This is a genomic window from Aestuariispira insulae, from assembly GCF_003385955.1.
Taxonomy (GTDB): domain Bacteria; phylum Pseudomonadota; class Alphaproteobacteria; order UBA8366; family Aestuariispiraceae; genus Aestuariispira; species Aestuariispira insulae.
On the sequence record NZ_QRDW01000002.1, the window covers coordinates 455,800 to 511,759 of the forward strand.

At 55.1% G+C, this 55,960-nt stretch carries 57 protein-coding genes (2 of these 57 running past the window's edge); 29 read left to right on the forward strand and 28 right to left on the reverse strand.

The features are described from left to right. The 5 genes from fliF to DFP90_RS08195 all read right to left on the reverse strand — a co-directional run. On the reverse strand, positions 1 to 579 hold the 5' portion of the coding sequence (gene fliF / locus DFP90_RS08175) for a flagellar basal-body MS-ring/collar protein FliF (protein ID WP_115935961.1). 1,107 nt of this gene lie to the left of the window's left edge; the window shows 579 of its 1,686 coding nt (coding positions 1-579); the start codon lies at positions 577 to 579; the stop codon falls past the left edge of the window. A gap of 748 nt (positions 580 to 1,327) precedes the next feature. Next, positions 1,328 to 2,809, reverse strand: coding sequence for a flagellar hook protein FlgE (locus DFP90_RS08180; RefSeq protein ID WP_115935962.1), 1,482 nt, complete (start codon positions 2,807 to 2,809; stop codon positions 1,328 to 1,330). A 51-nt stretch (positions 2,810 to 2,860) separates the two neighbouring features. Next, complete coding sequence (locus tag DFP90_RS08185) at positions 2,861 to 3,541, reverse strand: flagellar hook assembly protein FlgD (RefSeq protein ID WP_115935963.1); 681 nt, start codon at positions 3,539 to 3,541, stop codon at positions 2,861 to 2,863. 22 nt (positions 3,542 to 3,563) lie between these two features. Then, entirely contained in the window at positions 3,564 to 5,117 is a 1,554-nt protein-coding gene (locus tag DFP90_RS08190) for a flagellar hook-length control protein FliK (protein WP_115935964.1), read from the reverse strand. A 362-nt stretch (positions 5,118 to 5,479) separates the two neighbouring features. Next, on the reverse strand, positions 5,480 to 5,893 hold the full coding sequence (locus DFP90_RS08195; protein ID WP_147300975.1) for a FlaG family protein: 414 nt from the start codon (positions 5,891 to 5,893) through the stop codon (positions 5,480 to 5,482). Positions 5,894 to 6,195: 302 nt separating this feature from the next. Between DFP90_RS08195 and DFP90_RS08200 the strand changes: the two genes are divergently transcribed. Further along, entirely contained in the window at positions 6,196 to 6,615 is a 420-nt protein-coding gene (locus DFP90_RS08200; protein ID WP_115935966.1) for a flagellar biosynthesis repressor FlbT, read from the forward strand. A gap of 14 nt (positions 6,616 to 6,629) precedes the next feature. Here the strand turns inward: DFP90_RS08200 and DFP90_RS08205 are convergent, their stop codons facing one another. From DFP90_RS08205 to DFP90_RS08215, 3 genes are all read right to left on the reverse strand, one after another. Further along, positions 6,630 to 7,253 carry a formyltransferase family protein gene (locus tag DFP90_RS08205; RefSeq protein ID WP_115935967.1) on the reverse strand — a complete coding sequence of 208 codons (624 nt, stop codon included), beginning with the start codon at positions 7,251 to 7,253 and terminating at the stop codon, positions 6,630 to 6,632. 38 nt (positions 7,254 to 7,291) lie between these two features. Further along, on the reverse strand, positions 7,292 to 7,765 hold the full coding sequence (locus DFP90_RS08210; RefSeq protein WP_181905249.1) for a flagellar biosynthesis regulator FlaF: 474 nt from the start codon (positions 7,763 to 7,765) through the stop codon (positions 7,292 to 7,294). A 252-nt stretch (positions 7,766 to 8,017) separates the two neighbouring features. Then, positions 8,018 to 9,040, reverse strand: coding sequence for a flagellin (locus DFP90_RS08215; RefSeq protein ID WP_181905250.1), 1,023 nt, complete (start codon positions 9,038 to 9,040; stop codon positions 8,018 to 8,020). Between the two features lie 322 nt (positions 9,041 to 9,362). On the opposite strand from DFP90_RS08215, the gene DFP90_RS08220 reads away from it, so the two are divergent. From DFP90_RS08220 to DFP90_RS08260, 9 genes are all read left to right on the forward strand, one after another. Beyond that, complete coding sequence (locus DFP90_RS08220; RefSeq protein WP_115935970.1) at positions 9,363 to 10,265, forward strand: flagellin; 903 nt, start codon at positions 9,363 to 9,365, stop codon at positions 10,263 to 10,265. Between the two features lie 198 nt (positions 10,266 to 10,463). Further along, on the forward strand, positions 10,464 to 11,369 hold the full coding sequence (locus tag DFP90_RS08225) for a flagellin (protein WP_115935971.1): 906 nt from the start codon (positions 10,464 to 10,466) through the stop codon (positions 11,367 to 11,369). A gap of 160 nt (positions 11,370 to 11,529) precedes the next feature. Continuing rightward, the gene (locus DFP90_RS08230) at positions 11,530 to 13,473 is read left to right on the forward strand and encodes an O-linked N-acetylglucosamine transferase family protein (RefSeq protein WP_115935972.1); all 1,944 of its coding nucleotides are present in this window, start codon (positions 11,530 to 11,532) and stop codon (positions 13,471 to 13,473) included. 4 nt (positions 13,474 to 13,477) lie between these two features. Next, positions 13,478 to 15,451 (forward strand): motility associated factor glycosyltransferase family protein, encoded by a 1,974-nt coding sequence (locus DFP90_RS08235; RefSeq protein ID WP_115935973.1) that lies wholly within the window; start codon positions 13,478 to 13,480, stop codon positions 15,449 to 15,451. A 4-nt stretch (positions 15,452 to 15,455) separates the two neighbouring features. Then, complete coding sequence (locus tag DFP90_RS08240; RefSeq protein WP_115935974.1) at positions 15,456 to 16,484, forward strand: N-acetylneuraminate synthase family protein; 1,029 nt, start codon at positions 15,456 to 15,458, stop codon at positions 16,482 to 16,484. Between the two features lie 4 nt (positions 16,485 to 16,488). Further along, positions 16,489 to 18,324 carry an asparagine synthase (glutamine-hydrolyzing) gene (gene asnB, locus DFP90_RS08245; RefSeq protein ID WP_115935975.1) on the forward strand — a complete coding sequence of 612 codons (1,836 nt, stop codon included), beginning with the start codon at positions 16,489 to 16,491 and terminating at the stop codon, positions 18,322 to 18,324. A 27-nt stretch (positions 18,325 to 18,351) separates the two neighbouring features. Next, positions 18,352 to 19,473 carry an N-acetyl sugar amidotransferase gene (locus tag DFP90_RS08250; RefSeq protein WP_115935976.1) on the forward strand — a complete coding sequence of 374 codons (1,122 nt, stop codon included), beginning with the start codon at positions 18,352 to 18,354 and terminating at the stop codon, positions 19,471 to 19,473. Beyond that, positions 19,470 to 20,297, forward strand: a complete 828-nt coding sequence (locus DFP90_RS08255) for a class I SAM-dependent methyltransferase (protein WP_115935977.1) — start codon at positions 19,470 to 19,472, stop codon at positions 20,295 to 20,297. Before DFP90_RS08250 ends, DFP90_RS08255 begins: the two co-directional genes overlap by 4 nt. Continuing rightward, positions 20,294 to 21,016 carry a GNAT family N-acetyltransferase gene (locus DFP90_RS08260; RefSeq protein WP_115935978.1) on the forward strand — a complete coding sequence of 241 codons (723 nt, stop codon included), beginning with the start codon at positions 20,294 to 20,296 and terminating at the stop codon, positions 21,014 to 21,016. Before DFP90_RS08255 ends, DFP90_RS08260 begins: the two co-directional genes overlap by 4 nt. Here DFP90_RS08260 and DFP90_RS08265 read toward each other — a convergent pair whose 3' ends face one another. The 10 genes from DFP90_RS08265 to DFP90_RS08310 are packed head-to-tail and all read right to left on the reverse strand — an operon-like array spanning position 21,017 to position 29,980. Next, on the reverse strand, positions 21,017 to 21,571 hold the full coding sequence (locus DFP90_RS08265) for a PAS domain-containing protein (RefSeq protein ID WP_115935979.1): 555 nt from the start codon (positions 21,569 to 21,571) through the stop codon (positions 21,017 to 21,019). It lies immediately after the preceding gene. A gap of 6 nt (positions 21,572 to 21,577) precedes the next feature. Then, positions 21,578 to 21,949 carry a hypothetical protein gene (locus DFP90_RS08270; RefSeq protein ID WP_115935980.1) on the reverse strand — a complete coding sequence of 124 codons (372 nt, stop codon included), beginning with the start codon at positions 21,947 to 21,949 and terminating at the stop codon, positions 21,578 to 21,580. After that, positions 21,946 to 22,674, reverse strand: a complete 729-nt coding sequence (locus tag DFP90_RS08275; RefSeq protein ID WP_115935981.1) for a cytidylyltransferase domain-containing protein — start codon at positions 22,672 to 22,674, stop codon at positions 21,946 to 21,948. Before DFP90_RS08275 ends, DFP90_RS08270 begins: the two co-directional genes overlap by 4 nt. 3 nt (positions 22,675 to 22,677) lie before the next feature. Further along, complete coding sequence (locus DFP90_RS08280) at positions 22,678 to 23,757, reverse strand: NAD-dependent epimerase/dehydratase family protein (protein ID WP_115935982.1); 1,080 nt, start codon at positions 23,755 to 23,757, stop codon at positions 22,678 to 22,680. 16 nt (positions 23,758 to 23,773) lie between these two features. After that, positions 23,774 to 24,931 carry a DegT/DnrJ/EryC1/StrS family aminotransferase gene (locus DFP90_RS08285; protein ID WP_115935983.1) on the reverse strand — a complete coding sequence of 386 codons (1,158 nt, stop codon included), beginning with the start codon at positions 24,929 to 24,931 and terminating at the stop codon, positions 23,774 to 23,776. Positions 24,932 to 24,959: 28 nt separating this feature from the next. Beyond that, positions 24,960 to 25,994, reverse strand: coding sequence for a Gfo/Idh/MocA family protein (locus DFP90_RS08290; protein ID WP_115935984.1), 1,035 nt, complete (start codon positions 25,992 to 25,994; stop codon positions 24,960 to 24,962). Between the two features lie 40 nt (positions 25,995 to 26,034). Then, entirely contained in the window at positions 26,035 to 28,083 is a 2,049-nt protein-coding gene (locus DFP90_RS08295) for a FlgK family flagellar hook-associated protein (protein ID WP_115935985.1), read from the reverse strand. 51 nt (positions 28,084 to 28,134) lie between these two features. Further along, positions 28,135 to 28,569 (reverse strand): hypothetical protein, encoded by a 435-nt coding sequence (locus tag DFP90_RS08300; protein ID WP_115935986.1) that lies wholly within the window; start codon positions 28,567 to 28,569, stop codon positions 28,135 to 28,137. Further along, positions 28,566 to 28,895: a rod-binding protein gene (locus tag DFP90_RS08305; RefSeq protein ID WP_115935987.1), complete on the reverse strand. Its 330-nt coding sequence runs from the start codon at positions 28,893 to 28,895 to the stop codon at positions 28,566 to 28,568. The genes DFP90_RS08300 and DFP90_RS08305 overlap by 4 nt, the downstream gene beginning before the upstream one ends. Next, positions 28,895 to 29,980, reverse strand: a complete 1,086-nt coding sequence (locus tag DFP90_RS08310; RefSeq protein WP_245957007.1) for a flagellar basal body P-ring protein FlgI — start codon at positions 29,978 to 29,980, stop codon at positions 28,895 to 28,897. Before DFP90_RS08310 ends, DFP90_RS08305 begins: the two co-directional genes overlap by 1 nt. 310 nt (positions 29,981 to 30,290) lie before the next feature. Here DFP90_RS08310 and DFP90_RS08315 point away from each other — a divergent pair, with 310 nt between their 5' ends. Further along, the gene (locus tag DFP90_RS08315; RefSeq protein WP_115935988.1) at positions 30,291 to 30,734 is read left to right on the forward strand and encodes a flagellar assembly protein FliX; all 444 of its coding nucleotides are present in this window, start codon (positions 30,291 to 30,293) and stop codon (positions 30,732 to 30,734) included. 275 nt (positions 30,735 to 31,009) lie between these two features. Beyond that, positions 31,010 to 31,375, forward strand: a complete 366-nt coding sequence (gene dksA, locus DFP90_RS08320; RefSeq protein WP_245957008.1) for an RNA polymerase-binding protein DksA — start codon at positions 31,010 to 31,012, stop codon at positions 31,373 to 31,375. A 197-nt stretch (positions 31,376 to 31,572) separates the two neighbouring features. Here dksA and flgH read toward each other — a convergent pair whose 3' ends face one another. The 4 genes from flgH to flgF all read right to left on the reverse strand — a co-directional run bounded on the left by flgH (position 31,573) and on the right by flgF (position 34,964). Further along, positions 31,573 to 32,325, reverse strand: coding sequence for a flagellar basal body L-ring protein FlgH (gene flgH, locus DFP90_RS08325; RefSeq protein ID WP_115935990.1), 753 nt, complete (start codon positions 32,323 to 32,325; stop codon positions 31,573 to 31,575). Positions 32,326 to 32,337: 12 nt separating this feature from the next. Continuing rightward, positions 32,338 to 33,336 (reverse strand): flagellar basal body P-ring formation chaperone FlgA, encoded by a 999-nt coding sequence (gene flgA / locus DFP90_RS08330; protein ID WP_181905251.1) that lies wholly within the window; start codon positions 33,334 to 33,336, stop codon positions 32,338 to 32,340. A 44-nt stretch (positions 33,337 to 33,380) separates the two neighbouring features. Next, positions 33,381 to 34,166: a flagellar basal-body rod protein FlgG gene (flgG, locus tag DFP90_RS08335; protein WP_115935992.1), complete on the reverse strand. Its 786-nt coding sequence runs from the start codon at positions 34,164 to 34,166 to the stop codon at positions 33,381 to 33,383. A gap of 81 nt (positions 34,167 to 34,247) precedes the next feature. Further along, a complete protein-coding gene (gene flgF / locus DFP90_RS08340) occupies positions 34,248 to 34,964 on the reverse strand; it encodes a flagellar basal-body rod protein FlgF (protein ID WP_115935993.1) in 717 nt (238 codons plus the stop codon). A 351-nt stretch (positions 34,965 to 35,315) separates the two neighbouring features. On the opposite strand from flgF, the gene DFP90_RS08345 reads away from it, so the two are divergent. The 8 genes from DFP90_RS08345 (at position 35,316) to DFP90_RS08380 (ending at position 44,123) form a co-directional block, all read left to right on the forward strand. Beyond that, a complete protein-coding gene (locus DFP90_RS08345) occupies positions 35,316 to 35,852 on the forward strand; it encodes a flagellar basal body-associated FliL family protein (RefSeq protein WP_115935994.1) in 537 nt (178 codons plus the stop codon). A gap of 121 nt (positions 35,853 to 35,973) precedes the next feature. Beyond that, the gene (fliM, locus tag DFP90_RS08350; protein WP_425452150.1) at positions 35,974 to 37,044 is read left to right on the forward strand and encodes a flagellar motor switch protein FliM; all 1,071 of its coding nucleotides are present in this window, start codon (positions 35,974 to 35,976) and stop codon (positions 37,042 to 37,044) included. Between the two features lie 5 nt (positions 37,045 to 37,049). Next, the gene (locus DFP90_RS08355; protein ID WP_115935995.1) at positions 37,050 to 37,562 is read left to right on the forward strand and encodes a DUF6468 domain-containing protein; all 513 of its coding nucleotides are present in this window, start codon (positions 37,050 to 37,052) and stop codon (positions 37,560 to 37,562) included. Between the two features lie 5 nt (positions 37,563 to 37,567). Then, a complete protein-coding gene (locus tag DFP90_RS08360; protein WP_115935996.1) occupies positions 37,568 to 38,269 on the forward strand; it encodes a MotE family protein in 702 nt (233 codons plus the stop codon). 252 nt (positions 38,270 to 38,521) lie between these two features. After that, positions 38,522 to 38,908, forward strand: a complete 387-nt coding sequence (locus tag DFP90_RS08365) for a response regulator (RefSeq protein WP_115935997.1) — start codon at positions 38,522 to 38,524, stop codon at positions 38,906 to 38,908. Between the two features lie 156 nt (positions 38,909 to 39,064). Continuing rightward, entirely contained in the window at positions 39,065 to 39,862 is a 798-nt protein-coding gene (locus tag DFP90_RS08370; RefSeq protein ID WP_115935998.1) for a hypothetical protein, read from the forward strand. Between the two features lie 5 nt (positions 39,863 to 39,867). Continuing rightward, entirely contained in the window at positions 39,868 to 40,584 is a 717-nt protein-coding gene (locus DFP90_RS08375; RefSeq protein ID WP_181905252.1) for an OmpA/MotB family protein, read from the forward strand. Further along, positions 40,581 to 44,123: a tetratricopeptide repeat protein gene (locus DFP90_RS08380; RefSeq protein ID WP_115936000.1), complete on the forward strand. Its 3,543-nt coding sequence runs from the start codon at positions 40,581 to 40,583 to the stop codon at positions 44,121 to 44,123. The genes DFP90_RS08375 and DFP90_RS08380 overlap by 4 nt, the downstream gene beginning before the upstream one ends. 33 nt (positions 44,124 to 44,156) lie before the next feature. Here DFP90_RS08380 and DFP90_RS08385 read toward each other — a convergent pair whose 3' ends face one another. The 5 genes from DFP90_RS08385 to DFP90_RS08405 form a co-directional block, all read right to left on the reverse strand. Beyond that, on the reverse strand, positions 44,157 to 45,020 hold the full coding sequence (locus DFP90_RS08385; protein ID WP_115936001.1) for a hypothetical protein: 864 nt from the start codon (positions 45,018 to 45,020) through the stop codon (positions 44,157 to 44,159). A 37-nt stretch (positions 45,021 to 45,057) separates the two neighbouring features. Next, positions 45,058 to 45,831, reverse strand: a complete 774-nt coding sequence (fliP, locus tag DFP90_RS08390; RefSeq protein ID WP_115936114.1) for a flagellar type III secretion system pore protein FliP — start codon at positions 45,829 to 45,831, stop codon at positions 45,058 to 45,060. A 61-nt stretch (positions 45,832 to 45,892) separates the two neighbouring features. Beyond that, the gene (locus DFP90_RS08395) at positions 45,893 to 46,306 is read right to left on the reverse strand and encodes a FliO/MopB family protein (RefSeq protein WP_115936002.1); all 414 of its coding nucleotides are present in this window, start codon (positions 46,304 to 46,306) and stop codon (positions 45,893 to 45,895) included. Between the two features lie 59 nt (positions 46,307 to 46,365). Further along, complete coding sequence (locus DFP90_RS08400) at positions 46,366 to 46,686, reverse strand: hypothetical protein (RefSeq protein ID WP_147300977.1); 321 nt, start codon at positions 46,684 to 46,686, stop codon at positions 46,366 to 46,368. Positions 46,687 to 46,732: 46 nt separating this feature from the next. Continuing rightward, positions 46,733 to 47,101, reverse strand: a complete 369-nt coding sequence (locus DFP90_RS08405; protein ID WP_115936004.1) for an EscU/YscU/HrcU family type III secretion system export apparatus switch protein — start codon at positions 47,099 to 47,101, stop codon at positions 46,733 to 46,735. A gap of 201 nt (positions 47,102 to 47,302) precedes the next feature. On the opposite strand from DFP90_RS08405, the gene flgB reads away from it, so the two are divergent. From flgB to recA, 8 genes are all read left to right on the forward strand, one after another. Next, the gene (gene flgB / locus DFP90_RS08410; RefSeq protein ID WP_181905253.1) at positions 47,303 to 47,713 is read left to right on the forward strand and encodes a flagellar basal body rod protein FlgB; all 411 of its coding nucleotides are present in this window, start codon (positions 47,303 to 47,305) and stop codon (positions 47,711 to 47,713) included. Positions 47,714 to 47,725: 12 nt separating this feature from the next. After that, a complete protein-coding gene (flgC, locus tag DFP90_RS08415; protein ID WP_115936006.1) occupies positions 47,726 to 48,136 on the forward strand; it encodes a flagellar basal body rod protein FlgC in 411 nt (136 codons plus the stop codon). A gap of 91 nt (positions 48,137 to 48,227) precedes the next feature. Next, positions 48,228 to 48,545, forward strand: coding sequence for a flagellar hook-basal body complex protein FliE (gene fliE / locus DFP90_RS08420; protein WP_115936007.1), 318 nt, complete (start codon positions 48,228 to 48,230; stop codon positions 48,543 to 48,545). 140 nt (positions 48,546 to 48,685) lie between these two features. Then, complete coding sequence (gene fliQ, locus DFP90_RS08425; RefSeq protein ID WP_115936008.1) at positions 48,686 to 48,952, forward strand: flagellar biosynthesis protein FliQ; 267 nt, start codon at positions 48,686 to 48,688, stop codon at positions 48,950 to 48,952. A 13-nt stretch (positions 48,953 to 48,965) separates the two neighbouring features. Next, positions 48,966 to 49,730, forward strand: a complete 765-nt coding sequence (gene fliR, locus DFP90_RS08430) for a flagellar biosynthetic protein FliR (protein WP_115936009.1) — start codon at positions 48,966 to 48,968, stop codon at positions 49,728 to 49,730. Between the two features lie 12 nt (positions 49,731 to 49,742). Next, complete coding sequence (gene flhB / locus DFP90_RS08435) at positions 49,743 to 50,813, forward strand: flagellar biosynthesis protein FlhB (RefSeq protein WP_115936010.1); 1,071 nt, start codon at positions 49,743 to 49,745, stop codon at positions 50,811 to 50,813. A gap of 46 nt (positions 50,814 to 50,859) precedes the next feature. After that, a complete protein-coding gene (locus DFP90_RS08440) occupies positions 50,860 to 52,998 on the forward strand; it encodes a hybrid sensor histidine kinase/response regulator (protein WP_115936011.1) in 2,139 nt (712 codons plus the stop codon). Positions 52,999 to 53,186: 188 nt separating this feature from the next. After that, a complete protein-coding gene (recA, locus tag DFP90_RS08445; protein WP_115936012.1) occupies positions 53,187 to 54,284 on the forward strand; it encodes a recombinase RecA in 1,098 nt (365 codons plus the stop codon). An 85-nt stretch (positions 54,285 to 54,369) separates the two neighbouring features. Here the strand turns inward: recA and DFP90_RS08450 are convergent, their stop codons facing one another. Continuing rightward, positions 54,370 to 55,053 carry a hypothetical protein gene (locus DFP90_RS08450; protein ID WP_115936013.1) on the reverse strand — a complete coding sequence of 228 codons (684 nt, stop codon included), beginning with the start codon at positions 55,051 to 55,053 and terminating at the stop codon, positions 54,370 to 54,372. 463 nt (positions 55,054 to 55,516) lie between these two features. On the opposite strand from DFP90_RS08450, the gene DFP90_RS08455 reads away from it, so the two are divergent. After that, positions 55,517 to 55,960, forward strand: partial view of a HAMP domain-containing protein gene (locus tag DFP90_RS08455; RefSeq protein WP_181905254.1) — the start only. 765 nt of this gene lie beyond the right edge of the window; 444 of the gene's 1,209 nt are visible here — the first part of the coding sequence; the start codon lies at positions 55,517 to 55,519; its stop codon lies beyond the right edge, outside the window.

Genomic DNA, 55,960 nt, shown 5'->3' on the forward strand with positions numbered 1-55,960 from the left:
GGTTGCAATCAGATGCTGGATTGCCTGGACCTGTTGGCGGTCAAGACGTTGTGCGCCGCGCATTTTCAGGACGATGGACGCACTTGGCTCTTGTACCTCGCGGCTGAATAATTCACGGCGCGGCATAACCAGATGCACGCGGGCCGCCTGAACCGTTGAGATGGAGGAAATGGTGCGTGCCAGTTCCCCTTCCATGGCGCGGGTCCGATTGACCTGCTGCAGAAAGCTGGAACTGCCAAGCTGTTCTTCCCGGTCAAAAAGCTCATTGCCCGGGCCGCCAAGTTCTCCGCCCAGACCTTCTTCCGCCAGTTGCAGGCGGATGGGGCCGACCTGTTCGGATGGGACCAAAATGGTCTGGCCGTTATCCCGGGTCTCGAATGTGGTGCCGCGCAGGGCCAGTTTGGATTGGATCTGGGTGGAATCCTGTTGGGACAGATTGGTGAACAGGGTCTCCATATTCGGCGAACTCAAGTTGGTCGCCATGAAGATCAGAAAAGCCAGCATGCCAAAGGCAATGGCTGCAATGGTGCCGATCTTGGCCCAGCCCAGATTGCGAATGATTTGGTTGATGCTGTCCAATTTAACTGCCTTTCACGTGACTGTATGTCTTGAAGGTGAGCCATTTCAAATTAGGGGCCAAACAACCCGGCATTATCATGGCCAGTCTCCAAAACAGGTATGTCTTGCTTTCGGATAGCACCCGATTCGACAAAAAACTCAATCCCCGGCATCTTGAAACTGCACGGTTTTCAATATGATTCAACAAATTGAAGTATAGCTGGTTTGTTCTGTCGAATGAAGTGAAAACTAGGAAATTATTGCCTAGTTTTTGCAGGTAATCCTGTTGTTTTGCCGATTTTTGCACAAAAACGGAGGGCGAGCGTAATAATGCATCATGTAAAAAACGGTATGGCATTGAAAATACGAGGATGAAAAGGGTCGCCGTTATTTCAAAATGGTTGGAATGAGGGCTTCTTTCCTTGGCTGGACCATTTAATGCATCTGTCCGCGCTGTCAGATGGTCGAAGTATCGCTTCGGCAGTGTAGGGCCGTTTGAAGTCATCGCCACACCGTCAATTGGTGGTTTATCCCATTCTCCCCTCTTCAAACCGGCGTGTCGCAGAAACAGCCCGGAGCTTTCCAGGGTTCTGAGAATAGGGGCGAATGGTTAGGAAAGAGTAAAGAAGATAAAATTTTATGAAAAAGTATTTCGAATACTATCGTTACTCTGGGCAACCTGTTCCCGAATGATTGGCAGGCTGCATTCGGCGCATAAAAAAGCGCCCCGGAAATACCGGGGCGCCAGTTTGCGGTGATGCTCTCACGCCTACCGCTTGGTTCTGATAAGTTCTTCCAGCATCTCATCTGCGGTAGAGATGATTTTTGTGCTGGCTGAATAGGCCCGCTGGGTGGTGATCATGTCAGTGAACTCACCGGCCAGATCGACGGTGGACGCCTCAAGGCTTGACGGTGAGATCAACCCTGCGCCACCCGTATTGGCAACATGCGCAATGGCCGTGCCCGAAGCGTCGGTTTCGATAAAGACGTTCCCGGTCTTCTGGGTCAGCCCGTTGGCATTATTGAAGGTGGTAATCGGCACCTGGTAAAGCTGGCGGGTGGAGCCATTGTCAAACAGGGCCGTAACCTCGCCATTATCGTTGATGGTCACACCGGACAAAGTGCCAAAAGCCTGGCCATCCTGGGTGAAGCTGTTCAGTGAGCTGGTGCCGGCATTTTGGGTAATGCCGTCTCGCTGGTTTGCTGTGCCCATATTGATATTGATCGCGGTGATGTCCGCTGCTGTGGTTGTGGACGCGTCATGATCGATCAGGATCTGCATGGTGGTGCCGCTATTGTCAAAGCCGATATCGGTACCGCCGGCATCAAGATCGGAATCAACGCTTGAGAGCGAGCCATCCGCATTGAAGGTGATGGAGCCGAGGTTTGACGTGGTACCGTTCAACGCGGCATCCCCAAAGGTACCGGTCCAGGTACCGGCCGTCCCTGTGATCGTTGACAGCTCTGTCGTGTCGATCAACAAATCATCCGCGGCCGCGCCGGCGCCTTCATCCATCGTAGCGTCGCTGTTATTGTCTGTATCAGGGTCGATGAACTGACCGCCGCCGGCCAGGGCTGCGGTGATGTCCCAGACATTGGCGGTGGCGTTTTTCGTGAAGGTGATGGTCAAGGTTTTCAACGTGCCCAAACGGTCGAAGACCTGCAGCGGCACATCGAAAGTATCATTTGTTGCCGCCCCGGAATTTAGGTTGGCATTCAAATCGATATTCAGCGTCGGAACAGGGGCCGCCGTGGTGGCGGCAACGTTGATGCCGTTAAAGGCGCTTTGCACGTTGGTCGTCGAATAACCGGTATTGGCCGCATTGCGTGGCCAGCCGGTGAGATAATAGCCAGCGGCATTCACCAAGTTGCCGTCTTCATCGGGGCGGAACTGACCGGCGCGGGTGTAAAAGACGTCACCGGAGATGTCATAATTGCCGGTCGAGCTGTTAAAGGTCAGTTGGTCAGTCACCGTGAAAAAACCGTTACCGGAGATGGCAACATCCGTTGAAACGGAAGAGGCCTGCAACAGCCCTTGCTGGTCATAATCCCGGCCGACAACGGACTGAACCCCACCTGAACTGAACTGGGTATTGGAGGCGGCTGTGGTCACCAGGGTGGTAAAGCGCGGTTTGGAAACCTTGTACCCGTTGGTGTTCACATTCGCGATATTGTCAGAGATCATCGCCATGGATTGGCTCTGTGCGAACAATCCCGAAACCCCTGACCTGAGAGCGCCGTAAAGACTCATTTGTTGGTCCTCCGTCTAAAATACTTGTTCCTGACTGCCGACGAACAACCGTCAGGAGCCCTGTGCCGAAGACTCTGTCACCGCCTTGACCTTGCTGAGGTCAACCTGAACAGAACCCATTTGCAGAATTGTTTTACCGTCGCCATATTCAACACCGGTCACTTTCCCGCTCGATGCGTAGGTGACACCTTCGACAATGGCATTGTTATTGTCGTCGACCGCATTGATCTGGAAGGAATAGGCCCCGGAAGGAAAATGGTCACCGGATGCGTTTTTGCCATCCCATTCGTAACTGCCTTCTCCGGTTTTGGCGTCCACCGGGACAATGGAGACGACATCATTCTTGTCGTCCATCACCAGCAGAGTGGCCGATCTTGCGCCTTCTGGCAGGGTGTATTTCAGGGTCGCACCGCTGTCGGCTTCTTTGTGAAATTCGTTATGATCGACTTCCACGGTTTTGCCGACATAAGACACGGCTCCGATAACTTCGTTACTTTTTTGCAGATTCACCAGATTTTCCAGATAGCCGGATTGCTGGATCGCCTGCTCCACATTGGCGAACTGCACCAATTGATTGGTGAATTCGGATGAATCCATCGGTGACAACGGGTCCTGGTTCTGCAGTTGTGTTGTCAAAATCAGCAAAAAACTATCCAGGTCGTTGGAGAGTTTGTTCAGTGCTGTTGTCGAGTTATTGCTCGACGCTGCGTTAGCTATGGATCCAATGGTCATAATCTATCTCCCGATCCGCGGCTCAAACCCGGATATTCATACGGCCGTTTTCATCGGCGACCGCGTCTTCTCCAAGTGCCAGCACGCTTTCCTCTTCCTGGGCGGGCATATCCCCGTCCAAGCTGAATTCGTTATCACCCTGGTTGCCGCCATTCGATTTGCTGGCGGTTTCCTGCTGGGCATCGCCATTTTGACTCTTCAGGTTGAAACTCAGGCTGTTGGCATCGGTCTGCAGGCCCGCATCATTGAGTGACTGCACCAGTGTGCGGGCGTCATTGCGCAAAAGGTCCAGAGTTTCTGGCTTGTCTGCAGTAATAATCGCGGTCATACGGCCGTCCTGGCCCATTTCCATCTTTACTTCGACCCGGCCCAGTTCGGACGGACGCAGCTGGAGGGTGATCTGATCCTGGCCTGACCCGGCGGCGCGCTGAATATTCACGGCAACCTGATCGGCAATGACCTTGGCTGGCACATTGGGGCCATGAGACCGGGCGCTGGCGGCATGGGTGCCGCGCTGGACGCTGCCATTCTGGCCCATGACGGATGTGCCGCCGGTAGCGGCATCCACCGTGAGAACCTGACCGCTGTTGCCCGGCATATTCGCGGTGCTGCCTGCGGCGCCGGCAGAGGTCTGCGCGACAGCGGCTGCAGCTGCATTATTGAAGTTCAGCGCAGGGGGCTGCGGGCCAGTCTGGGGGCTGCTTTCAAAGGCAGGTTTCTTGGCCGCTGAGATTTCAGCGGTACCGGCCTTCGCTTTGGCGACCTTTGCCGCCACGTTATTGCCGTCGACCTGTTCAAACGGGGTGCCCTTGGCCATATCGCCTGTCATGTCTCCGGTCATATCACCGGCGCCGGTGGTCGTGGTTTTTGCCTGCTGGGCAATTTCTGCCCGCATGTTGGAGCCGGCTGCCAGATTATTGGTCGGTTGGGAGGTGACCTGGGCGGCCTGTGATGTGACGGTGGCCTTGATATTGCCCGTGGTTTTCTTGGCATCCGTGTTGAGTGAGGTCATGTCCGTTTCAACAGGCTTGCGAGCCGCTTCCGCCACTGGGGCCCCGGTGGCGTTGCCAGCTAGAACCTGTTGGGGTTGGGCTGCCGCATTGGCCGGTTTAGCAGCAACATTCGCCGTTTTCGCATTGGTTCCGGCAGCAGCCTGCTGATCCGGTGTTGCGGCCTTGGCGGCAGGTTGTTTGTCAGCAGGCTGATCATGAGGCTGGCGCTCCGCTGCTGTATTGGCTTTAGGCGCATGCTCACGCGGTGTGACCGCATGTTCCGGGCGCTCTTCATAACCAGCGGTGGCTGTGGCTGCTTCCGGAGCGCGGCGATCCTCATCCGATTTCGGACGCTCAACGGTTGGGCGTTCGCGATAGCCTTGATCTTCCGGATTGGCGGCGGCCGTCGGCATCGCCAGCTGATTTTCGATGCGGCTGAAGGCGACAGTGCCGGACAGGCGTTCTTTCAATAGATTGGAGAAGGACGACGCTGTGTCACTTTTGGACGGGTTGCCGTTCTTATTCTTATTTTGGTTGGCAGCGTTGACATAGCTGTCCACGAGAGACTCGATTTGTGCACTCATGTCCGTTCCTCTTTGCTAGACGGCTTCCTTAGCAGCAAAGAACGGGCCAGTTTTGGGCGATCGGCAGAAATTAAGGTTTTAGAGAGGGTTGTGGCCGGGTGGCTGTTGGTGTTGCCAGGGTTGGATGTTCTGGCGAATGGGTGGGGGGCAGAAAATTCTCTGCCCCGCGGGAAGTTTTTTCCATGTCACCGGTTATTCGCTTCGCAAGCCCGGTGGATGTTTGATTGACGGTTGTTTTGCGGACAGCTCGCCACCCGCAGAGTTGGGCCTTGCAGGGTTTTAATGGCGGTTGGCCAAGTTTACCCGTTCCGGCAATAAAAATTGCAGGCCAATAGCGTACAGCCTTTTCCGGCGGAGCAAGATCAGGCGTTGGTCTGGGCGGTTTTTTCGTCGCCGCTTACCTGTTCAACCTGATTAGCCAGATATTCCAGCAGTTCTTCGGACGGAATGCGGCTCAGCACTTCATCCGTATTGGGCTGCAGGATTTCCAGATAGACCGTTTCTTGAACATTGTCATAGCCAACCCGGGTTTTTAGGCCATTGACCTTCAAACTGTCGAAGGTCGGTGGTGCCAGGTCCTGGTCCGCGCGGCTTTCGCGGCGCAAGGCATCTTCATCCCGGACGTTGGTTTCCGCACCTTGTGTGGTGGCGGTGACAACATGGTCCGGGGTTTTCTGGAGGGTCTGGGTGGCACCGGCTTCCGCGGTCGAACCATGGTTCTGGTTCTGCGTCGCGTTTTGCGGCAATGTCACTTGCGGCGGTAAGTTTACTTCCATAATACACCTCGACCGACAGCTTCTGCTGTCATCACGTTAGATGTTAAGGCTTTGATAGATAAGCCATATGCAATGTTCCGACACGCTTTTGGCCGTTTCTGGCTTTGGCGGGACGGTACCGGGATAAACTCCCAGCACCTTTCTATATGGCAGAAAACTGCGAAATATTCAAGTTTTTCAGACATGCTTGAACTGCCGGGCCTTGTCAGGGATGCGCCTGCGGCGATAAGTTGTCTTGAAATGGCACGGAAAACGGCCAACATGATAATCATCTTCAGTTCACCGTTCAGGGGACAGGGTATATGCCTCTTAGGATCAAGCTTCCTGCAAAGGAAAAAGTAATCATCAATGGCGCCGTTATTGAAAATGCCGGTGATGCCACCACCATCATCCTGCATAACAAAGTGGATATTCTCCGGCGCAAAGAGGTGATGTCTGAGGAAGATGCGGTGACCCCGTCCCGGCGCGTTTATTATGCGCTGCAATGTGCTTATCTTTTCAAGAATGAGCGCAAGAAATATCTCGTGTCGTTCCAGGAATTCCTGAATGACTATGTGGCGGCGGCGCCGAGTTCGGCGGATATGGCAGGAAAAGTCGTCGACCTTGTGGATCAGGAAAGATATTACGAGGCGTTACGTAAAACCTTGAAGCTGGTGGAGCATGAAACCGAGCGTCTGATTGAGGTTGGGGCCATTCCCGCTCCGGAGGCTGAAGCAGGATGATTGGCAGCCCGGTATTATGGCACCGGGCAAAAAACACCATCAAAACAACGGCACCGCGCTTCCAATTCCGTTTGGGGCAAGGGGGTTCTTATGGTTTTCATAGCCAGGTATTCCTGGCGTGTGAAAGTGTGGTCTCCCCAGCTGTCCCCGGTTGCCGGAAGCAGCCGGTCCGTGGTTGCCAATTGTGGGATTAGCGCACGGAACAGGTCGATCACGACACTGTAGGCGGCAACGGCCAGCTCATAATTATTCCATTCCGGTTCAATTGCGAACCGCTGGACAGCAACAATCTCGCCGGCATCCACCTGCCGGATGAGGCGGTGCGCGGTGACACCATAACTGTGTTCGCCGCGGTAAAGCGCAAAGCCGGAAGGTCGATAGCCAGGATATTCAGGAGGGGCGGGATGGAAGTTATAACAATTGCCCCCGAAGGATTGAATGATCCTGTCTGGAACGATCACGGCGGTACAAAAGGCTATTAATCTTGAATGCGGTGCCAGCTGGCCCGACAGTTTTTCTAAACCGCGAAGATCCGTCGCATGGCCAATACGCAGTTTGGGCGCATGGGCCAATATCTGGTCCTTGAGGAATTCTCCTTCCGGCGTATTGCACAGCAAGACGATATCATAGCCGCGCATGGAGGCATTCCAATTTGGAGGTGGCTGGCTGCCTGGGATCAGGCTTCCTGATCCGTGATTTTTCGCAATGCTTCTGCATCAGGGGGGGATGCCGTTTGGGAGCCTTCGGCCGGCTGGTCACCCTGGTCGGCTGTGGCATTTTGATCCTCGGAAGGGGTTTCCATCAATCCGGCGCCAATTTGGCGGTTGATATTGATTAGGACAGCAAGTTTTTCCGGCGCAGGCGCGGCAATGATGTCGGCAGAACGTTTGTCGATGAAATTGGAAAGGTTGATCAGATTTTCGCGAATTTCGCGGGGTATCTGACATTCCGGGTCCACCAGTTCGGATTGGATGATCGTCCAGATCCGCCAGTTAAGCCGGGTCATCTCGAGTATCTTCTGTTCATCGACAGGTTCTTGCACGGCCGAATCCAGACGGCGCGCCATTTCAATCAGGGCCCAGCCCTCTGCCGCTTGCGGTGTCGCATGCTGAAGGGCGGATTGTTGTTGTTTGGCGTAGGGATTATTCACGACGTCTCCACTAACCTTAGTTACCCTGTACGATCCTCTCAGTGAGATAACTTATCTCATGATAAGACGCTAGTTTAAAAACGTAAAGCGACAGTTAAGCAAACTGTAATTAGCATATGTTTGCTTCAAAACTTGGTTCTATCAAGATTTTTTACTGTCCATTTCATGTTCAGAATATTTGCCTGCTTTTCGTCCTGCATTATCCGGACCCGATATCGGGTCGGGTGACAAATGGTCAATTCATTCCGTCCGTTACAGGAAGTTGACCAGGCTGAGGCTCGCTTGTCTGGAGATGGTGGCAAAGGATGCCTGCATCTGAGCCTGCAACGCGGACATCTCGGTTGCGGCTGTCGCGGTATCTGCACCAGTAAGGTCATCCAGGGCAATCTGGCTGACATTATTAAAGGCCTGATGCAGGTCTTTTGCATTCTGGAACTGATCCATGGCAACACCGTTTTCCGACTGCAGCTGGCGAAGCTGGGTGCGTGCGGTATCGGCTGCAGCCCGGGCTTCGGTCAGGAATGAGCGCCGCTGGGCCTCGGTCAAACCTGTCTGGGTTGCCGATTTGAACCGCAACACGGCTTCGATTGCATTTTGGAAAGCGGTATGGGTTGCCGAGATGCCATAGTCGATGGTCTGATTGTCAGCAATGGTGACGTTCAGCGTTTCCCAGGCATTTTCATCAATGGTATTCGCGCCGGCAAAACTGGTGTGATAGGATTCTGTCGTTGCCGCACCACCGGAATCCACCACATGCTGGGGCACGGTGTTAGCGGTTTCAATGGTATTGGCAACACCGATATCGGTGGTGGTGTAGACCGACAGGTTCCGCATCTCGACCACGGGTTGTGCAGTGTAATTCGAGGCCGCAAAAATAAAGCGACCACCAATTTCCAGATTCAGGTTCGTCTGAAGTTCCAGCAACAGATTGTCGGCGATCACAGCGTTGTCATTGGGCCAGTTCGTATCCTGCGTGGACAAAGGGTCGGCCGCATTGATCAATTCCTGCATGGTATTGCCCATCGCATCAATGGCGGTGTCGTAGGATTTGGTGATCAGGTCGGCAAGATCGATTGCCCTCGAATAAGAGGCGCGTGATTCGATTTCCTGGCGCAGATCAACGATGCGGGCGGAATCTGTACCATAATTTTTCAGATCCAGGAATTTTGTCCCCGTCGCCAAGCGGTATTGGAGCGTGTTGAAATAATCCTGATTGGTTTTCAGGATATTCTGATTGAGGATCTGGCTGCCGATCGTGCTTGTTGAAATGGCCATATTCTGCTCCCAATCCGGACAATTTGGTGCCGGATAACGCATAAAAACACAGTTTCGCCAAAAAAAATTCAGCGCCAAAAATAAAAAGCAAGATTAATGCCAGGCTGTTTCAATTCCTAAATGATGCAAAAACTTATCAGGTGGGCAGGGGCGCCAAAAGGGCGGCAAATGATTCCGGTTTGATGGGAAAATGATTCCGCTTAACTACAAAAGGGGTTGAGTTTTTGAAGGTGATCCGGTATCAATTCAGGGCGTGCCACAAATGGCGCGAGGGCAGAATGCCCGATTGCATAGCATATTGGTTCCAGAAAGGAATTGAATTATGAGTGATATTGCTCTTACTGCTGCCCAACGCAGCTCCCTTCTCTCTTTGCGTACTACCCAGAGCCTGAGTGACCGGACTCAGACCCGTCTTTCCACGGGCCGTTCCGTTAACTCTGTGGTCGATGATGCGGTTAACTTCTTTAAAGCGAAAAGCTTGACTGACCGCGCGGCTGACTTTGACTTGCGTAAAGGTGAAATCGACCAGGGCATCAGCTCCGTGAACTCGGCGCTGCAGGCACTGGACGCAATCGACAGCCTGATGAAGCAGCTTAAAGGTGTCGCCGAGGCCGCCCGGTCTCAGACAACGGCTGAACGTCAGTCTTCTACCACCCAGTTCAACGAAATCGGCAGCCAGATCTTCCAGCTGGTCGAGGACGCGTCTTATCAGGGCTTGAACCTGCTGAGCGCCACCACGGCGACCCTGGACATTTCTTTCGGTGTTCGTACCGCTTCCAAACTGAAGGTTTCCGGGCTGGACCTGAACAACTCTGCAGCAGACACCACCAACGGGATTTTCTCTATCGCGACTTTCTCTACCGGTGGTTCCAACATTGCGGTTTCCGCATTTGGTCTGTCTGCTGGTAGCTTCACCTCGTTTGGTGCCAACAACTCCGCAGTGAGCCAGGCAACCGCGATGATCCAGATCCTGGATGACTCCATTACGCGTATTCGTGCGCATTCGTCCAAACTGGGTTCCAACGTTGCTATCCTGCAGACTCGTTTGGACTTTACTGAAAACTACTCCAACACCCTGACGGTCGGTTCCGATAAACTGACCCTGGCCGACCTCAACGAGGAAGGTGCCAACCTTGTGGCCCTGCAGACTCGTCAGCAGTTGGGTATTCAGTCCCTGTCTATCTCTGGTCAGCAGCAGCAGGCTATCCTGGCGCTCATCCAGTAATAGGAAAATCTTTCCAAAAGATTGGGAAAAGGCCTCCTTTCGGGGGCCTTTTTCTTTTTGCGCCAGTATTACAATTTTCATTCGTATAAAGTCAGCGCATTGATTCTTATCGCAAAAAACTAGTCTGGCACACCACTTGCAGCTTTCCGGACCGACTGACGCACAAAGTGTGGAAAAAAGTCCAGAAAGGAAGATCCTATGACTAGTGATATTGCTCTCACAGCTGCACAACGCAACTCACTGTTGTCCTTGAAGGCCACGCAGAAATTGAGTGACCGGACCCAGACCCGTTTGTCCACGGGCCGCAAGGTGAACAGCGTTGTTGATGATGCTGTAAACTTCTTCAAGGCGAAAGCCCTGACCGACCGTGCGGAAGACTTCAACCTCCGCAAAGATAATATCGACCAGGGCATCAGTGCGGTGAACTCGGCGCTGAACGCAATCGAGTCCATTGATAATTTCCTGAAGCAGATGAAAGGTATCGTTGAGGCGGCTAAATCCTCGACCACCACAGAGCGTCAGGCATCAACAGAACAGTTTAACGAACTTGGCCAGCAGATTTTCCAGCTGGTTGAGGACGCGTCCTACCAGGGTTTGAACCTGCTTGCGACCACCACGACCACCCTGGATGTGGCGTTTGGTATCCGGACGAACTCCCGTCTGCAGATTGTCGGTCTTGATTTGAACGATTCTGTCGGTGATACGGATAACGGCATTTTCTCCGTTGCGACTTTCTCCACCGGCGGTTCCAACATCGCGATCTCTGCATTCGGCCTTTCTGCCGGCAGTTTCACCTCCTTCGGTCTCAACAACACGCATATCTCCCAGGCGACCTCGATGATCCAGATCCTGGATCTAAGTATCTCCAGGATGCGTGCGAATGCGGCCAATTTCGGTTCCAACGTTGCAATCCTGCAAACCCGCCTTGATTTCACCGAGCTCTATGTAAACGAGCTTGGCCTGGGTGCGGACAAGCTGACCCTTGCCGACCTCAATGAAGAAGGCGCGAACCTTGTTGCCCTGCAGACCCGTCAGCAGCTGGGTATCCAGTCCCTGTCGATCTCCGGTCAGCAGCAGCAGGCCATTCTGCAGCTCCTGCAGTAAATTCCTGATACGTCATGATTTTGCGCAAATAGACGGAGGCTCATTGATTTGGGTCTCCGTTTTGCTATTGGTGCCCAAATCCGGTTCCAGGAAGTGGTAAGAAGCCGTGGTCAAGCCCTGTCATTTCCGTTAAGTTATTAAGATAAAGAGATGTTTACCAATGCCGGCCCGTTTCGTGGCCGGATGCCGGGAGAAGCTGTCGGTGACCGCCACAGAAAAGACAACAGCCCTGACCGAAGCGCTGGAAGCCCTTGCTCGCGGCGACCAGCCCGGTGCCGTCCAAACCGTGCAGTCCCTGGTCGCAAAGTCCGGGGAAAGTGCCGAGAGCCTGCATGTGCTGGGCTTGGTCGCGATCCAGCTCGGCGATCTCTCAAGAGCGATCGAGTTGATGAAAGCGGCCCATGAGCTTGATCCGGCCTGCCGGGATTATGTGGATGGGCTGGCGATCGTTTTTGCACGGGCCGGCCGGTTGAATGACAGTCTCTATTACGGGAAACTGGCCACAGCGCTCAAACCCCATGCGGATTTGCCGGGCCTACTGCCGGCATGGCTTGGGAATTTTGAAGACACATTCGCGAATATGCGTGACAGCACCTATTTCCAGGAAGGCATGCAAGCCTATGACGCGGGACAGTTGGATGCCGCCATCGACTGTTTTGAAAAAGAAGCGGAGCTTTATCCGGGAGAAGGGCGCGCCTGGCGGATGTTATCGCGTGTGATGATGCGCCTGGGACGGCCCGTGGAAGCGCTTTTGTTGCTGGAGGCATTGAGATCCTGCCAGGATTTCGCGAGAGAAGACTATTTCCTGTTGGGTCGGGCCTATGAGGCCATCGGCAAATTTGACAAGGCAATTGATTCCCACCTGCAAGGGGCCGGTGGTGAAATCAGGCATGTCACAGGCTTGATAGGCAGGCTTTCGGTCCTGGCGGCAAAACAGGGGGCGTCAGTTAAAGAAATCGTCACCCTGGAAGAACGGTTAGCCGGGTTGTTGTCCAGTGGCGTCAAAATCATGCCCGAGCGACCGGTGGCGGCCGAAGGCAAGCTGAAGGTCGGCCTGGTATCCGGTCGTTTCAGGGCCGGTACCGGCTTAGACCTTTTCTGGCCGTTGCTGATCCAGGGGCGTCGCAGCGGATTGGATTTCTTTTGCTATAGCCACAACGAATATGATGATGCGATGACACGGCGCATCGCCGGGGCTGTTGCAGATTTCATCGATCTGCGGGACGTGAATGATCCCACGGCGGCAACCATCATCCACAATGACGAGATAGATATTCTGATCGATCTGGACGGTTATCTTGAAACCGGGCGAGCGATGATTTTTGCCAGCAAGCCGGCACCAGTCATGCTGCGCGTCCGGTCGATGCCGGAAACCGTGGCGGTTCACGGATTTCAAGCATCCCTGGCGGGGCAGGGCGGTTTTTCCCAGGCGAACCGCCATTGTCTTGCGATAAAAGATGGCCTTTTCGCGCTGCCAGACGATAAATTGCCACAAGATCCTGCTCTCTCTGCACGGCCCGGGCGGCGTATATTGGGCTGGAAACCAGATCTTAACCGCATTCAGCGCCATTCCATTGCCATTATCGAACGGATTTTGGATCAGGATCCTTCGATCCGGATCTCTTTGTTTGTGCAGGGATGCGGCGGCATTGCGGCGCTCGATTATCTGGAGCCTTTGCTTGAGAAATCGGGGCTTTTGCCGCGGATCGATTATGCCGAACCTTGTGAAAAGATGAAGGATGGCTTGTCGCAGTTTTTTCAAGGGGTTGACCTGCTGATTGACATCGAAGGCGATTGCGGGATGGACCGGGCATTTGAAGCCTTATGTGCATCCCTGCCTGTCATCTCTCTCGCCGGTCCACGCCCGCAGGAGCGGACCGTGACCGAATTCCTGACCGGAGTGGGGCTGGCGGAAGCATGTTATGAGGATGCGGAGGAATTTGCAAAAGCCTGTGCAGAATTGTTACGGGACAGGGCGGTCCGGAGCGGGCTTAAGCAGAAAGCCTATGATTGTCTCATGGCGGAGAGGAAAACCGAGCGCGTGCTGGCGCGATTGCAACAGCTGGAAACCGGTCTGAATTCCCTTGCCGGACGGGAGGGCTAAGCAGATGAGCCAACCGGAAACCTTCATCGGCGACAAAGATTTGTTTGAACGGAACCTGGCGGCGCTGGAGAAACGCCAGCCTGCCTATGCGGCCCGCATGCGGAAAATTGTCACGCCCGGATCCAGGATCGTCAAAATGCCCTCGGGTGGTCTCAACCTGGATCTGGGACACTCGCTTTTTTACGAAGAGGATGCGGAACGCTATTTGGACCGTCAGATGTCCAAATATCTGACGAAGCCTGACCGGGTTTTCATCGGCTGGGTCGACCGGATCGAAAAACCGCGTTATGTCGCAGAAAAAATGTATGAGGCGGCCTGGGACTGGTTGCTGGAACAGGGGCTTGAAAAAGGCGGGCGGCAGGTTGACCCGGATGGTGGTTTTGTTGTCGTTCTGGGGATTGGCCTGGGGCTGCATGTCGGTCGGTTGATAGAGGAACTGGATGTCCGGATGCTGGTCATCTCGGAACAGTTTGACGAGTTTCTTTATCACGCCATGCATCTGCATGACCTGTCCGAATGGTATGAAACCCTGGAAGGGCGGGGCGGCAATCTGGTTTTTATCCTGGGGGATGATCCAACCCATGTCACCAACCTGATCTATGGGCATATCAAGAATTCGGCTTTCGGCCTGGCGGATGGATCCTATTTCTACGTCCATTATAATTCCTATGTCATGCGTGAAGTGGAGCGCCAGTTCATCGACAGGGTGCCGATCATTTCGGGAAGTCCCGGTTTCTTTGAAGACGAGCTGGTGATGATGGAAAACTGTTTCCGTAACATCACCGGGTATGAAGCCCAGACCTTCAACGACAAAGGACGCATTCTAAAGCAGACACCGGTCTTTATCATTGGGTCCGGACCGTCCCTGGATGATGCGGTGGACCAGATCCGGGCGCTGCGGGACCAGGTCATCCTGGTGACTTGCGGCACTGGTTTGGGCACCATGCTAAACTATGGGTTCAAGCCGGATTTCCACGTGGAGCTGGAAAACACCCCTGGCCCGCTGGAGATTATCACCGGCCTGTCGAAGAAATATGACCTAGGCGGCATCACATTGATTGCCTCCAACACCGTCCATCCGGAGGTGCCGGCCTTCTTTGACCGGCGCATTCTCTATTTCCGGGATTCCGTGACCTCGACCAAAATGTTTGGGCAGGGCTATTCGGAAGTGTTCAATGCGGCGCCGACCGTGACCAATGTCGGGTCGCGGATCACACTGGGCATGGGGTTCCGCACGCTTTATCTGTTTGGGGTCGATTTCGGGACCAGAGTCGCCGATCGGCATCATTCCGAACAATCGGTCTATGATGAGGATTTCCTGAAAACCCATCCTGACCATAAAAAGGCCTCGCAATATGACCTTAAGGCGCGGGGCAATTTTGGCGGTGTGATTCATACCAGCCGCAGTTTCCTGTCGGCATCGATCTTTTTCTCAACCCTTCAGGCCTCTTTCCCGGAGGCGCGGCTGATCAACTGCTCGGACGGGATCCGTATTCCCGGCACCATACCGCAATTGCCGGAAAGCCTCGAAATTGTTGAAGGCGTCTCCCATCGTGACCGGGAGATGCGGTTGATCCTGGAAGAATATGAACGGGAAAAAGGTCATGTGCCGGTCTCGGTCCAGGACTTGGAAATCCTGCATTACCGGCTCCATGCCTTTTATGCGAAGCTGCGCGAAGCCTTGCCGCAATTGGAACAGGGCAAAGCCGGGCTTTATCGGTTTTATGACCAGCTTCAATCGCTGGTCTATGCAAAATCGCAAGACCCCGTTGATCAGGTGGTGGAACAATTCCATGTGGGTTCTTTAATGCAGCTGTTCCAGGTGGGCTATATCGTCTTGCGGCGCGTTCCGGAAGAAACGCGGGACAGTTTCATGACCCATTATGCCAGGGCCTATGGCGCCTTGGTGGAGGAAATGGCTGAACGGGCGCTGACCTTTACAGAAAACCTTATCGAAGAAGCCAGGAAAGTGGCGTGAAATCATGAAGTTATTCGGAAAAGAACTGGACCGGGAAATCCTGTTGATCGCCGAGATCGGGGTCAATCATGAAGGCGATCTGGAAGCGGCCTCTCGGCTTCTGGCGCTTGCGGCCAAAGCCGGTGCCGATGCGGTGAAATTCCAATCCTATACACCGGAACGGTTTATCTCCACTGACGATGCCGAACGGCTTGAAAGAGTCAGGCGTTTTGGTCTCGATCAGGCCGCCCATGAGCGGCTTGCCGCGGAGGCGCGTGCGCTTGATGTACCTTTCTTTTCGTCCGCCATCAGCGAGGATTGGGTGCCGAAACTGGCGGAACTCGGTGAGGCGATCAAGATTGCCAGCGGCGATATTACGTTTGAGCCGGTGATCCGCGCGGCGGCAGGGACCGGGTGCAAGGTGATTTTGTCCACAGGCACGGCAACAGTGCCGGAGATCGACCGGGCGGTTCATTGGGTCCGCGACGTGGTTGGTGAGGATAAACTGGCGGATCGTCTGGTGCTGCTGCATTGTGTGTCGGCTTATCCGACACCAATGGAACAGGCCAATCTGCTGTCCATTCCTTATCTGATGGAACGCTATCACCCGGTCACGATCGGCTATTCCAACCATGTGAAGGAACGCGAAGCGGCCATTGCCGCGGTGGCACTGGGCGCGCGTGTGGTTGAGATGCACTTTACCGACCGGAAGGAAGGTCGGGATTTCCATGATCATTCCCTGTCGGCCGATCCGGAGGATCTGGCCTATCTGGCCCGTGTCCTGCCACAGGTCGCGGCGGCGCGTGGACAATATGGCAAAGAGGTCCAGGCCTGTGAAAGCGGTAATGTCTGGGCGATCCGCAAAGGAGTCAGTGCTAACCGGGACCTGGTTGCCGGCACCGTGATCGGGGCTGATGATATACGTTATACAAGGCCTGCGACGGAATTCCCCTCGCTGGAGGCGGACAAAGTCATAGGCGCAACCCTGGCGGAGGATTGCCGGGAGGGGGCCGTCTTGAAACGCAGCATGGTCCATCTGGACCGGAAGGGTTGATGGCATGTGCGGGATTGCAGGCGCATTTGGCCCACAGGCCCTTTCCCCGGAAAGAATATCCCGCACGCTTTCCCTGATGGCCCGGCGCGGTCCGGATGGCCGGGGAACCTGGTGCGGCCGGATCGGGGACAGCCACCTGGACCTGCTGCATACCCGCCTGTCGATCCAGGATCTGGACAGCCGCTCTGACCAGCCTTTCATCCGCGATGATCTGGTTTTGGTCTTTAATGGCGAGATTTATAATTTCCCGGAATTGCGGAAGGAACTGGAAGGGCTTGGCCATCAGTTCGTCACCAGCGGGGATACGGAAGTAATCCTGGCGGCTTATCAGCAATGGGGCGCGGACTGTACAGACCGGTTTGAAGGTATGTGGGCCTTTGCGCTTTATGACGGCGCGCGCGGCCTGCTTTTTCTGAGTCGCGACCGGTTTGGCGAAAAACCGCTTTATACCTGGTTTGACGGCGGCAGACTGTATTTCGGATCGGAAGTTCGGTTTCTGGCAGGCATGGCGGGGCGCAAGCCTGATGTGAATTACGAGCAGCTGCGCCGCTATCTGGTTAACGGTTACAAGGCGCTTTATCCCGCCGGGCAGACATTTTTCCGGGACGTATCGGAATTTCCCGCCGGTGCCTCCGCCATGATCACCATACCGGAAAAGCCCAAAGCGCGTGCCTATTGGCAGCTCGATTACGCCCCGGTTGAAATGTCCGCCACGGAAGCGCTGGAAGGGGCGGCGGAACGGGTCGAGGCGGCAGTCGGGCTGCGCTTGCGCGCGGATGTGCCGGTTGCCCTGCGCCTGAGCGGCGGTATTGATTCCAATGTGGCGCTGGGCATTGCGCGCCAACGGTTCAACCGGGATATCACCACCTTTTCCGTGATTGAGGAGGATGAGCGCTATGATGAGACAGCCGCTATCCTGGCCAGCATCAAGCGTCAGGGCTGCCCCCACCATCTGATCGATATTCCCAAGCAGGGCTTTTGGGACCGGCTGACCGGTTTGATCGATTATTTCGGCCAGCCGATGATGACCATCTCCTATTATCTGCACGCGCTTGCCAGTGAGGAGATGCAAAAACAGGGATTCAAGGTCTCGCTTGGCGGCACGGGCGCCGATGAGATTTTCTCCGGCTATTACGACCACTATCTTTTCTGGCTGGCGGAGATGCGCGAGCGCGAGGATTTTGAGCAGTTGGTGGAGGGCTGGCGCAACACCTATGGCCGGTTCGTGCGCAATCCGTTTTTGCAAGATCCAAGGGCGTTCATAGATGCACCCGGGAACCGGGATCATATTTTTTTGCAGACCGACCGTTTCTCAGACTTCCTGACCGAACCCTTTGCCGAAGCGCATCGTGAGACGGTCTATACGGATCAAGCGATATTGCGCAACCGGATGATGAATGAGTTGTTGAGCGAGACCGTGCCGGTGATGCTGCATGAAGATGATTTAAGCGCCATGGCCTATTCGGTGGAAAACCGCGCCACCTATCTGGACAGCGGCCTGGTGGAATTTCTCTTTAGCGTGCCAAGCCGGCATCTGGTGCAGAACAGTCTGCCGAAATATCTGCTGCGGGAAACCGGGCGCGGGATGGTGGATGAGGATATCCTGGAAAACCCGCGCAAACAGGGGATCAATGCCCCGGTGACCAGTTTCCTGGATTTTCACACGGCAGAAGCGCGGGATTTGCTGCTGGCGGACAGCCCGCTATTTGATGTGATTGATCGCGGCAAGCTGGCGGGCCTGGCCGCCTCTGAGGTGGCGCTGAACAGTGAAAGCAAGTTTCTCTTTTCAATCATTTCCGCCAAACTGTTCCTGGAAACGCATCATGCCTTCCAACCCTGATTATGTCCCGGTGAATCGGATGAGATTATGAAATATTGCCGCCAATGTATTCTGCCAGATACCAGGCCCGGTGTGTCCATCGCGTCTGACGGGATCTGTTCGGCCTGCCATGGACATGAGGATAAGGAAAACAAGATCGATTGGGCGGCCCGGGCCGAGGCTTTCCAGGTGATCATCGATGACGCTATGGCCCGTTCGGACGGCTATGACTGTATCGTGCCGGTGTCGGGGGGCAAAGATAGCTGGTATCAGGTAATCAAGGCACGTGAATTTGGCCTGAATGTGTTGGCGATCACCTGGAAAACCCCGGCCCGAACAGAGATTGGCCAGAAAAACCTGGATGACATGGTGGCCAATCTGGGCGTGGATCATCTGGATTATACCATCAACCCTGATGTGGAGCGGCGTTTCATGAAGGCTGCCTACGAAGGCGTTGGCGCGACCGGCCTTCCGATGCATATGGCCTTATTCGCCATCCCCATCCGGCTGGCGGTGCAGATGCGAATCCCGCTCATCCTATGGGGCGAAAATCCGCAATTGGAATATGGCGGCAACGAAATTGAACGGTTGGCCACCAAACTGGATGCGGACTGGCTGGCAAAGCATGGCTGTTTGCAATCAACCTCCTGGCGGGACTGGGTCGGGAAAGAAGGGCTGAGCGAACAAGAGCTGGCGGCCTATCGGGTGCCGGAAAATCCCGGTTTTGATGTGCGCTCGGTCTTTCTGGGCGCGTTTTTCAAATGGAATTCCTATGAAAACACACGGATCGCAGAAGAGCATGGCTTTTCCTATCAGGCTGGAGATCGAAAGACAGGCACCTGGGAATTTGCCGATATCGACTGTGATTTCATCTCGTTGCATCATGTCACCAAATGGCAGAAATTCGGGATTACCCGGGCGTTTGACAATCTCTCGGTGCAGATCCGTTATGGCCAGATCACACGGGCGGAGGCGATTGAGACGGTCCGCAGACTAGGCACCCAGATCCCGGAGGAAGATGTTCAGAAATTCTGTGCGTTTCAAGGATTGCCCGAAAGCTGGTTTTGGGAGGTTGCCGAAAAATTCCGCAACACCAAGATATGGAAGAGGATTGACGGTGTCTGGCAAATCCCCGGTTTCCTAATTGAAGATTGGAACTGGGGCCAATGACCATCACCAAACGAAACCCGCCGGACCAAGCCTGCTCCTTTTGCCGCAGTGTGGATTGGCAGTTCAACGCGGCCTTTGACGCAAGGCCGGAGGGGGAGACGGATTTTGCCATCGCGGATTATTATCGCGAGCTTTGGACCTGTGGCGGCTGTGGCCATGTGATCAACCATCACCGGATGGATCTCTCCCGGATTTATGACCAGGATTACTGGGATAGTACCTACGGTGATCGTATCATCACGACCTTTGAGAAAATCATGGGGCTGCCACCGGAAAAATCCGACAACCGTCAACGGGTGAGGGCATTGAACGCCTATTGGGACCAGGCGGCACCGGATCTCCCGAAAACGCTTTTGGATGTCGGGGCGGGGCTTGCAGTCTTCCCGGCGGCCATGCAGCAGGCGGGATGGAATTGCACGGCGCTTGATCCAGACCCGCGTGCCGCCGAACATGCGGAAAAAATGGCCGGGGTTGAAGGGCTATGCGCCGACTTCCTGAGCGATCGGATTGACCGCACCTTTTCGCTGGTCACCCTGAACAAGGTGCTGGAACATGTGCCGGACATGGTGGGGATGCTGGCAAAAGTGCGTAATGTCCTGGCGCCGGGGGGACTGGTCTATGTGGAATTGCCCGATGCGGAGGGTGCCATGGCCGACAGTCCCGCCCGCGAAGAGTTCTTTATCGAACATTTCTGTGCCTTTTCGGCATCTTCACTGGCCCTGCTGGCGCATCAGGCAGGTTTTTCTTGCGACCGCCTGGAACGTTTGGTGGAACCTAGCGGCAAATACACCCTGCGTGCCTTCCTCCGGCCTGGGAGGAAATGATGCTGCCGGTGGATGATCTGGCTTTTGAAGCCTCATTTTTTGGGCGTCCGGTTTGGCGTTTGAAGGACGCGGCGGCGGCGGAAGATGTGGTGATGGAGGCTAGAGAACAAGGGGTGGGATTGATTTCCTGCCGGCTGCCTGCAGGTGAAACCGGCGGGAGAGGGCTGGCGCGCCATGGTTTCCGGTTGGTTGAAACCCTGGTGACCCTGACCTGCCCCGTGGCCGGGCAAAAGATGCCTGATGGCGTGTCGCCAGCCATGCGCAGCGAGGAAGAAGCGCTATCCTGTGCGGAAATCGGTGCCAAGACATTCAAACATGACCGGTTTCATGCTGACTCCCAAGTTGATAATGCGATAGCCGATGCACTGAAATCTGCCTGGGTTGCCAATGCGGTGAAAGACCGGGCGGATTGTGTGCTGCTCTATCGCGATGAGGTTCAGGAAATTCGGGGGTTCAATGCCTGCCTGTTCAGGCCTAGCGATAAGATGGCAATTATTGATTTGATCGGCATCGATCCGGAATGCCAGCGGCAGGGGATTGGTTCGCGTTTGCTGCAGGGCATGCATGCGCATTACCACGGGCGGGCGGACGAGATTCGCCTGGGCACACAGCTGGCCAATAAACAATCCCTGGACTTTTACCGCCGCAATGGCTTTCAGGAGCTCTTTCGGCAGGAGACCTGGCATTGGGTACCGAACCCGAATCAGGGCAATCTCTGATCAGTCCAGATCATCGCGTAAAGTGTAATACCGGACTAAATCCGTGGTCGGGCCAAAATGATCCCGATCCTTGCCCAGATCTGCGTAAAGGGAGATCCCAAAAACAAAACGGATCTGGCCTGTTTCATTGGCAATGGGGGTCATCAGCCGTTCCGCCGAGCGGATTGCCTCTTCCCGTTCGCGCATGACACTGTGCATGACCGCCGGCCCCTCAATCACGCGCAGCCAACGGTTCCGCAGCTTGTCGATTAAGTCTGTTGGAATGAACTCGCTGGTTTTTTTGCCGCGCAGGGAAAATCCCCAGGCCTCACGGATGGTCTCACCATGCAGATGACAGAGGAATTCATCCTCGTCGGGAAGATACTCATACAGCCAGATCATGGGCAAAAGTTTGGGGATATAGGCAGGCTCGATATCCTGTTTGGTTGGCTGCATCTTCCCATGGCGCATCTTCAGCCAAGCCTGCAGGAATATCTCCGCCGGTTCGGAAATATCGACCGGCCACCCCTCCACAAAAGGAAAGGAATGGGCGATGTCATTGATTGGTGTCGGCATGAACGCTTATTCCGGCATATCGTCTGAATCGTCAATCTTGACGCATTCTTCGTCCAGGAAACCCAGAACCTTCATATCCTGATGGGCAAGATATTCGTTAAAGGCACTTTGCTGCCCCTCCCGAACCAGCAGGACATAGCGCTGTCCGGTGGATTTATTCTTGACCAGAACGGATCGGAAGCCCTGGTCGCGCAGCCGCCCGTTCAGGGACGGGGTGGCATAGTAACCCCAGCTTTTGGCCGCAACATCATATTCCGAACCGTCATCGCGCCGCAGGGTGATCATCTCATCCGGGTCCAGATTGATATCGGCCACATGGGAAATGGTCACACCCTTGATGGTGAAACGCCTTGGTTCATTTTTAGGATAGATCTTCATGGACGCCCTCCGGTTTCGGCCCGCCATTGCTGGGCCAATGCCACGATTTCCGTCAACGGCGCTTCGACGGGGGCTGTTAGCTTGTTTGCTATCCATTGTGCCATCGCCAAATCGTCCGCTGTGTCCACCGATAAAGACAGATCCCCATAAGCCCCGGATTCTTCACCCACATTTTGGATTTTGAACCGATCCGGATGCCGGTAAGCAAACAACGTCACATGTTCCAAGAATGCCATATCGTCGGTTTCCCGGCAAATACGTTCCATGGCCGGACGGCTGACAATTTCAACACTGGCCCCAAAAGGCGTGGTTCTTGGAAAGACATTCGTGGCAATTTCGCAGTCACTTGTGAGAAAGACATCAATGATCCGGTCTATTAGAACCGGGTCGGCAAAGGGGCTGTCGCCGCACAGTCGCACGAACCAGTCGAGATTGAATGCCTGAAGGCAAGCCAGACAGCGCCCGGCCACATCGTCGATGTTTCCGCGGAAACACTGGAGACCCCGCTGTTGCGCGAAATCAGCCAGGGGGTTATCGATCGCGCGGTCACTGGTGGCCAGGATAATGGGAATGTCGTGATGGCAATTTGCCAATCGCCTGGCCATCAAATCCAGCACGGTGCCATCGCCAAGGGGTTTTAGCTGTTTGCCGGGAAGCCTTGAGGAATCAAGGCGTGCCAGCAAAACCAACGCGCCTTGACCACGCAGGTTCTTGTCGCCGGTCATGGCTTACAGGTCATTGGCTTTGCGTTTCGCCTTTTCCCAGGCATCCACATACCACTGGCAATATTGCCTGTACCCGGTTTCCAGGGGCCATTCAGGCTTGAAGCCCAGGATCTTCTGTGCCCGCTCGGTGGAAAGCGTGCCGCGGATCGGTTTGTCGACGGCGCGCGGACGTTCTTCCAAAATGGTCTGTGGAACAATTTCCTTCACAATGTCGGCCAGTTCCTTGATCGTGCGGGCATTGCCGAAAGTGATGTTGAAGGTGCTGGAATCATCCGGGCTTTCATGCAGCGCAAGGGCGCGCACCTGGCCCTGAACCAGATCCTTGATATAGGTGAAATCCAGACGTCCGTCACCGCCACCTTCCAGCAGCAACGGTTTGCCGGTCAGGCCGTTTTCAATGAATTTCTGGCTGACCCGCTGGCTGATGCAACGTTCACCGTAAAGGGCTGAGGGGCGGATCACCGTTGTTCCCAGGCCATATTGCGTGCGATAGGTCCGGACCAGGCGCTCGCCCATGAATTTGGCATTGGCATAAATGCCCTCCGGACGCGGGAAGGTGGTTTCGTCCACTGTATCGCCTTCAAAATCGCCATAGACGGTGGAAGAAGACATGAACATGGTCTGGTTGATCTCATCCACCTTGGGCCGGACCAGTTCCAGGACATTGCGCAGTGTGATCAATTGCAAATCGAAGCAAAGCCCCGGTTCCTGCTTAGCATCAACCGCGCTGGCAATGGCGGCCAGATGGACAACCTTGGTCGGGCGGTATTCTTCAAAGACACGTCCCAAATCGATCAGGATGCGCGCATCGCAATTCCTTAGCTGCACACCTTTTTCACGCAGGATGGAAAAACGCGATAGCAGGAAATCAAGATAGGCCTGCCGTTGAATCGGGTCTTGTTCAGGGTTGAAGCTGTTTTCGATCATGGAATTGACCATCAGGTTATCCGCGATCATCACATCCGCGCCCATGTCGGCCAGTTCCATGGCCAGGTTATGGCCGATAAAACCGGCCCCCCCGACCAGCAGGATACGCTGGCCCTTCAATTTTGCTTTGAGGCTATCATAGGGAATATGGGGCATTTCTAGACTCCTCCAATCACGAGCTTCTGCTCTTTACGACGGCATCTTTGACCGCTTCTGCGATCCGTTCCGGGTCCCCTTCAGTGAGATGAGGCCCCACAGGCAGGGACAGTGTCTGGCTGGCCAGCCATTCGGCGACCGGGAACTGCCCCTCTTTGTAGCCGTATTTCTCTTTATAATAGGTAAAGAGTGGCACGGCACCCGGATAATGGACGGAAAAACCGATGCCATCTTCTTTCAAAACATCCATGACGCCTTCGCGGCTGATGCTGCCATCTTTTGGCAGCACCACATTCAGGCAATAATTGGTTGAGGGCCTTTCATGGGACGGCGGTGGCAGGATCGTCAGTTCTTCTACGTCCTTCAGTGCCCGGGCCAATGCCCTGGCATTTTTTGCCCGTGCAGCCTGAAAATCATTCAACCGCTTCATTTGGGCCAGGCCGACGGCAGCCTCAATCTCGCTCATCCGGTAATTGAAACCCAGCTCATCCACGTCATAAAGGCCGGGTCGGCTGCGCTCGCCCAGGGCCTTGTTATAACCAAAGGCCCGGCGCTTGCGTAGCTGGGCCGCCAGTTGATCGTCGTTGGTGGTGACCATGCCGCCTTCGATCGAGGTCATATGCTTGACCGGATAAAAGGAAAAAGATCCGGCCAGGCCCAGATTGCCCGCCTTGCGACCTTTATATTCTGCGTCCAGCGCAACCGCGCAATCTTCCAGGATAAAGGCGCCATGCCGGTTTGCGGTTGCCTGGATCCGGTCCATCTCGCAGGTCAGGCCCAGATAATGGACCGGCATGATGACCGACAGCGGCTCTGTCAGTGCATCCAACTGGTCCGGGCAGATATTGCCTGTCGTCGGCGCGACATCGACAAAAACCGGTGTTGCCCCGGCCAGTTCCACACAATGGGCCGTGGCCGCATGGGTCATGGCCGGAACCGCTACCTTATGGCCTTGCCCGATTTCCCGGACAAATAAGGTGAGATGCATACCGGCGGTACAGCTGGCAACCGCCACCGCATGTTTGGTGCCGATCCTTTTGGCGAACGCTTCCTCGAAGGCGGGCGTTACCGTGCCATGGACCAGCATGCCGCTGTCGAAGACCGCTTTTACGGCATCCAGCTCCGCCTGGCTGATCTGGGGTTTGCCAAAAGGGATGGAGGGCTTGTTCGTCATTGAGGCAGCTATCCCAAAATGAAGGGGGTTAAAGACTATAACTGGGGGTAACGCTACGCCGATTCTCGACCGATTCCCAGCAGGCAAAGCAGATTTCCATCACCCGGAAAATATCCCGGGCTTTGACATTGGGATCGCGATCCTCGCGGATGGCCCGGATGAAATCTGGCAGCAGATCCCCTTTTTCAACCGCGGGGTAGGGGATGGTGAAAGCTTCTTCCCGGACTTCATCCTCGATGAAAGGATCCGCGCCGAAACGTCGGTTGCCGGTGAAAAGCCGCCCGTGGGGCACGCCATTTTCAAAACTTTGCTGGGTGCCATAGATATTGAGGGCGTGAAATTTATGCCGGGCGGCACCAAAGGTGGTGGTGGTTTTTGCCAGGGTCCCGCTTCCCATGCGCAGGAGATTGGCGATGGTGTCGGGATAACGGTAAGAGCTGTCGGTGGTGACTTTCTTGGTGCCCATGCCGGTGACTTCGGTCACCTCTTCGCCGCTGATCCAGCGCATCAGGTCAATGAGATGAATGCCGCCGCCATAGGTGACGCAGTAAAAATCCATGCTTCCACGCCAGTCATCCAAGATCTTCCATAGGACATTATGAATGTAATCGCCTTCCAGATAGACCAAATCACCAAAATCGCCGCGCTGAACCATCTCACGAAGGGCAATAAAGCGCGGGCTTTGCCGCAGGATCAGATTGGAGGAGATTTTCTTGCCGCTGTCCGACCAGGCCCGGATCACCCGATCCAGGTCAACTGGGTTCAAAACGACGGGTTTTTCCACCATCACATGTTTGCCCGCCTCAAAGGCAGCGACCACCTGGTCGGCATGGGCATCATCATGGGAACAGATGGATACCGCATCAATGCGCGGGTCTTCCAGAAGTTTGCGGTAATCGGTATAGCGTTCGGGGACTTCGCGTCGGTCGGCCACATCCCGCAACTTATGCGGATCGATGTCGCAGGCGGCGATAACATCCGCTTCCTCAGCCTGGCGATAGCCGACGATATGACGTTCCCCGACACCCAGGCCGATCACGCCAATCCTGATTTTTTCTGTCATCTGCCCTGGTTCTTCTGAACGGGGTTATTGGAAAATTCTATTATCGCACAGTGGCTTCCAGCGAATCAAACATCTGGTTGACGATATCGATCACCCGGGCGCTCGCTGCGTAAGAATTCTGCAATACGGTCAGTTCCGCCATTTCCGTATCCAGATCGACACCAACCTCATTGCGCAGGCGCACATTCAGATTGTCCATGACGGCGGACTGATCCTGAAAAAGCGCTTCATATCGTTCCGCGCGTTTGGTCACATCAACCATGACATTGGAAACCAGGCTGGTATAGCTTTTGTTGGAAATGGACAAACCGCCACTGCTCAGGTCCCGGTTGGAGGCGGCGAGCGCCTGGACCATGCCGGTGGCGGCGGATTTTTTCAGATCCGAGGTGCCATTTGTCAGGACGTCATTGACCCGCAGATTGACGCGGCTGACATCGGTCAGGTTGGTCCCGGCTTCCACTTCAAAAAAGTCGAGGCCCTGCTCGCCGGACTGGGGGTCATTCTGGACCACGGCATTGGTGCCGTTGAACAGAAAGCCAAGCGCGGTCAGTGGGGTGTTGGTGCCATTTTGAATGGTCAGGCTGCCTTCGGTCGTGGAAATTTCCAGGCCGCCGGTGTCGTTGAGGCGCCCCCGCACACCCTCAATGTCATTCAATGCGCCCAGCAGGGCGGCAGTGGTGTTCACCTGGCCGGCACCGGCGCCGAACGTGATGGTTGTAGCCGCCGCGCCGCCGACCGAAACGGTAAAACTGTCACCGGTTGCGATACCGGCAATGCCCACTAGGTTGGTGTTGCTGGTAATGTCCAGAGTGCCTTCGGATTTTTCTTTGCTATAGGCATTGTTGAGTGTCGGCGTGCTGTCTGCCGCCGTGGTGCCTGCGGTCAGCCCCAGTTCGGTCAGGACCGCCGCGGTGCCGCCGATCGTTATGTCCTCACCATCGGTCAGGATCATCAGATTGCCATCAGCGGTGTAGCGGGCATCCACATTGGTCATGCCGTTCAAGCCGGCCAACAGGGCTGTGGCGGTTGTACCGCCGCCAAAGGTGAATGTCTGGGTGGTGCCGCCGCCGATCTGTACGGTCAGTGTGTTACCGGCGGTGATGGTGGTATCGGTCTCGAAATCTGTCTGGGACTCGACTTCCGCGGTTCCTTCAACCCGGGCAACCGAGTCATCGACCAGCATGAAGGCGATCTCATCCAGCTGGTTTCTGAGTTTTTGCAGCGGGCCAAGGGATCCATCGGCGTTGGCGGTAGCGGTCACATCGATGCGCGCCATGTCGGTCAGCGCCTTCAGTTTACCATCGGACAAGCGACCGGCAGCGATCCAGTCGGTGGTGGAACTGCCGCTTTTTGTCAAGGTCCTGGCGCCCTCGGACCAGGTGAAGGTGGAGGCGCTGGCGTCGGTCAGGTCCTGTCCCGTGGTGGAATAAACCACGATCCGGCCGTCTGATTGCTCGAAGATCTTGATCTGCATGATCTCGGCAACCTTCTGGATTTCCGCGTCACGCAGGTTCTGCAGGTTGGATACAGAGAGGTTTTTGGCCTTGTCCCGCACGATGATGTCATTCAGGCGGTCCACTTCGGCCAGGGCTTCGTTCAAGGTGGTGACCGTGCTGTCGATCTCATCCAGGATGGATCGCTCGATAATGTCGATGCCATCGGACAGGCGAGTCAGTTCCCGGACCAGGTTTTCGCCCGACGTGATCACCTGGATTTCGGCCGCGTCGCTTTCCGGAGCGGCCTCGTAAGCTTTCAGGGCGGTGTTCAGATTCTGGATCAAGTCGGAAATGGGCGTGCTGTTGGCATTGGTGCCCAACAGTTGTTCCATGCGACTATAAATATCGTCCAGCTCCTGGTTGGAGGCGGTGCTGGAGATGGTGTTTAAAAGATCCTGCAGAACCCCGAAATTGGCCTTGCGCGTGATATCCGAAACACGGACCCCGCCATATTGCAGATTCTCAAAATTGGTATCGCGCGAGTTATATTCGTCATTATTGGCATTGGCGATATTGTCCGAAACCGTGCGCACGGCCGTATTGATTGTCTGTACGGATGTAACAGCAACGGAAAGAGCGCTTAAAAGAGACATCTGCCTATACCTCCAACGTCAAAGGGCAAATCCTGCAAGATCGAGGCGCAATCACAGGGTTTCATTGACGGCAATCGGAGCCGCTTTTTTCTGATAGGCCTGCTGGCCGCCGGACTGGCCATAGCTGTTGAGTGCGGTGCCGCTGGCCTTTGTTGCGGCCTCGCGGATGCGTTCAACAATCATGTTGCTGCTCTTGACCGCCAGGCGCAGTTTGCGCTCATTCACGGTCTGGACTTCATGAAACTTCGCCGACAGCGCGCGCAATTCTTCGCGCCGTTCATCGTCGAGCGTCATGAAAAAGGCCGGATTGCGGGACAAGGCCTGCAGCTGGCCTTCATAGCTGTGGAACAGCATCTGTTTTTCCTGGACCAGCGGGCCCAGTTCCTTGGAACGGGGATGGTCCAGGATTTCATTTTCCCGCTCCATCACATGGATCAGGTTGCCTACCAGTTCGATCAGCAAATCTGCGCGTGTTTCCGGGGTCATTGTCCTGCCTGCTCCTGTAATTTCAAAATTTCGGTCATCACCATGTCGGCAATACCGACACCGCCATTCTTGGCCATGGATTTTCCATATTCCTCGGCCATCATCGACCGGTACATTTTCTCGGCATTACCGCCGCCAAACATGTTGCTGGCATCCAAGCCGGTGAACATTTCCTCGACCACAAGGCTGAGGAACATGGCCTCAAATTCTTCTGCGGTTTCGCGAGCCTGTTCACGGCTCTTGATCTTGGCGGGGTCGATCGCAGGTGCCTTGCGCGCGGCAAGGGCGGCCTGGTCATATTGAAAATCAAGGCTTGCCATTTCCATCACATCACCTCGATTTCTGCCTGCAGGGCACCGGCCGCTTTGACCGCCTGCAGGATTGTGATCATATCGCGTGGGCCAACCCCCAGACCGTTCAGGCCGTTGACGAGATCCTGGAGACTGACGCCAGTCTCCACCACGCCGAGCTGATGATCAGCACCTTCATCCACGTCGATCTCGGTGCGGTCCACCGTGGTGGTCGTGCCGGTGTTGGAGAAGGGGGTGGGTTGGGAGACCTGTTCGCTCTCGCGGATGCGGATGGTCAGGTTGCCCTGCGCGATGGCGACGCGGTTGATTTTTACATTCTCGCCCATGACGATCACGCCGGACTGCTCGTCAATAACAACGCGGGCCATCATGTCGGGCTCGACCCGCAATTGTTCGATATCCGTGATCAGTTCGACCACTTCGCCGTCATAGCCTTCCGGGACGCTGACATCGACGGTGCCCGGGTCGGATACGCGGCTGACCTCCAGGCCGACAAAGGCGTTAATCGCGCGGCTGATACGGCGTGCGGTGGTGAAATCGGGGTTGCGCAGGCTCAAACGGAATTTCTGCATGCGGGAGAGATCGAAATTAATCTCACGCTCAATGATCGCACCGCTCGCGATCCGGCCGCTGGTGGGCACGCCCTTGACCACGGTTTCCGCATCACCTTGGGCGGAAAAACCGCCAACCGCCAGGTTGCCCTGGGCGACGGCATAAACCTCGCCGTCGGCGGCCAGCAGCGGGGTCACCAGCAAGGTGCCACCCAGCAGGCTGTCAGAATCGCCAAGGGCCGAGACATTAACATCAATGCGTGACCCCTGCCGGGAAAAAGGCGGCAGGGTCGCGGTGACCATCACAGCAGCGACGTTGGCGGTGGAAAGCGCATCATCGCGGGCGGCGACGCCCATGCGTTCCAGCATCCCAATCAGGCTTTCCTTGGTGAAAACCGCGCTGCTCAATGAATCCCCGGTGCCGTTCAGCCCGACCACAAGACCGTAACCAACCAGCATGTTGTCCCTAACGCCCTCGACGTCGACAATGTCTTTGACACGCGATTGAGCCTGGGCCTGTTGGGCTGTCAGGGCGGCAAAAATGGCCATCACCCCGCAGATGAGGGATCGAAGGAGAACGGATTTTGCCGTTTTTTGCATCTTCATTCCCGGATTTCCTCTCATTTTTACTCTCTCGCCCCATTAACAAGCGAAAGTCGTGCCAGTTTTCCAGTGGGGGCCAAAAAGAAAGAAAATCTTTGGAAGCAGGGGCTTGACCGAAGCCTCGGAGAAGACGACTTTAAGATGGTTGAGGAATAAAATTCCTATTCCGGCTGTGTGGGTGCTTTTAATGGCGTTTCCTTGGGCCGGGATGGATCTATCTGTTTAACGATAGGCAAAAAAAGGCTAAGCTGACCTTATGAAAGTAGATGGACCCAGTTCAACGCGCGCGACCTCCGCATCTAAAAAGGCTTCAAAGGCGAAGAAGTCCGGCGGGGCCGGATTTGCCAGTGCGCTGAATGATACCGGCAGTGAGGAACAGTCGGCATCATCTCTGTCCGGGGCAGCCCCGGCCAGCGGGCTGGATGCGCTTTTGGCCCTCCAGCAGGTTGATGATGCCACTGCTGGCGAAGGCGGGCAGGGCAATAATGCCCAAGGCCAGGCTTGGGGCGAGGAGTTGCTGGAGCGGCTTGAGGACATTCGGACGGGGCTTTTGCTGGGAGTCATTCCGCAGCATAGATTGCAGCAATTGGCAGACTCGGTGTCCAAAAAACAGGGGGATGTAACGGATCCCAGGCTGTCTGACATCCTGAGCGAGATAGAAGTGCGCGCGCGGGTTGAGCTGGCTAAATATCAGCGATAGCTTTCTTTTTGGGCAAAATCGGCCTTTCAGGCCTGATTTAACATAATTCTTACAAAAAACGTGTTGTCTTCCCCGGCCATTGCCAATATAAGCCCGATAACTACGAATGGGGGTAGTTTGATTTTGGGGCGGTAAGTTTTTGGGAGTAGGTAATGTCTGCTGATCACAACCCGGAAGTCATTGCTAAAGGCGTCGAGGATAAATCGAGCGGTTCCGTTGGGTATACGGCACCCTTGCTTCCGCCTGATTATAAACCCAGCGATGACGAAGAATTCATGAACCCGCTGCAGCTGGAATATTTCCGGCAAAAATTGCTGCGTTGGCGGGCGGAGCTGCTTGAGGACTCGACGGAGACTTTGGCCAGCATGCAGCAAGAAAACCTGGCGCAGCCGGATCTGGCTGACCGGGCCAGCATGGAAACCGACAGGGCCATTGAACTGCGTACCCGTGACCGGGAGCGCAAGCTGATTGCCAAGATCGATGAAGCGTTGGACCGGATTGCCAATGGTTCCTTCGGCTATTGCGAGGAAACGGATGAGCCGATTTCTTTGAAGCGCCTTGAAGCGCGGCCGATTGCAACCTATTCCCTGGAAGCCCAGGAAATGCATGAGCGTTCCGAACGGACCCGCCGCGACGACTGATTGCGCGGATTGAGACTGTTGAATGAAAGCCGCCCTTATGGGGCGGCTTTTTTGTGCTGTTTTCAGTAAAGCAGGATCAGAAAAGATAAGGGCCGGCGCTGTTTGGCGCCGGCCCACCGGAATTACGCTCGCTGAGGAGAGAGAAGAGAGAGGAGAGAGTGCGGGCGTAATTCTTGTCCTTGTATTCTGGCCTGGCCTTAGAAAGGCAGAATGATGTCGATGATCTGAGAACCGTATCTCGGCTGGGTCATGTCGCTGATATGACCGCGTCCGCCATAGGCAAGCCTGGCCTCGGCGATATCCTCATAGGCGATCTGGTTCGAGGTGGTGATATCCTGCGGGCGGATCACACCTGCGACCTGCAACTCCCTGACCTCGTAATTGACACGGGTTTCCTGGCGGCCGTGGATCACCAGATTGCCGTTAGGCAGGACCTGGGTGACAACAGCGGCGATTTCGAAATCGATATCCTCATCCCGGTCAACCACACCGCCGCCAACCTGTGAGACATCGGTGTCCACGCTCAAAAGCGACGTGGGGTCGATAGCCTCCGGTAAAATGGCACCGAGGGAAGCCTCGTAGCCCAGCAGGCTGGAGACGCCGGTCGTATCAGTGACAGTCCGAGTCCTTGTGGTGGAATTGTTCAAGGTAGCCTCATCATCTATGTCGATGATGACTGTAACAATGTCGCCGATCTCGTTGGCCCGCAAATCCTTCAGGAAGGCCCGGCTGCCCGGGCGCCACAGCGAGTTGGAATGCGGGGCCGCCTGCAGGGGCGAGGGCATGGGCATGGAAACGGGCTTGTAGTCCGGCTCGTGGGTCGGGTTGTTGATGGTGGCCAGTGTCGGCTCTTCGCCGACAGCTGCCAGGCGATTGAGCATATTGCAGCCAGACAGGGCTGTGCCGATGAGTAACGCGCAGGCCAGTTTGGAATAAATTTTGGTATTCATAATCCTAATCTCCTAACGCATGGCCGATTGGGTCGGCATGGCCACGGTGACCAGATTGGCTCCGGTGACTACGGCTTCGATGGTTTTGCCGCTGGTCAGGTTGCGTACCTGGATGATTTCACCCCGTGCGCCGGACTGCATGGCCTTGCCTTGCGCGGTCAGCTGCATGAAATCGGTTTGAAGTTCGACGGTGACACGGGTATTACGCTGGACCAGAATCGGTTCCTGGATATCATCCAGGGTGACTGCGTTTCCGGATATTAGCACCCGTTTGGCGGCCATTCCGATCAGGTGGTCAGCATCCGTGACGGCATGGCGCAGGATATCGGATTTGCGAACCCGGATGACCTGCAGGTCCCTTGCGGTAATGATCTCGTTTCGCATTAACCGCCTGGCGGGCACGGCCACTTCGATTATTTCGTAGATGCTGCCGCTGAGCGGAATGCTGGCCAGGATGTTGCCTTGTGCCGGTGCGACGACTGTAGCGGAAAACCGACCGCTGCGCTGATCTATGTTGAGGTTACGTACGCGAATGCCTGGTTCGACATTGGTTGGCAGCTGGATGGACAGCAGATTGCGATCCAGGTCAATTTCGAATGGGCCTTCGCCTCGATATTTGTCTTCTATCTCAGCCCGGATCTGGCTGACCATCTGTTCGCTGTCGATCTCAATGCTGCTACGGGTAACGGTTGCAGTGTCCAGCTTGCTGGTCGGGCGCCAATCCAGACTATAGAAATTGGCAACACGCCAAAGCCAGCTGGCCTTGAGTGTGATGGATTTGCCGGGGCCTGGCGCGCGGGCAATGGTCCGCTCTGCATATTTATCAACATTCAGGAAAACATCGCCGAGCCGTATCTGGTCGTTATCGACGCTGACTTGTGAGCGCAGCATGACAGGCGCACTGATGGTATCCTTGTCCGTCGCGGCTGCCGGACCGGTCAGACCGATCGTGAAGGCGATGGTCAGGCCGGACAGCAGTCGGGAGAAATGCCGGGTGATATGATTTCTCATTTTCCTCTTCCTCTCTTCCCTGGGTTTTTGTCCGTTAACTCTCATCAGGTGACCTGGGTCATCTGCTGCATCATTTCATCCGAGGTTTCGATGACCTTGGAGTTCATTTCGTATGCGCGCTGCGCGGTGATCAAATTCGTGATCTCTTCCACCACATTCACGTTCGAGGTTTCCAGGAACCCCTGCTGAATGCTGCCAAACCCGGTTGAATCCGGATTGCCTGTCGTCGGGCCGCCGGAGGCGGCTGTTTCGAGATACAGATTATCCCCGATCGCCAGCAGGCCGGCCTGGTTGGAAAAGCTGGCCAGCTGGATCTGGCCCAGATTGGACTGGGCAACCTGTCCGTCGATGGTGGCCAAAACTTCGCCGCTGCTGTTGACGGTAATGTCGATGGTGTTGTCGGGCACGGTGATACCGGGGTTAACCTGGAAGCCATCGGCGGTGACGATGGTGCCTTCTGAATCAAGCTGGAAGGAGCCTGCGCGGGTATAGGCGGTTTCCCCGCTTGGCAGGGTTACCTGGAAATATCCGTTGCCGTTGATCGCCAGATCCAGTGTGTTTTCTGTCAATGTCAGGTTGCCAGCCTCGGTAATTCTGTAAACAGCGGCGGTTTTTACGCCGAGGCCAACCTGCACACCTACCGGCACAATGGTTCCGGTATCAGACGAAGCAGAGCCCACACGCCGCTGGTTCTGATACAAAAGATCCTGGAACTCAGCACGCCGGCGCTGATAGGCGGTGGTGTTCATATTGGCGATGTTGTTGGAAATCACTTCCACGTTCAGCTGCTGGGCCAGCATGCCCGTCGCGCCGATACTCAATGAACGCATGATTTCTCTCCTTTTCTGGCGTGTCCTGCCGACGGGCGGGTGTCGCCTGGTTATTCATAAAACAGGTGAGGGGATGCGGGATCAGGACTGTCGGGACAGTTTATCGATCGCCTTTTTCATCCGGTCGTTTTCCTGTTTGATAAAATTCTGCACGGACTGGTATTCGCGTTGCACCATGATCATCCGGCTCAGCTCAATGATCGGCTGCACGTTGGAATCCTCCAGCATGCCCTGAACCAGCTGTGGCGAGGTGATCTCTTCCGGTTCCTGTTCAGTGGAATACAGACCGTTAGCGCCTTTTTTCAGGTCATATTCATCCTCGAACTTCACGATGGAAAGCTTGCCGATCACGGCTTCGGATGTGGACATCGTGCCGTCCGGCGCAATGGATATTTCGCCTTGGCCCGCCGGGACCACCAAAGGCGCACCGGCACTTTTCACCGGATGGCCTTCGCTGTCGACCAGTTGGCCGCCGGCATCGAGCTGAAAGCGGCCGTGGCGTGTGTAGCGATCACCCAGCGGGGTTTCCACGATGAAATATCCATCGCCGGAGATGGCAACATCCAATGGGTTGCCGGTCGTGGTCAGGGGGCCTTCGCGGATGTCGCGGGCTAGGCCGATATCCTGCACGAAAGACAGCTTCTCGCTATTTTTCGTCCGGTCCAGGAACTCCTGGAATACAACCTTCTCCGCCTTGTAGGCCGGGGTGTTCGCATTGGCGATGTTGTTTGCCACGATGTTCATCTCCGTGCGGAGTGTCATCTGGCGCGACAATGCAATGTAGGAGGTATTCTCCATTGGGTGCTCCTCTCATTTCCCATCCGGTTTCTCAGGCCGGAACTCTCTCGGCGGTCATAGGAGCAAAGGCTGTGCCAGAAATGGAAAAATGAATTATTTCAGTTGGATAAGTAAAGATTTGCCCCCGTGGGAAGCTGTGGTCGGGCATGGGGAGGGCGGAAAAAATGGTGGTTGATGGCAAGATTTTCCCTGGAGGGCGGCAAGGAATTTCCGGCTCAGTAAAGCCTGGCTGGGATTATGGGGGTTTTTGCCGTCTTTTCTTTGCCGGGATAATAATTATGTTTATTTCACTGTGAGTCGGTTAGTATTTCGGATGGTTAAAGTGTTGTATTTATATTCGGGGCCAATGGTATGAGCGAAGAAGCCGAAGATATTGATGATGCCGACGAAGAAGGCGGTGGTGGCAGAGTCAGTGGCAAGAAGCTGGTTTTGTTCATTGCCTTGCCGATTCTGCTTCTGATCGGTGCGGCTGCCGGTGTGTTTTTCTCCGGTGTGCTGGATCCCTTGCTCGGGGAAACGCCGGAAGAGGAGATGCTTACCGAAGAAGAAGGCATGGAAGGGCCTGCTCGCGGATCGAACGAGCCGGGCGTGTTCGTTGATCTTGATGAGATCCTGGTCACATTGAATACGGCCGGCACCAAGCAGAAATTCCTCAAGTTGCAAGTGACCTTTGAACTTGAGAAAGCGGAAGACGAAGCCAGGATAGAGGCGGTAAAGCCGCGGATCATTGACAATTTCCAGGTGTTCCTGCGCGAACTGCGTCTGGAGGAACTGGAAGGAAGCCAGGGGGTTTACCGGATCAAGGAAGAACTCTTGAACCGGGTGAACCAGGCGGTGCATCCGACCAAGATCAAGGATGTCTTGTTTAAGGATATGCTGATCCAATAGGGCTGGCGCGTTTTTTGCTGAGTGTGTTTTTCACGGCTTCGTGCCCGGAAAATGTTGGTTTATACTGTAACGGTCGGAACATGATAGCTTTTGCTGGTTTTTGTGTTCCTCGGACAAGCGGATGATGATGGTTGACGACGAATCAGATCTGACGGAAGACGGTGAAGAGGATGATGCGTTAGCGGCCGAATGGGCGGCGATGGCGGATGAGGATTCCGAGCCGGCCATGGGCGCCGCCGCTGCGCGCGTGCTCAACCAGGATGAAATTGACAGTCTGCTGGGTTTCCAGGAAGGCGCTGATGACGGCAGCCAGTCGGGGATCGAGGCGATTATCGATTCCGGCATGGTCTCTTATGAGCGCCTGCCGATGCTGGAGGTGGTCTATGACCGCTTGGTACGCATGATGTCCACATCCATGCGTAATTTTACCTCTGATAACGTGGAAGTCAGCCTGGATAATATTACCTCCATCCGTTTTGGCGATTACCTGAATTCCATTCCGCTGCCTGCTATGTTGGCGGTTTTCAAGGCCGAGGAATGGGATAACTATGGTCTGATCACGGTCGACAGCTCGCTTATCTACTCGATTGTGGATGTTCTTCTTGGCGGACGCCGAGGCACGGCGGCCATGCGGATTGAGGGGCGGCCCTATACCACCATCGAACGCAACCTTGTGGAACGGATGATTGCGGTGGTGCTGGCGGATCTGTCCGCAGCATTTGACCCGTTGAGTTCGGTTTCCATGCGGTTTGACCGGTTGGAGACCAACCCGCGCTTTGCCACCATTGCCCGACCGGCCAACGCCGCGATTTTGGCGCGTTTCCGGATCGATATGGAAGACCGGGGCGGTCGGCTGGAACTGTTGCTGCCCTATGCGACATTGGAGCCTGTGCGTGAGCTGCTGCTGCAGATGTTCATGGGGGAGAAATTCGGTCGCGACTCGATCTGGGAAAACCATCTGGCGACCGAACTTTGGTTTACCGAGGTGCCGATCGAAGTGGTTCTGGATGAAGTCAGCAGCACCCTGGGTGATGTGCTGGATTGGGAACCTGGAACATTCCTGCCGTTGCAGGTGAATGCGGATTCACCCGTTGAATTGCGTTGTGGCAATGTGCCCATGTTCAAAGGCGCGATGGGGCGCCGTGGCGGCAATATCGCCGTTCGGATTGATTCGAAGATGGAAGGTGAGTGACGGTCATGGAATTCACCGATTTTGGCATTTTGATCGATCTGGTTTTCATCGGTCTGCTCATCGCGGTGCTGGTATATGCGGTCCGGTTGAACCGGCATATCTCCGCCCTGCACAACAACAAAGCGGAACTGGAAAAACTGTTGGGCGGATTTGTCGCGTCGACGGAGCGGGCGGAAGAGGCCATCCAGAAAGTTAAGCGTCATACTCAGGAAAATATCGAAGCGGTCCAGGATGCGGTGGGCAAGGCGGAAACATTGCGCGCCGATCTGAGCTATATGCTTGATCGTGGCGAGGAAATTGCCAATCGCCTGGAAGAGGGTATCCGGTCCGGGCGCACCGCCTATCAGGCGGGTGGCCGGTCTGAGCCAGCCGTGGAGGCGGCGCAGGCCGGCAGTGGCGCCGCAGCTAAGGAAGGGGGCGTTTCGAAGCCTCAATCCAAGGAGCGGCCTGCCGGAGAAAACGAGGTTAAGGCAAAATCCAAAGCGGATCTGCTGAAAGCCCTTCAGGGTATGAGATAGGGCTGATGTCCATGCGTATCGGATTATTTCCCATATTGATTTTTGCTTCGGTCCTGATGATCACTGTCAAACTTGGCTCTGTTTGGCAGGGCTTTGACAGCGAATCCCCGGAAGTGCGTGGTTTTAAAGCGCCGGTTTTTGGTGGCAGTGCGGCTGTCGCCCAGGAAGAGGCGCCACCTGTGGGAGAGGAAGTGCCGGCTCTGGATGGCGGCGATGAGATTCCCGAAGACATGCTGCCGGCGGAGACCATTGATGTGGATGACCCTCTGGCGGAGGGGGATTATTCCGATTTGAGCTCTGGCGAGCGGCTGCTGCTGCACGAGCTTGTTGCACGTCGGCGCGAACTGAATATCCGGGAGCAGAGGCTGCAGGAGCGCGAGGCACTTCTGCGCGGTGTTGAGATGCAGTTGCTGGAAAAGCAGGAGCGGTTGACGGAAATCAAGGCTGAGATTGATGATCTGCTCAAGGTTTATCAGCAAGAACAGCGGGACGAAGCCAAAAAACTGGTGAATATTTATTCGAATATGAAGCCTAAATCCGCGGCCCAGATTTTCAACGAAATGGAAATGGAAACCCTGTTGGCAGTTTTACGCGGCATGCAGGAACGGAAAATCGCACCAATTATGGCGGCGATGCAGCCAGAAAAAGCACGCCTAGTCACACGTGAGTTGGCGGAAATCAGGAAACTGCCTGAATTGCCGCAGTGATTCGCACATGCGTTGTTTCAGGAATTTGCCTCAATGCTTCAATAATTCCTTAAGGAGTCAGTTGATACAGTGATTCCAAGGGTATAAGCTAACGCTCGGTCAGTCTTGTCTTGCTTTTTATTACAAGACGGCCAAGAATTAGACGGTTCCTGATACGGAGAAAAAAATCGGGAACAGGGTTTGATCCAGAAAGGCGGGGCCGTATTATCACGTCTGCGCTGTTGTATTGGGAATGTTTGACCGGAGGACACCATGGCTGTCGACATGAACATGCCGATCTTGATCGTCGATGATTACAAGACGATGCTGCGAATTATTCGGAACCTTCTGAAACAGCTTGGGTTCAACAATGTAGACGAAGCCATTGATGGCAGCGATGCGTTGGCAAAGCTGCGGGCTAAGGATTATGGTCTGGTCATCTCTGACTGGAACATGGAGCCGATGACCGGTATCCAGCTGCTGCGCGAAGTGCGGGCAGATGAGAAGATGCGCGATATGCCTTTCATCATGATCACGGCGGAAAGTAAAACCGAAAACGTGATCGCGGCCAAGGAAGCCGGTGTGAGCAACTATATCGTAAAGCCGTTCAATGCTGCGACATTGAAGGCGAAATTGACCAGTGTGATCGGAAACTTCTGATCCCTGAAGGGAACAAGGCGGCCTCCCAATGCTGGAGGATGCGCTGTGATCCGGAAAAGCCGGGAAGCTTCAAATGCTTACCCGGCTTTTTGTTTCCGCAAAACCGCTCTTTCTGCTATAAAATTAATAGATTTAGACAGCGTTTCCGGAACCTGAATGGAAAGCAAGGAACAACAGACCTATAAGAGTAAAGATACAGGACCAGTCATGTTCCTGAGCTTGTTCTTGTTGCTGCTCGCTTTTTTCATTCTGCTAAATGCGCTTTCCACCTTTGAGGAAACCAAATCCCGCAAGGTGATTCAGTCGGTTGCCTCGACCTTCCAGGCGCAACTGGCAAAAAAAAATGTGCGTGAGATCCTGATTTCCACTTTGGGGCCGGTTCCGCAGCCGGAAGAGGTGATGGCCGAGGTTGAGCGGCTCTGGATCACGGCAATACCGTTGACAACCGTTGAGACATTAACGGAAGGCCGGGTCATGCAGTTTGAAATGCCGGTCAACGATCTCTTCATTGGCGGGCAGCTCGATGTTCGGGCCGACCGCAAGGATCTGATCAAGGCCACGGCTCTTGCACTGGCGGCAAGACTTGAAGGGTTTACATCCGAAATGCAGTTTGTCATGGGCGTGGACGACCTGCGGGATGTGAAGACAACCCTTCCGGTGATCCCGCCTAAAGAAGAGGAAGCGGACCCGGAACCGGAACAGCCGGCAGGGTCGTTCGATTTTCTGAATTTGCATGATCCGTTGGAGACCATCATCCGGGAAGATGATTCGGATGATCGCAACCTGTCCTTTGCGCGGGCCGCCAACTTTGCCCGGGCGCTGGTAGGGGCCGGTGCACCGCCATCCGGGGTTTCCATCGGCCTGCTGAAAGGCGATTCACGCAATATCAGGATGCGTTTTTATATCCATCCTGATGATGAGAGTTTTAATACTTTCGATAATCTGTCGGAATGATGGGCATGTTCGAAATCGAGGATGAAGACGAACATAGTGAAAAGGAAAAGGCTCCGATCTGGTTGATCAGTTTCGGCGATGTCACGGCTCTGCTGTTGGCGTTTTTTGTCATGCTATTTTCCATGTCCCATGTACAATCGGAAAAATGGGATGCCATTGTTTCCCTGGTATCGCTCAGTCTGGAACCATCGCCCAAGACCGAACCGGCACCGGTTAGCGAGCGGAATATTGCGACTGTGTCCCTTCTTCGTGCTTTATCACCGGAATATTTGTCCCAGATCCTGAGTGAGAATCTGTCCAGGGATCAGACCCTCGCCAAAGCGCAGGTCAATTTGCTGGATGATCGGGTGGTGATATCACTGCCGTCTGACAGTGTCTTTCTGCCCGGCAACGCATTGATTGCGGCAGAGGCTGAGCAGGCATTGTTCCGCCTGGCCGGCGTTTTCAGCCAATTTGGTAATCAGATCATCATCGTCGGGCATACGGATCCGTTGCCGGTTTCCAACAAATCCTATCAGTCCAATTGGGAATTGTCCCTGGCCAGGGCGCTTTCTGTGGCTGACTATCTGAAGGAATCGGGTTATCCGGGGGAATTGACAGTTTTTGGAATGGCCAATGGACAGTACCGGTATCTTAATCCCAACCTCTCGGAAGAGCGGCGTTATGAGTTGGCGCGCCGTGTTGACATCGTTATCTATCCGGATGCGGGAGGCCAGCCATGACCGAGGCTAAGGGCATTCGAAAAGGCCTGCTGGGCCTGCTGCTACCGGCAGCGGCCCTTTTGGCGGCAGATTTTGCCTTTGCACAAGAGGCGGTGCGCACCCGGGGCTGGGCGCATTCAGATTTTGGCCGCCTGGTATTCGATTGGCCGGCGGCGGTCGGCTTTGAAGTGGATGCGGCCAACCAACAGCTGACGGTTCGCTTTGATCGAACGCTTGAATCCAGTTTCGGCGCCGTTCAACAGCAATTATCCGACTATCTTGTCTCGGGAGAAATTGTCGAAAATGGTCGGGCAGTACGTTTCCAGTTAAAGCAGCCGGTCCGGGTCAACAGCTTTGCCAACGGCAATTCGGTGGTGGTTGATCTGCGTCCGGGGCAGGATGCCACCCCTCAGGCACCCCAGGCAACTCAAACAACCCAGGCGGCGCCGGCTCTTGGTGTGCGGGTTGGTGAACATCCTACTTTTGACCGTCTGGTCTTTGATTGGATTCAGCCTGTGACTTATCAAAGCGCGAAGCAGGGCGGCAGCCTGACGGTTGAATTCAATCGCCCGGCCAGCATAAATCTGGCAAATGTGCGGGGCCAACTTCCCGCCGGGGTCAGCAACCCGCAAAGTGAGATACGCGACGGGCGCACCAGATTCTCCCTGCAAATACCGGAAAACAGGACGGTCCGGCATTTCAAATCCGGTGAAAAGGTTGTGATTGATATCCTGAAGGGCGAGGCACCGGCAGTGGCAGGAGCCCAGACGGTCTCCGAAGGTCCGATCGAGCCGGTCGCCGAAACCTCGCCGACAGCGGAACAGCCCGTGGCATCGACTGATGAAGAAGCCGCAGCCAGCCCCCCGGGGACCGCGGAGGGTGAGCCGTCGTCCAATGCCAGTGCGGACAATCCTCTGTCCCTGACACCGCCGGTGCCGGAGGCATCACCGGTCGGCGAGGTTACCGCGGATCCGCAAATTGAGGGAGCGCCCGCAGGTGAGCAAGCGGCCGAGGCTTCGGAAGAGGCGGTTCTGAGCGAGGAAGAGCGCGCACGCCAGGAAGAAGAACGCCTGCGGATCGAAGCTGAGGATGAAGCGGCCCAGCAAGCAGCGATCGAGGGCAATCTGAACCTGAACCGGCCCGGTGATCTGTCCGTGCGGGACAATGCGCCTGACGAAGAAGGACCGGCGCCGGTCAGTCTGACATTTTCATGGCCGGAAGATGTTGGCGCTGCGGTCTTCAGGCGCGATGCCCAGGTTTGGATTGTTTTTGACCGCAAAGCGACAATCGATCTGGCTCCTTTGCGCCAGCGTGGCCAGCCCCTGATCGAGCGTATCGAACAATACCCCAACACCGGCGCGACAGTGCTTGGTTTGCGAACCCAACCGGGGATCAATCCGATCGCCAAGCGGGAAGGTTTTGATTGGGTCATTGATTTTAGAAAAAAGCCGATCCGACCAAGGAACCAGATGACGATTGAGGCGACGACTGATGCGGATGTCGGGCCGCAATTGTTGTTCCCGACCACGGATCCGGGCGGCTTGATCAATCTCTTTGATCCCAATGTCGGTGATACCCTGCGTATCGCCGCCTTTAAGGAACCTGGATACGGCATACGGGGCAGGCGGGTTTATCCGGAATTCACCATTTTGCCGTCGGCCCAGGGGTTGGTGGTCCAGCCGGCCATCGATGATTTGCTGCTGGATCGGGATTTGAATGGGTTCCAGCTTACAAGCCCTGACGGGCTTCATATTTCCGCGGTATCCCCCGAAGCGCCGGTTTCTTCCGGGCCGGAGCTTTCAGCCAGACGATTGTTTGATCTGGAGAGCTGGAAGCATGGCGAATATGAGGATTATCTGGAAGCGGAACAAGCGCTCTACCGGGCGATTACCGAAGTGCCGGTCGAAAAGATCAATGATGCCAGGATGGATCTGGCCCGTTTTTACATCGCCCGCCAGCGCGGCCCGGAAGCCATGGGCGTGATCAAGGTGATAGAAGGGGAAGAGCCGAATATTGCGACACGCCCGGAATTTCGGGCGCTGCGCGGAGCCGCAAAATTCCTCAATCGCGATTACCAAGAAGCGTTAGGGGACCTAAATGACCCGCGGTTGAATGGCTTTGCTGAGATCGCGGTTTGGCGTGGGGCGGCATTGGCGGAAACCGAACAATGGCAAGATGCCGAAAATAACTTCAAATCCGGCGACTCGCTGTTATTGCGTTATCCCTATCCTTTGCGGGGGCGTTTGGGATTGCTCAGGGTCGAATCGGCTCTGGTTAACAGGTCGCTGCAAAGCGCCGACAGTTGGTTGAAGGAACTGGACCGCAAACCGGACCTGCTGCAGCGTGGGCAGTTGGCCGCACTTCGGTTTTATCAGGCCCGGGTCGCCTTCACCTATAACGACCTTGATACGGCGGATTTGTTGTGGCGCGATTTGGCCGAGGGGAAAGATTGGAAATATTCGGTTCTCTCACAATATGCCTTGGTTAATATGAATCTCAAGCAAGGGGTGATCAGCAAGGAAGAAGCAACCGAAACCCTGGACCATCTCAGCTACCAATGGCGCGGGGACGGGTTTGAATTGCAGGTGCTGCGCCGTCTGGGCGAGATCTATATCCAGGATAATGACTATATGAACGGACTAGGTGCCATGCGCACGGCCGTCACCTATTTTGGTGAAGATCCGATCGCGCAGGGTATCCGGGCGAATATGCTGGATATTTTTCGGAGGCTCTATCTGGATGGAGAGGCGGACAGGTTGCCGCCACTCAGGGCGCTGGCGATATTTGACGCGTTCCGGGAATTGACACCCGCCGGGCCGGATGGCGATTTGATGCTTGAGAAACTGGCGGACAGGCTGATTGCGGTCGATCTGCTCTCCCGGGCGGCGACGTTGCTGGAGCATCAGCTTAAAAACCGCCTGGTCGGAGAGGAAAAAGCGCGGGTTGGGGCCAAGTTAGCACTGATCCGGCTGATTGATGGTGATCCTCAAGGCGCCTTAGCAGCCCTGGCGGCTACAAGTTTTCCGGAATTGGACCGGGAATTGGAAGATGATCGCAGGCGCTTGAAGGCCAAGGCTTCTTATGAAAATGGCGATATCGACGAAGCGATCAAATTACTGGCCGGTGATATCAGCATCGAGGCCGACATGCTGCGACGGGATATTTATTGGAACGAGGAAAACTGGGCGGAGGTGGCCAAGGTTCTGCAGCGTCTCGCCGGGGATCCGCCGGAAGAGGCGGAGGTCGGCATGACCGACGAAAAAGCCCGTTTCGTCCTGAACTGGGCCGTTGCATTGCTTCTCAATAGTGATGACGATGGCATTGCCCTGTTGAATGATCTTTATGGACCGGCGATGAATAACAGTTCCTATGCCAGCACCTATCGGTTCATCGCAACGCCGGTCGAAAGCGGTAACACGGCGAAGCTGCAAGATACCATTCAGCAATTGGCCAATAGTGATATGTTCAACGCTTTCATGAATAATTATCGTGACAAACTTCTGGCCACGCCGACAAGCCCCGGTGGGGATGGTTTGGAGGATTTCAGCCCTCAGGGATGACGGTCTCACCCGAAGGGCGGGAGGCTGGCTATGTCAGAGATACCTGTAAAGGCGCACGGTGCCATTGATCGGGATGATATGATCCTGGCTTAGGAAAAATGTTGGCATCACCTGCTGGACATCCCGGATACTTTTCCGGGCGACCTCCGGGGGCTGTTCCTGACGGATCCGCCATTCCGCCATATCGCGGAACACACGGCTGCTGGCTTCAATGATATGGTCTCCCTTGTCATTGAGGCTGCAGGCGATGCTGCCAGGGACGAAACTGTCACCCACAGGCATGAGAACCGTTCCGGCGATTGGCTGGATATAGCTTGATGTCTGAAATGCCGGGTTGGAAAAATTCACATAACGACAGGGGCTGTACAGGGTCCAGTCATCGCCGCCAGTGGACCAACTTACTTGCAGGAAGAGGCTGCGAACCGAAATTTGGTTGCTCAGCAATCGTTCATGGATTTCGTCATAGTCGAAATAATAGATCTGCCGGTCCGGGCAATGGGCTTGGCTGTTGCACCCTTTGATTTCAAACGCCGGCGGAAAGGTGCCATCGCCCTCGGACGAAGGCGGTACGGTCATGACTGCCGGGTTGCCAAATTGATAAATGCGGCCTTCTTGGGTGTAGGTTAGAAACTCCCAAGGCTTTTCTTTTTGGAAGATTTCCCGACCGCCGCCAAGATAGGTTTCCGAATGGGGCAGACGCTCCATCCGGCATTCATGGGACAGATAGGCCGTTGTCTTTTTGGTGCCCGACTGGGCCAGCACGGACTGGATTTCTGTCATCCAGAGATTTTCACCACCATTGATCATCCGCCCGTGTTCGAGATCTGGCGCGGTGCCATCGGCCGTTCGTTTTTCCGCCGCGACGGGCAGGTGGCCATCGGGTTGTGGATCAATCATGTGTCATGCTCTTAAGCCCCATCACCTCTGTCACCCCCTATACTGGCACAAAACTCTGCACCAGAGACCCGACCACCAGATACCAGCCGTCCACGAGCACAAAGAAAATCAGTTTAAAGGGCAGGGATATCATCACCGGCGGCAGCATCATCATGCCCATGGACATGAGAACGGATGCAACCACCATATCAATGATCAGGAAAGGCACGAATAGCAGGAAGCCGATTTCAAAGGCACGTTTCAGCTCGGATATCATGAAGGCCGGTATCAGCGCCCTCAAGGGGGTATCCTCACGGTTCTGGACCGTTTCGATCTGTCCGATATCCATGAACAATTTCAAGTCCTGATCACGCACATGGCGCATCATGAAGGCATGCAATGGAGCCACGGTCTGGTCGAAGGCTTCTTCTTCGGTGATCTGTTCCTCAATCAGAGGCGCGATGCCTTTGCTATAGGCTTCTTCCAACGTTGGCTGCATGATGAAAAAAGTCATGAACAATGCCAGGCTGATCAGGACCGAATTGGGCGGCGATTGCTGAGCGCCAAGGGCGGTTCGCAGCAGGGAAAGAACAATCACGATCCGGGTAAAAGATGTCACCATAACCAGGGCGGATGGTGCCAGGGACAAAACCGTGAGCAGCGCCACCAACTGGATCAGGCGGCCCGTCACTGTGCCGCCTTCGCCGATTTCAATATTGACCGATTGCGCCAGGGCCGGTGCGGACCACAACAGTCCCAGGCTCAGGCAGAAAGCCAGGGCCGAGATCAACAGGGCTTTCACCGGCAGGGATTTCTCCTGCCGGAATTTCATGGGTGGTTCTGTTCCCCTCTTGGCCTTCATGCCTTTGGATTTGTCGGGACAGCGCGTCATATCAATCCGAGTCACTTTTTTCTTGTCCATTGCGGACCAGCAAATTTTGAAATCTGGACAAAGTTCCGGTCGTAATCGGTTTCTCCGGATGGTCTTGTCGCGGCTTTTCGGCAGGATCATCCGATTCCTGTGACTGAGCAACTTTTATGCCTGAATGGATAAGCTGGCTGTTGCCGGCACCGATCAAAATCAGATGTTCCTGATCATCCTGGCGGACCAGAACCAGCCGATGTCTGGCATCCACAGGCAGGATTTCCTCCACCGACAGGCGTCTTTTTCCACCTCTGGCCTGCGGCCCGGCCAGACGGAGGCCATATTTGCGCAAAATCACCGCGCAGATACCGATCAGGCCAATCACAAGAATCAGGGCCAGGAGAAAACGGAAATAATCTGCTGTACCCACGACTTCATTCATGGCGAGGATCCTACAAGCAATCGGACGGTATCAAGCGGCAGGACATAGCCCAGACAGGTTTAACCTTCGTCACCATTTTGGGCTTCATTCTGGGCTTCTTTTGCGGCTTCAGCTTCCTGGTCTTCAATTTCCTTCAACCGACGGCTGATTTCGCCCAGTTCTTCGGAAAAATTGATCAGATCGGTTCGCAATGTCTCAAGGATCGGGCGCAGTTCCACTGAATCTTCGTCCGAAAGGGCCGTAACTTCGGCGCAGGCGGCGGCGACGCGCTCCCCGATCGCTTCCAATCCAAAATCCTTGCCCTGGGAGAGATTGACCCGTGCCTGCTCGATCTCTTCGATCATGCCTTTGATACGGTTTTCAAGTTCGGCTTGGGACATAATATCTTCCACTTCCATTCATGTTTTCTTGTGGGGCCGATCCGACTCAACCACCTGTTAACTTGCGTCCGTTAGCGGCATAGACGAATCTCAGAATTTCAGCCACGGCAATAAAGGCTTCCACCGGTATCTCTTCGCCGACTTCGGTTGCGGCGAGGATGGATACCAGATCGGCATCCTTGTGGATCGGCACTCCATGCTCGGCGGCTTTTTCCAAGATGCGTTCCGCTAAGCTGCCTTTGCCCGATGCCACCACAGAAGGCGCACTGTCCCGGTCGGCGGGGTCATAGGATAAGGCAACAGCAACGGAATCATTGGTTGATTCGCCTTTGCTGGCAATATCCGCCTTGGCCTCTTCTGCTGCCTTGGGGGTGCCGAGCAAATTTTCCAATCCGTCTTTTTCTTCTTCTGCCATTTGTCTCCGCTAGGCAAAACTGACCGCCGATCCTTGAGTGCAAGAGTAGCTCATTTATCGGGGGGCTGTCAGTAATTTATTGTTTTATAAGGAATTCGCGCCGGATCAGATGGTTTGGCCCGTATATTGCTTCTGTGTTTGGCGAGAGAGTGAATGAACCGGAGGTGAGAGGCCGGTTCAGAACAAATGAGGAGAGTGACTATGTCCCTGGAATCGACACCATTATTCGGCATGATGCAGGTAAAGATGAACTGGCTGACCCAGCGTCAGCGGGTTTTGTCCCAGAATATCGCAAACTCCGATACGCCTGGTTATCGATCCAAGGATCTGGTCGGCATTAATTTCCGCGAAGAGCTGCGGAACACTGAAAAGCGGATCTCCCTGTCCCAAACATCAGAGGGGCATATCAAAGGGCATTCCGATACCAGTTCCCATAAGTCTTTCCGGACCAAGCAGCCTTATGAATTTGCGCCTGACGGCAACGGTGTTGTCGTGGAAGAGCAGATGATGAAAATGCATGAGACCGGTGCGGATTACAAACTGGCGACCTCTCTCTTCTCCAAATACACCAATTTGTACAACATCGCACTGGGCAGCGGCGGCGGCCGATAAGGGAGAGAGACCATGGACCAACTGAAATCATCCTTCTATATCGCTGGTTCCGGCATGCGCGCGCAGGGCACGCGTTTGCGGGTTATTTCCGAAAATATCGCGAACAAGGATTCCACGGCTGAAACCGCCGGTGGCGATCCCTATCGCCGGAAAGTCGTTACCTTCAAGAATGTGCTGGATCGAGAGATTGGCGCAGAATTGGTGCGCCCAACCAAGATCAGCGAGGATCTGTCTTCCTTCACGCTGCAATATGATCCGGGGCATCCGGCCGCTGATGAGACCGGCTATTACAAGCGGCCCAACGTAAAGGGGTTGGTTGAAATGATGGACATGCGTGAGGCGCAGCGTTCTTACGAGGCCAACCTGAATGTGATCCAGTCGACAAAAAGCATGGTGGATCGCACGATCGATTTGCTGAAGTAAGGAATCAGGGCTTATAATAGGGGACTGTTCTATTTAAGGGTTGGCCCCGATACCCGGAAAATTCAACCGGGTAAGGGCCAGGAGAGTGAAAATGGCAATCAATCCGGCAGATGTGGCAGCCGCCTACAGAACCAACGCATTGAACGCGATCAAGGGCGCGGAGCCCAAGAGCAGCGGTTCAGTCGATGCCGGCACTCATTTCATGAATATGGTCAAGGATTTTGGCCAGCAGACCATTGACGCCAACCGGGGCGCGGAAAAAATGAGTATGGAAGCGGTTGCCGGTCGGGCGGAGCTTTCCGATGTGGTGACAGCTGTTGCCCATGCGGAAACGACCCTCAAAACCGTGGTGACGGTGCGTGATCGGATTATTTCCGCCTATCAGGAAATCATGCGTATGCCGATTTGACGCCGGGTTAGGCACTTAATTCTTTATTCAATGGACTTCGGAATAAGTGCCTATCGGGATTTCAGTTTTGCCACTGGCCTGGAATCGGTGCAGCCTGATCGAGCCAACCCCCAAAACTAGGTGAACCGGACCGGCCAGCCATGAGCGAACAAGAAGCCCTCGATTTTGCACGTGAATCCATCTTCGTCCTGCTGAAACTCGGCCTGCCGATCATGATGGTCGGCCTGATTGTTGGTCTCACAATCGCTATTTTCCAGGCTTTGACCCAGATCCAGGAAATGACCCTGACCTTCGTGCCGAAAATCATCGTGGTTTTCCTGTCTATGCTGGTTTTTCTCCCCTGGATGATGGATGTATTGTTTGATTTTATGGCTTTAGTTGCCGATCATATCATTAATATCCAATAGCGGGGGATAGGCGGTGTATTCCGAACTGGTCCCTTTTGAAGCCTATCAGTTCTTCATGGTTTTTGCGCGCCTCAGTGCGGTGGTCCTGTTGATGCCGACCTTGGGGGAATCCTATATCAGCCCCAGAGTCCGGCTGTTCCTGGCGCTTGGCATTACCTTGATCACAACCCCCATCGTCGCGGATCGTATTCCGCCCTTGCCAGACAGCATTCTGGCTTTGTTTCTGCTGATCGGCGGTGAAATCTTGATCGGGGTGTTCCTGGGGCAGGTGATGCGGATCTTGTCGTCCGCCCTGTCAACCGCCGGCACCGTGATTGCTTTCGTTACCGGCTTTGCCAACGCAATGCTGTTCAACCCGATGATCAGCAGCCAAGGGTCCCTGCATTCTGTTTTCCTGTCCATGCTGGGCTCGGTTATCATCCTGGCAACGGATGTGCATCATTTGATGATCGGCGCGATCGTCGACAGCTATTTCATGTTTAACCCCGGCGTGATGCCGATTCTGGGCGACATGAGCAACAGCATCACTCGCCTGGTGGCAGATAGCTTTTTGATGGGGATGCAATTAGCCTCCCCCTTCCTGCTCTTGTCGATTATGTATAATGTTCTGCTGGGGTTGCTGGCCCGGCTGATGCCACAATTCCAGGTATTCTTTATCGGTTTGCCATTGCAGATCATCCTGGGCCTCGCATTGTTCGGGATTGTGATATCCTCAATGATGCTGTGGTTCATGCGTTACTTCACGGAAGGCCTGTCGCCTTTCCTGTTGCTGAATTAAGATCGGGACGCCATGTCAGAGGCCGACGAGTCACAAAAGACAGAAGACCCGACCTCAAAACGTCTGGCCGATGCCAAACGCAAGGGGCAGGTTGCCGTCAGTAAAGAGCTGAATACCTGGATGATGCTGTTCGGGGTGGCGATCCTGCTGGCGATGATCGCGCCTTACCTGTTGGGCAACCTGAAAGACACCCTGGGACAACATATCCAGCTTGCCCACCAGGTACCGATGCAACCGGGCGAACTGGGGGGCTATCTCGCCGGTCTGCTTTGGACCGTGACGAAAATCATGCTGGTACCCTTTGGCATGTTCATTATTTTGGCGCTGGCGGCCGGCTATCCGCAAACCGGTATCATCTGGGCGGTGGAAAAGCTCAAGCCCAAACTGGATAAATTCAACCTGATCAAAGGGGTGAAACGCTGGTTCTCAATGAGCAACCTGGTGGAATTCGGCAAGGGCATGATCAAAATCGCCCTGGTGGCGGCTATCGGGGTGGCGACCATGGCCCCTTATGCCGGCATTGTCGAGGTTCTGCCCGGCACCAGCATGGAATTCCTGATGGAAGAGGTGCATTTCCTGGTGCTCAAGGTGCTGGCGGCGTCACTGGCCCTGCTGTTTGCCATCACCATTGCCGATATTTTCTATCAGCGCTTCCAGCATATCAAGCAGCTGCGTATGACAAAGCAGGAAGTGAAGGAAGAATTTAAGAATATGGAGGGGGACCCCCAGATCAAGGCACGCCTGCGCCAGATCCGGCAGGAGCGTGCCCGGTCCCGCATGATGCAGGCGGTGCCGACCGCCGATGTGGTGGTCACCAACCCGACCCATTTTGCCGTGGCGCTGGCCTATCGACCGGAAGAGATGGAGGCGCCTCAGGTGGTGGCCAAAGGCCAGGACGTATTGGCATTCAAGATCCGTGAGATTGCCGAAGAGCATGATATCACCATTGTTGAAAACCCGCCGCTGGCACGCGGCCTCTATGCAGCGGCCGAAGTGGAGGATTATGTTCCCGAACAATTCTACAAGGCTGTTGCGGAAGTGATCTCTTACGTCTTTAATCTTAAAGGGAAAAAACTGGGTTAAAGGCAGAGCCCCCATTTGGTGGGCCGGCCGTCAAGGAACGGTGGAGATGCAGGCTGGCAAAATCAAGAGCGGATTGATGGCGGGAAGGCTCGGTCTGACCCTTCTGGCGTTGGTGGCGGTTTGCGCCGGCACGACCGGACTGCTGATGGAAGCGGCCGTCGCGTCCGAAGTGATGTTCATGGTGGTTGGGGCAATGGCGATTTTCGGTCTGTATTGCCTCTGGACCATGTATCTGGCCCTGGGGCGCGGCCGGTCCCTGCATCGTGAAGTGACATTGCTGCGGGAGATGGAGGACAGCTATTCCCTGGCATCGGCCATTGAAGATCGGGATGGCGATATTGTTTATGCCAACAACCGTTTCCGGGATTGGTTCCCGGAAAAGGATCATGGCCTTGTCGGTGCGATCGCGGGTGGGTTGACCGGGGATCCGTCGGTGACGCCGGATGACCTGATCAAGCTTCGGATGCAGTCGCTAAAAGGCAACGGTGGGCGGGCGGAATTATCGAGCGTCCTGCCCGGCTCAAAAGGGCCGCGTTGGTTTGATATCTCCTCTTTTCCCCTGAAAGACGGCCTGATTGCCTGGCATATTCGCGAAGCGACCGAACGCCGCCGCCAGATCGAGCGGGCGGGAGATCGTCTGGCCCTGCTGTCGCGGGCATTGGACCGCGCGCCCTTCGGTATTGTTGTCACGGATGAGGATCTGACCGTGCGCGAGGCCAATATGGCCTTTCGGCATATTTTGGATGACCAGCCCGCGGCGGGACGGAATTTCCTGACCCTCGTGATAGAGGAAGACCAGAAATTGGTGCAGGCCTATCTGGACAGCTGCCGGAAAGAGGTCAGCACACCATTGGAGGGGATTGATATCCGGCTGGCCGGGGTGCCGGATCGGACCATCACCATGAGTGCGGTTCAGACCACCAGCGGCGGTGAGGGCGGTTTCCTGCTGCATTTGTTGGACGTGACCGAACGCAAGCGCCTGGAAATGCAATTCGCACAATCCCAGAAGATGCAGGCCGTGGGGCAACTGGCCGGTGGCGTGGCCCATGATTTTAACAATATGCTGACCGCCATTATCGGTTTCTGCGATTTGCTGCTGCAACGTCATCAGGCGGGGGATTCCTCTTTTGCCGATGCCATGCAGATTAAGCAAAATGCAAACCGCGCCGCCGGCCTGATCCGCCAGCTGCTGGCCTTTTCCCGCCAGCAGACCGTGCGGCCTCGAATTCTCAATGTTTCCGATATTCTCGCGGAACTTTCCATCCTGCTGCGGCGCCTGCTGGGGGAGCGGATCGATCTGGAATTGATCCACGGGCGCGATCTGGGGCCGATCAAGATGGACCAGGTCCAACTGGAACAGGTGATCATCAACCTGGCGGTCAACGCCAGAGATGCGATGCCGAGCGGCGGACGGCTGATCATCCAGACGGATAACTTTTCCGCCAAGCGGCCCTACCAATTGCGCGGCGAGACCATGCCGGTCGGGGATTATGTGATGCTTTCCATTGCCGATACCGGTGAAGGGATCAGCCGTGATGACCTGGATCGGATTTTTGAGCCTTTCTTCACCACCAAGGAGGTGGGCGAGGGGACTGGTCTTGGTCTCTCCATGGTCTTCGGCTCGATCCGACAGGCCGGCGGGTTTGTGGTCGCCCACAGCGACGGTCCCGGCCGGGGCGCGACCTTCAATATTTATCTGAAACGGGTGGCGGAGGAAGAAATGGCTACCGTGCAGGATAAGGAGGTGGAGCGCTCTGTCAGCGACGATACCGGCGGCGGTAATATCCTGCTGGTGGAAGATGAAGATGCGGTGCGCCTGTTTGCGGCCAGGGCTCTGCGGTCTAAGGGTTATAAGGTGCTGGAGGCCCGCACCGGCGAGGCAGCGGTCGAGATTATTGATGAGGGCGAGCAGACATTTGATCTGTTGGTGACCGACATGGTCATGCCCCGGGTGGATGGGGCGACCTTGATCCGCCATGTCCGCAAAGTGTTGCCGGACCTGCCGGTGGTCTGCATTTCTGGCTATACTCAGGATTCGGTCGCCAAAGAGGTTGCGGAATTACCGAATGTGCATTTCCTGCCGAAACCCTTCAGCCTGAAACAGCTGGCGACCCGGGTGAAGGATGCGCTGGATCAGCAGACCGATTCGCAAAAAACCGGGAATACAAGTGGACCGGATCTCTGAAAATCGCTTCGGGAATGAGGCTGTTTTTTGCGCCTTACCCATGTGATTGACTGGACTTTCATGCAGAAGAGCTTGATTTTCCGCAATTTCTCAATGAGAACAAAAAAAGAACTTGAGAATGAGAACAAAATGTGTACGCTGGACCCAGTTGCAAGCTGATATGGCCTATGACAAAAGGAGGGCGAGTGATGTCGCAACCCGCACTGCGTTTGGTGGATAAGGATACCATGGATAAACAAAAAGCACTGGAAGCCGCCCTTGGACAGATTGAACGGTCTTTTGGCAAGGGATCGATCATGAAACTGGGCCAGCAGCAGGCCATGGATATCGAGGCGATTTCCACCGGTTCGCTGGGGCTGGATATCGCATTGGGGATCGGCGGTCTGCCGAAAGGTCGGATCATTGAGGTCTACGGCCCGGAAAGTTCCGGTAAGACGACGCTGGCCCTGCATGTTTTGGCCGAAGCTCAGAAAAAAGGTGGCACCTGCGCCTTTGTCGACGCGGAGCATGCGCTTGATCCGGTTTATGCCAAGAAGCTGGGAGTGAATGTGGATGAGTTGCTGGTGTCCCAGCCGGATGCGGGTGAGCAGGCATTGGAAATTGCCGATACGCTGGTCCGAAGCGGGGCGATCGACGTGTTGGTGATCGATTCCGTGGCTGCCCTGGTGCCGCGTGCGGAGTTGGAGGGCGAGATGGGGGATTCCCATGTCGGTCTGCAGGCCCGCCTGATGAGCCAGGCACTGCGCAAGCTGACCGGCTCCATCAACCGTTCCAACTGTATGGTTATCTTCATCAACCAAATCCGTATGAAGATCGGAGTCATGTTCGGCAGCCCGGAAACGACTACCGGCGGCAATGCACTTAAGTTCTATGCCTCCGTCCGGCTGGATATCCGCCGCATCGGCCAGATTAAGGACCGGGATGAGGTTGTCGGCAACCAGACCCGTGTGAAAGTGGTCAAGAACAAGGTGGCGCCACCCTTCCGTCAGGTGGAATTTGACATCATGTATGGTGAAGGCTTCTCCAAGACCGGCGAGTTGCTGGACCTGGGTGTGAATGCTGGTGTGGTGGAGAAATCAGGTTCCTGGTTCTCCTGCATGGGGCAGCGCATCGGCCAGGGACGTGAGAATGCCAAAAACTTCCTCAAGGAAAACACGGAAATGGCCCAGAAGATTGAGCGCCAGATCCGTGAGAATGCCGGGATCCTGGACAGCGCCATGCTGGAAGGGCCGACCGAGGCCGAGCAGGCGGAAGCGGACCTGACACCGGCGGATGCTCCGAAATAAACTCCGATGGATGAATGAAAAAAAGGCGCGGTTCTTATCAACCGCGCCTTTTTTATTTGCCCGTTGCCGGAACAATTGGAAAAGGTTAGCCACGCCTGCGCAGTATGCCGCCAGTGGCCGCCAGTCCCAAAAGCATTAGGGACAGACCGAAGGGCGCAGGCACATTGCCGATCACGTCATATTCGACCGCGGCCAGCCAGAAATCGGAGTCCCCTTCATCAAGCTCGGCGGCGCTGATGGCAAACAGACTGCCGGTGAAATCGAAACCACCAAAGCTTTCCGGATCACCGGTATTATCCTGCCCGGTAAAGCTTGCCAGCAGGTCTATGGTCTCTTCTTCGAAGGAAACCGTGTAGAAATGGGCGATATCGGATTGGCCGGGATCTTCCTGGTTATCCTGGTCAAAGCTGCTGAATGTCAGACCGGTAATGCGTACATCTTTTGAGAACCAAAGCAGCAGGATATCTTCGTCAGAACTGTGGGTGTCGAGCGCCGATTCCCCGCTGCCGAGGCCAAATCCCTGGGTCAGTGAAGTCCCATTGGGACCGCAGGAATCGCAGTCGAACATATCTTCAAAGCTGAGATAAGGGCCGCCATTGTCTGGGCCTTCCCCTTCGCCGCCGATCGCCTCGAGTTCTAAGCCATCGCCCAAATCAAAGATGAAGGAAAAATCCTCATCATTGCCCCGATTGGTGAAATCCACCACGGCGGCCTGGCTCGCGCCACCCCACAGCATGGCCCCAACCAAGGCCAGTGCAAATTTTTTCATACCATACTCCTGTTAGTGCCGATGCCCCCGGCAATCTGCCTGGTCAGGCAGCCTGCGGAAAAGAAAGCAAGGACCATACCTAATTTGGGAAGCCGCATATTTGCTGGAATTCTGACCCGCACCGATCAGAGCGGTCACAGTATGTGTAAAGAAAATCGACATGCTTCTTTGGCCGGATAAGACAAATGAAGAGACCGATATATGCAAGAAATACTCTTTAAAGGGGTGTTGATATTATCCTAATTTTATCATGGGTAGATTTATGTTACGATTTTATGACAAGTAAGAATGCTTGTTGAAGACAGGAGTCGATGAATGTCCCTGTCAGGAACGGGAAAGTCCCTTATCTCTATGACCCCCAGGTCCGGATGCACCCGTTCTATGGATTGGCTGCAGGTTCCGTTTGCTCCGTCCGGGGAAATTGGGGCGGAGCGGGCGGAACCCGATTATTGGGGAAATGATAATGTCTATTCTCAAATCCACGGGAATACGCGCACAGATTCTGTCTGTCGGCTTTAGTGCCTTGGCGGGTTTTGTCTTGATCGGCGCGGTCTATTTTTTCAGTTCACGTCAGTTGGATAATGTTCAACATCTTCAAGACAGGGCAATGGAACAACGGCAGGCTGTTACGGGGATACGGTATGAATTCCTGAATGCCAGGCGTGCGGAGAAGGATTTCCTGATCCGGATGGATGAAAAATATATCGCCCGCCACGCAGAGATTTCAAAAGAGATGGCCGATCAGCTAAGTCGGCTCAATGATCGGGGAGGGGACAGCGAAACGATAGACATGCTGAGGGCTGTGCGGGAAGGTTATGAGGCCTATGCGACGCAATTTGCCAATGTGGCCTCGGTGTGGAGCCGGATTGGCCTGAATGAGGAAGAGGGCCTGCGTGGCAGCTTGCGC

What these genes read in the sequence shown, in the direction of transcription:
- DFP90_RS08180 (WP_115935962.1), bottom strand. Translation starts at nt 2,809, where the DNA reads ATGAGTCTTTACGGCGCTCTCAGGTCAGGGGTTTCGGGATTGTTCGCA.
- DFP90_RS08185 (WP_115935963.1), bottom strand. Translation starts at nt 3,541, where the DNA reads ATGACCATTGGATCCATAGCTAACGCAGCGTCGAGCAATAACTCGACA.
- DFP90_RS08190 (WP_115935964.1), bottom strand. Translation starts at nt 5,117, where the DNA reads ATGAGTGCACAAATCGAGTCTCTCGTGGACAGCTATGTCAACGCTGCC.
- DFP90_RS08195 (WP_147300975.1), bottom strand. Translation starts at nt 5,893, where the DNA reads ATGGAAGTAAACTTACCGCCGCAAGTGACATTGCCGCAAAACGCGACG.
- DFP90_RS08200 (WP_115935966.1), top strand. Translation starts at nt 6,196, where the DNA reads ATGCCTCTTAGGATCAAGCTTCCTGCAAAGGAAAAAGTAATCATCAAT.
- DFP90_RS08205 (WP_115935967.1), bottom strand. Translation starts at nt 7,253, where the DNA reads ATGCGCGGCTATGATATCGTCTTGCTGTGCAATACGCCGGAAGGAGAA.
- DFP90_RS08215 (WP_181905250.1), bottom strand. Translation starts at nt 9,040, where the DNA reads ATGGCCATTTCAACAAGCACGATCGGCAGCCAGATCCTCAATCAGAAT.
- DFP90_RS08220 (WP_115935970.1), top strand. Translation starts at nt 9,363, where the DNA reads ATGAGTGATATTGCTCTTACTGCTGCCCAACGCAGCTCCCTTCTCTCT.
- DFP90_RS08225 (WP_115935971.1), top strand. Translation starts at nt 10,464, where the DNA reads ATGACTAGTGATATTGCTCTCACAGCTGCACAACGCAACTCACTGTTG.
- DFP90_RS08230 (WP_115935972.1), top strand. Translation starts at nt 11,530, where the DNA reads ATGCCGGCCCGTTTCGTGGCCGGATGCCGGGAGAAGCTGTCGGTGACC.
- DFP90_RS08235 (WP_115935973.1), top strand. Translation starts at nt 13,478, where the DNA reads ATGAGCCAACCGGAAACCTTCATCGGCGACAAAGATTTGTTTGAACGG.
- DFP90_RS08240 (WP_115935974.1), top strand. Translation starts at nt 15,456, where the DNA reads ATGAAGTTATTCGGAAAAGAACTGGACCGGGAAATCCTGTTGATCGCC.
- asnB (WP_115935975.1), top strand. Translation starts at nt 16,489, where the DNA reads ATGTGCGGGATTGCAGGCGCATTTGGCCCACAGGCCCTTTCCCCGGAA.
- DFP90_RS08250 (WP_115935976.1), top strand. Translation starts at nt 18,352, where the DNA reads ATGAAATATTGCCGCCAATGTATTCTGCCAGATACCAGGCCCGGTGTG.
- DFP90_RS08255 (WP_115935977.1), top strand. Translation starts at nt 19,470, where the DNA reads ATGACCATCACCAAACGAAACCCGCCGGACCAAGCCTGCTCCTTTTGC.
- DFP90_RS08260 (WP_115935978.1), top strand. Translation starts at nt 20,294, where the DNA reads ATGATGCTGCCGGTGGATGATCTGGCTTTTGAAGCCTCATTTTTTGGG.
- DFP90_RS08265 (WP_115935979.1), bottom strand. Translation starts at nt 21,571, where the DNA reads ATGCCGACACCAATCAATGACATCGCCCATTCCTTTCCTTTTGTGGAG.
- DFP90_RS08270 (WP_115935980.1), bottom strand. Translation starts at nt 21,949, where the DNA reads ATGAAGATCTATCCTAAAAATGAACCAAGGCGTTTCACCATCAAGGGT.
- DFP90_RS08275 (WP_115935981.1), bottom strand. Translation starts at nt 22,674, where the DNA reads ATGACCGGCGACAAGAACCTGCGTGGTCAAGGCGCGTTGGTTTTGCTG.
- DFP90_RS08280 (WP_115935982.1), bottom strand. Translation starts at nt 23,757, where the DNA reads ATGCCCCATATTCCCTATGATAGCCTCAAAGCAAAATTGAAGGGCCAG.
- DFP90_RS08285 (WP_115935983.1), bottom strand. Translation starts at nt 24,931, where the DNA reads ATGACGAACAAGCCCTCCATCCCTTTTGGCAAACCCCAGATCAGCCAG.
- DFP90_RS08290 (WP_115935984.1), bottom strand. Translation starts at nt 25,994, where the DNA reads ATGACAGAAAAAATCAGGATTGGCGTGATCGGCCTGGGTGTCGGGGAA.
- DFP90_RS08295 (WP_115935985.1), bottom strand. Translation starts at nt 28,083, where the DNA reads ATGTCTCTTTTAAGCGCTCTTTCCGTTGCTGTTACATCCGTACAGACA.
- DFP90_RS08300 (WP_115935986.1), bottom strand. Translation starts at nt 28,569, where the DNA reads ATGACCCCGGAAACACGCGCAGATTTGCTGATCGAACTGGTAGGCAAC.
- DFP90_RS08305 (WP_115935987.1), bottom strand. Translation starts at nt 28,895, where the DNA reads ATGGAAATGGCAAGCCTTGATTTTCAATATGACCAGGCCGCCCTTGCC.
- DFP90_RS08310 (WP_245957007.1), bottom strand. Translation starts at nt 29,980, where the DNA reads ATGGCCATTTTTGCCGCCCTGACAGCCCAACAGGCCCAGGCTCAATCG.
- DFP90_RS08315 (WP_115935988.1), top strand. Translation starts at nt 30,291, where the DNA reads ATGAAAGTAGATGGACCCAGTTCAACGCGCGCGACCTCCGCATCTAAA.
- dksA (WP_245957008.1), top strand. Translation starts at nt 31,010, where the DNA reads ATGAACCCGCTGCAGCTGGAATATTTCCGGCAAAAATTGCTGCGTTGG.
- flgH (WP_115935990.1), bottom strand. Translation starts at nt 32,325, where the DNA reads ATGAATACCAAAATTTATTCCAAACTGGCCTGCGCGTTACTCATCGGC.
- flgA (WP_181905251.1), bottom strand. Translation starts at nt 33,336, where the DNA reads ATGAGAAATCATATCACCCGGCATTTCTCCCGACTGCTGTCCGGCCTG.
- flgG (WP_115935992.1), bottom strand. Translation starts at nt 34,166, where the DNA reads ATGCGTTCATTGAGTATCGGCGCGACGGGCATGCTGGCCCAGCAGCTG.
- flgF (WP_115935993.1), bottom strand. Translation starts at nt 34,964, where the DNA reads ATGGAGAATACCTCCTACATTGCATTGTCGCGCCAGATGACACTCCGC.
- DFP90_RS08345 (WP_115935994.1), top strand. Translation starts at nt 35,316, where the DNA reads ATGAGCGAAGAAGCCGAAGATATTGATGATGCCGACGAAGAAGGCGGT.
- fliM (WP_425452150.1), top strand. Translation starts at nt 35,974, where the DNA reads ATGATGATGGTTGACGACGAATCAGATCTGACGGAAGACGGTGAAGAG.
- DFP90_RS08355 (WP_115935995.1), top strand. Translation starts at nt 37,050, where the DNA reads ATGGAATTCACCGATTTTGGCATTTTGATCGATCTGGTTTTCATCGGT.
- DFP90_RS08360 (WP_115935996.1), top strand. Translation starts at nt 37,568, where the DNA reads ATGTCCATGCGTATCGGATTATTTCCCATATTGATTTTTGCTTCGGTC.
- DFP90_RS08365 (WP_115935997.1), top strand. Translation starts at nt 38,522, where the DNA reads ATGGCTGTCGACATGAACATGCCGATCTTGATCGTCGATGATTACAAG.
- DFP90_RS08370 (WP_115935998.1), top strand. Translation starts at nt 39,065, where the DNA reads ATGGAAAGCAAGGAACAACAGACCTATAAGAGTAAAGATACAGGACCA.
- DFP90_RS08375 (WP_181905252.1), top strand. Translation starts at nt 39,868, where the DNA reads ATGTTCGAAATCGAGGATGAAGACGAACATAGTGAAAAGGAAAAGGCT.
- DFP90_RS08380 (WP_115936000.1), top strand. Translation starts at nt 40,581, where the DNA reads ATGACCGAGGCTAAGGGCATTCGAAAAGGCCTGCTGGGCCTGCTGCTA.
- DFP90_RS08385 (WP_115936001.1), bottom strand. Translation starts at nt 45,020, where the DNA reads ATGATTGATCCACAACCCGATGGCCACCTGCCCGTCGCGGCGGAAAAA.
- fliP (WP_115936114.1), bottom strand. Translation starts at nt 45,831, where the DNA reads ATGAAATTCCGGCAGGAGAAATCCCTGCCGGTGAAAGCCCTGTTGATC.
- DFP90_RS08395 (WP_115936002.1), bottom strand. Translation starts at nt 46,306, where the DNA reads ATGAATGAAGTCGTGGGTACAGCAGATTATTTCCGTTTTCTCCTGGCC.
- DFP90_RS08400 (WP_147300977.1), bottom strand. Translation starts at nt 46,686, where the DNA reads ATGTCCCAAGCCGAACTTGAAAACCGTATCAAAGGCATGATCGAAGAG.
- DFP90_RS08405 (WP_115936004.1), bottom strand. Translation starts at nt 47,101, where the DNA reads ATGGCAGAAGAAGAAAAAGACGGATTGGAAAATTTGCTCGGCACCCCC.
- flgB (WP_181905253.1), top strand. Translation starts at nt 47,303, where the DNA reads ATGTCCCTGGAATCGACACCATTATTCGGCATGATGCAGGTAAAGATG.
- flgC (WP_115936006.1), top strand. Translation starts at nt 47,726, where the DNA reads ATGGACCAACTGAAATCATCCTTCTATATCGCTGGTTCCGGCATGCGC.
- fliE (WP_115936007.1), top strand. Translation starts at nt 48,228, where the DNA reads ATGGCAATCAATCCGGCAGATGTGGCAGCCGCCTACAGAACCAACGCA.
- fliQ (WP_115936008.1), top strand. Translation starts at nt 48,686, where the DNA reads ATGAGCGAACAAGAAGCCCTCGATTTTGCACGTGAATCCATCTTCGTC.
- flhB (WP_115936010.1), top strand. Translation starts at nt 49,743, where the DNA reads ATGTCAGAGGCCGACGAGTCACAAAAGACAGAAGACCCGACCTCAAAA.
- DFP90_RS08440 (WP_115936011.1), top strand. Translation starts at nt 50,860, where the DNA reads ATGCAGGCTGGCAAAATCAAGAGCGGATTGATGGCGGGAAGGCTCGGT.
- recA (WP_115936012.1), top strand. Translation starts at nt 53,187, where the DNA reads ATGTCGCAACCCGCACTGCGTTTGGTGGATAAGGATACCATGGATAAA.
- DFP90_RS08450 (WP_115936013.1), bottom strand. Translation starts at nt 55,053, where the DNA reads ATGAAAAAATTTGCACTGGCCTTGGTTGGGGCCATGCTGTGGGGTGGC.